The sequence below is a fragment of the Sphingobium sp. TCM1 genome, from assembly GCF_001650725.1.
Lineage (GTDB): Bacteria > Pseudomonadota > Alphaproteobacteria > Sphingomonadales > Sphingomonadaceae > Sphingobium.
On the sequence record NZ_LXVX01000011.1, the window covers coordinates 115,344 to 173,014 of the forward strand.

Annotated in this window: 46 protein-coding genes (2 of these 46 cut by a window edge); 26 read left to right on the forward strand and 20 right to left on the reverse strand. The window is 64.4% G+C overall.

Annotated features, from left to right (window positions below; genetic code table 11):
• The 8 genes from A7Q26_RS08155 to A7Q26_RS08185 all read right to left on the reverse strand — a co-directional run.
• Positions 1-1,383, reverse strand: the 5' portion of a protein-coding gene (locus A7Q26_RS08155) for an MFS transporter (protein WP_066858888.1). It extends 21 nt beyond the left edge of the window; the window shows 1,383 of its 1,404 coding nt (coding positions 1-1,383); its start codon is at positions 1,381-1,383; its stop codon lies off the left edge, out of view.
• 23 nt (positions 1,384-1,406) lie between these two features.
• The gene (locus A7Q26_RS08160) at positions 1,407-3,821 is read right to left on the reverse strand and encodes a TonB-dependent receptor (RefSeq protein ID WP_066858889.1); all 2,415 of its coding nucleotides are present in this window, start codon (positions 3,819-3,821) and stop codon (positions 1,407-1,409) included.
• Entirely contained in the window at positions 3,821-3,985 is a 165-nt protein-coding gene (locus A7Q26_RS25125) for a hypothetical protein (protein ID WP_198162878.1), read from the reverse strand. The genes A7Q26_RS08160 and A7Q26_RS25125 overlap by 1 nt, the downstream gene beginning before the upstream one ends.
• 515 nt (positions 3,986-4,500) lie before the next feature.
• Complete coding sequence (locus A7Q26_RS08165; RefSeq protein WP_066858890.1) at positions 4,501-5,760, reverse strand: MFS transporter; 1,260 nt, start codon at positions 5,758-5,760, stop codon at positions 4,501-4,503.
• A 25-nt stretch (positions 5,761-5,785) separates the two neighbouring features.
• Entirely contained in the window at positions 5,786-7,426 is a 1,641-nt protein-coding gene (locus tag A7Q26_RS08170; protein ID WP_066858891.1) for a sulfatase family protein, read from the reverse strand.
• A gap of 38 nt (positions 7,427-7,464) precedes the next feature.
• Complete coding sequence (locus tag A7Q26_RS08175) at positions 7,465-9,396, reverse strand: glycoside hydrolase family 3 protein (RefSeq protein WP_232313727.1); 1,932 nt, start codon at positions 9,394-9,396, stop codon at positions 7,465-7,467.
• Positions 9,390-11,027, reverse strand: a complete 1,638-nt coding sequence (locus A7Q26_RS08180) for a glycoside hydrolase family 3 protein (protein WP_232313728.1) — start codon at positions 11,025-11,027, stop codon at positions 9,390-9,392. The genes A7Q26_RS08175 and A7Q26_RS08180 overlap by 7 nt, the downstream gene beginning before the upstream one ends.
• A 136-nt stretch (positions 11,028-11,163) precedes the next feature.
• Positions 11,164-13,539, reverse strand: coding sequence for a TonB-dependent receptor (locus tag A7Q26_RS08185; RefSeq protein WP_066858892.1), 2,376 nt, complete (start codon positions 13,537-13,539; stop codon positions 11,164-11,166).
• A 309-nt stretch (positions 13,540-13,848) separates the two neighbouring features.
• Here A7Q26_RS08185 and A7Q26_RS08190 point away from each other — a divergent pair, with 309 nt between their 5' ends.
• The 5 genes from A7Q26_RS08190 to A7Q26_RS08210 all read left to right on the forward strand — a co-directional run bounded on the left by A7Q26_RS08190 (position 13,849) and on the right by A7Q26_RS08210 (position 19,775).
• Complete coding sequence (locus tag A7Q26_RS08190; RefSeq protein WP_066859046.1) at positions 13,849-14,901, forward strand: LacI family DNA-binding transcriptional regulator; 1,053 nt, start codon at positions 13,849-13,851, stop codon at positions 14,899-14,901.
• A gap of 458 nt (positions 14,902-15,359) precedes the next feature.
• The gene (locus tag A7Q26_RS08195; protein WP_066859047.1) at positions 15,360-16,640 is read left to right on the forward strand and encodes a CmpA/NrtA family ABC transporter substrate-binding protein; all 1,281 of its coding nucleotides are present in this window, start codon (positions 15,360-15,362) and stop codon (positions 16,638-16,640) included.
• Between the two features lie 17 nt (positions 16,641-16,657).
• Positions 16,658-17,608: a nitrate ABC transporter permease gene (ntrB, locus tag A7Q26_RS08200; protein ID WP_066858893.1), complete on the forward strand. Its 951-nt coding sequence runs from the start codon at positions 16,658-16,660 to the stop codon at positions 17,606-17,608.
• 17 nt (positions 17,609-17,625) lie between these two features.
• Positions 17,626-18,429, forward strand: coding sequence for an ABC transporter ATP-binding protein (locus A7Q26_RS08205; RefSeq protein ID WP_066858894.1), 804 nt, complete (start codon positions 17,626-17,628; stop codon positions 18,427-18,429).
• Positions 18,430-18,497: 68 nt separating this feature from the next.
• The gene (locus A7Q26_RS08210; RefSeq protein WP_066858895.1) at positions 18,498-19,775 is read left to right on the forward strand and encodes an alginate export family protein; all 1,278 of its coding nucleotides are present in this window, start codon (positions 18,498-18,500) and stop codon (positions 19,773-19,775) included.
• 69 nt (positions 19,776-19,844) lie between these two features.
• On the opposite strand, the gene A7Q26_RS08215 is transcribed toward A7Q26_RS08210, so the two are convergent.
• The 3 genes from A7Q26_RS08215 to A7Q26_RS08225 form a co-directional block, all read right to left on the reverse strand.
• Positions 19,845-20,945, reverse strand: coding sequence for a PepSY-associated TM helix domain-containing protein (locus tag A7Q26_RS08215; RefSeq protein WP_066858896.1), 1,101 nt, complete (start codon positions 20,943-20,945; stop codon positions 19,845-19,847).
• Complete coding sequence (locus A7Q26_RS08220) at positions 20,945-23,113, reverse strand: TonB-dependent receptor (protein ID WP_066858897.1); 2,169 nt, start codon at positions 23,111-23,113, stop codon at positions 20,945-20,947. The genes A7Q26_RS08215 and A7Q26_RS08220 overlap by 1 nt, the downstream gene beginning before the upstream one ends.
• A gap of 97 nt (positions 23,114-23,210) precedes the next feature.
• Positions 23,211-23,864: a YjbE family putative metal transport protein gene (locus A7Q26_RS08225; protein WP_066858898.1), complete on the reverse strand. Its 654-nt coding sequence runs from the start codon at positions 23,862-23,864 to the stop codon at positions 23,211-23,213.
• Positions 23,865-24,146: 282 nt separating this feature from the next.
• Here A7Q26_RS08225 and A7Q26_RS08230 point away from each other — a divergent pair, with 282 nt between their 5' ends.
• From A7Q26_RS08230 to ligD, 20 genes are all read left to right on the forward strand, one after another.
• Positions 24,147-24,806 (forward strand): hydrolase, encoded by a 660-nt coding sequence (locus A7Q26_RS08230; RefSeq protein ID WP_066858899.1) that lies wholly within the window; start codon positions 24,147-24,149, stop codon positions 24,804-24,806.
• 43 nt (positions 24,807-24,849) lie between these two features.
• Positions 24,850-25,689 carry an alpha/beta fold hydrolase gene (locus A7Q26_RS08235; RefSeq protein ID WP_066858900.1) on the forward strand — a complete coding sequence of 280 codons (840 nt, stop codon included), beginning with the start codon at positions 24,850-24,852 and terminating at the stop codon, positions 25,687-25,689.
• A gap of 21 nt (positions 25,690-25,710) precedes the next feature.
• Entirely contained in the window at positions 25,711-25,908 is a 198-nt protein-coding gene (locus A7Q26_RS08240; protein ID WP_066858901.1) for a DUF1427 family protein, read from the forward strand.
• Positions 25,905-27,830, forward strand: a complete 1,926-nt coding sequence (locus A7Q26_RS08245) for an amidohydrolase (RefSeq protein ID WP_066858902.1) — start codon at positions 25,905-25,907, stop codon at positions 27,828-27,830. The genes A7Q26_RS08240 and A7Q26_RS08245 overlap by 4 nt, the downstream gene beginning before the upstream one ends.
• Positions 27,827-28,525, forward strand: coding sequence for a YoaK family protein (locus A7Q26_RS08250; protein WP_066859048.1), 699 nt, complete (start codon positions 27,827-27,829; stop codon positions 28,523-28,525). The genes A7Q26_RS08245 and A7Q26_RS08250 overlap by 4 nt, the downstream gene beginning before the upstream one ends.
• A 53-nt stretch (positions 28,526-28,578) precedes the next feature.
• Positions 28,579-29,475 (forward strand): LysR family transcriptional regulator, encoded by an 897-nt coding sequence (locus A7Q26_RS08255; RefSeq protein ID WP_066858903.1) that lies wholly within the window; start codon positions 28,579-28,581, stop codon positions 29,473-29,475.
• An 80-nt stretch (positions 29,476-29,555) separates the two neighbouring features.
• Complete coding sequence (locus tag A7Q26_RS08260; RefSeq protein WP_066858904.1) at positions 29,556-30,791, forward strand: amidohydrolase family protein; 1,236 nt, start codon at positions 29,556-29,558, stop codon at positions 30,789-30,791.
• 16 nt (positions 30,792-30,807) lie between these two features.
• Positions 30,808-32,307: a bifunctional 3-(3-hydroxy-phenyl)propionate/3-hydroxycinnamic acid hydroxylase gene (locus A7Q26_RS08265; RefSeq protein WP_066858905.1), complete on the forward strand. Its 1,500-nt coding sequence runs from the start codon at positions 30,808-30,810 to the stop codon at positions 32,305-32,307.
• Positions 32,304-32,735, forward strand: coding sequence for a GlcG/HbpS family heme-binding protein (locus tag A7Q26_RS08270; protein WP_066858906.1), 432 nt, complete (start codon positions 32,304-32,306; stop codon positions 32,733-32,735). Before A7Q26_RS08265 ends, A7Q26_RS08270 begins: the two co-directional genes overlap by 4 nt.
• Positions 32,732-33,622: a VOC family protein gene (locus tag A7Q26_RS08275; protein ID WP_066858907.1), complete on the forward strand. Its 891-nt coding sequence runs from the start codon at positions 32,732-32,734 to the stop codon at positions 33,620-33,622. Before A7Q26_RS08270 ends, A7Q26_RS08275 begins: the two co-directional genes overlap by 4 nt.
• 88 nt (positions 33,623-33,710) lie before the next feature.
• On the forward strand, positions 33,711-34,544 hold the full coding sequence (locus A7Q26_RS08280) for a fumarylacetoacetate hydrolase family protein (protein WP_066858908.1): 834 nt from the start codon (positions 33,711-33,713) through the stop codon (positions 34,542-34,544).
• Between the two features lie 38 nt (positions 34,545-34,582).
• Positions 34,583-36,796, forward strand: a complete 2,214-nt coding sequence (locus A7Q26_RS08285) for a TonB-dependent receptor (RefSeq protein ID WP_066858909.1) — start codon at positions 34,583-34,585, stop codon at positions 36,794-36,796.
• Positions 36,797-36,871: 75 nt separating this feature from the next.
• Positions 36,872-37,720: an alpha/beta hydrolase gene (locus tag A7Q26_RS08290; RefSeq protein WP_066858910.1), complete on the forward strand. Its 849-nt coding sequence runs from the start codon at positions 36,872-36,874 to the stop codon at positions 37,718-37,720.
• Between the two features lie 25 nt (positions 37,721-37,745).
• A complete protein-coding gene (locus A7Q26_RS08295) occupies positions 37,746-39,050 on the forward strand; it encodes a family 1 glycosylhydrolase (RefSeq protein ID WP_066858911.1) in 1,305 nt (434 codons plus the stop codon).
• Positions 39,051-39,062: 12 nt separating this feature from the next.
• Positions 39,063-39,992, forward strand: a complete 930-nt coding sequence (locus tag A7Q26_RS08300) for an alpha/beta hydrolase (RefSeq protein ID WP_066858912.1) — start codon at positions 39,063-39,065, stop codon at positions 39,990-39,992.
• The gene (locus A7Q26_RS08305; protein ID WP_066858913.1) at positions 39,989-40,429 is read left to right on the forward strand and encodes a hypothetical protein; all 441 of its coding nucleotides are present in this window, start codon (positions 39,989-39,991) and stop codon (positions 40,427-40,429) included. Before A7Q26_RS08300 ends, A7Q26_RS08305 begins: the two co-directional genes overlap by 4 nt.
• Before the next feature lie 19 nt (positions 40,430-40,448).
• Positions 40,449-43,787 (forward strand): glycosyl hydrolase, encoded by a 3,339-nt coding sequence (locus A7Q26_RS08310; RefSeq protein ID WP_066858914.1) that lies wholly within the window; start codon positions 40,449-40,451, stop codon positions 43,785-43,787.
• Positions 43,788-43,869: 82 nt separating this feature from the next.
• The gene (gene ku, locus A7Q26_RS08315) at positions 43,870-44,745 is read left to right on the forward strand and encodes a non-homologous end joining protein Ku (RefSeq protein WP_066858915.1); all 876 of its coding nucleotides are present in this window, start codon (positions 43,870-43,872) and stop codon (positions 44,743-44,745) included.
• Between the two features lie 3 nt (positions 44,746-44,748).
• Complete coding sequence (locus A7Q26_RS08320; RefSeq protein WP_066858916.1) at positions 44,749-45,225, forward strand: MgtC/SapB family protein; 477 nt, start codon at positions 44,749-44,751, stop codon at positions 45,223-45,225.
• The gene (gene ligD / locus A7Q26_RS08325) at positions 45,225-47,729 is read left to right on the forward strand and encodes a DNA ligase D (RefSeq protein ID WP_066858917.1); all 2,505 of its coding nucleotides are present in this window, start codon (positions 45,225-45,227) and stop codon (positions 47,727-47,729) included. The genes A7Q26_RS08320 and ligD overlap by 1 nt, the downstream gene beginning before the upstream one ends.
• Before the next feature lie 3 nt (positions 47,730-47,732).
• On the opposite strand, the gene A7Q26_RS08330 is transcribed toward ligD, so the two are convergent.
• From A7Q26_RS08330 to A7Q26_RS08340, 3 genes are read right to left on the reverse strand one after another with little or no spacing between them, the layout of a single operon-like run.
• Entirely contained in the window at positions 47,733-48,131 is a 399-nt protein-coding gene (locus tag A7Q26_RS08330; RefSeq protein ID WP_066858918.1) for a ketosteroid isomerase-related protein, read from the reverse strand.
• A gap of 36 nt (positions 48,132-48,167) precedes the next feature.
• Positions 48,168-49,004, reverse strand: coding sequence for an S-formylglutathione hydrolase (fghA, locus tag A7Q26_RS08335; RefSeq protein WP_066858919.1), 837 nt, complete (start codon positions 49,002-49,004; stop codon positions 48,168-48,170).
• Entirely contained in the window at positions 49,004-50,116 is a 1,113-nt protein-coding gene (locus A7Q26_RS08340) for an S-(hydroxymethyl)glutathione dehydrogenase/class III alcohol dehydrogenase (RefSeq protein ID WP_066858920.1), read from the reverse strand. Before A7Q26_RS08340 ends, fghA begins: the two co-directional genes overlap by 1 nt.
• A 98-nt stretch (positions 50,117-50,214) precedes the next feature.
• Between A7Q26_RS08340 and A7Q26_RS08345 the strand changes: the two genes are divergently transcribed.
• Positions 50,215-51,099 (forward strand): LysR family transcriptional regulator, encoded by an 885-nt coding sequence (locus A7Q26_RS08345; RefSeq protein WP_066859049.1) that lies wholly within the window; start codon positions 50,215-50,217, stop codon positions 51,097-51,099.
• Here A7Q26_RS08345 and A7Q26_RS08350 read toward each other — a convergent pair.
• From A7Q26_RS08350 to A7Q26_RS08375, 6 genes are all read right to left on the reverse strand, one after another.
• Positions 51,096-52,385 carry a DUF3422 domain-containing protein gene (locus A7Q26_RS08350; protein WP_066858921.1) on the reverse strand — a complete coding sequence of 430 codons (1,290 nt, stop codon included), beginning with the start codon at positions 52,383-52,385 and terminating at the stop codon, positions 51,096-51,098. The genes A7Q26_RS08345 and A7Q26_RS08350 overlap by 4 nt on opposite strands.
• 56 nt (positions 52,386-52,441) lie before the next feature.
• Positions 52,442-52,822 (reverse strand): SMU1112c/YaeR family gloxylase I-like metalloprotein, encoded by a 381-nt coding sequence (gene gloA2, locus A7Q26_RS08355; protein WP_157102507.1) that lies wholly within the window; start codon positions 52,820-52,822, stop codon positions 52,442-52,444.
• Between the two features lie 9 nt (positions 52,823-52,831).
• Positions 52,832-54,682 carry a dihydroxy-acid dehydratase gene (ilvD, locus tag A7Q26_RS08360; RefSeq protein WP_066858923.1) on the reverse strand — a complete coding sequence of 617 codons (1,851 nt, stop codon included), beginning with the start codon at positions 54,680-54,682 and terminating at the stop codon, positions 52,832-52,834.
• Positions 54,683-54,798: 116 nt separating this feature from the next.
• The gene (locus tag A7Q26_RS08365; RefSeq protein WP_066858924.1) at positions 54,799-55,251 is read right to left on the reverse strand and encodes a MaoC family dehydratase; all 453 of its coding nucleotides are present in this window, start codon (positions 55,249-55,251) and stop codon (positions 54,799-54,801) included.
• A gap of 29 nt (positions 55,252-55,280) precedes the next feature.
• A complete protein-coding gene (locus tag A7Q26_RS08370) occupies positions 55,281-57,152 on the reverse strand; it encodes an acetyl-CoA carboxylase biotin carboxylase subunit (RefSeq protein ID WP_066859050.1) in 1,872 nt (623 codons plus the stop codon).
• A gap of 5 nt (positions 57,153-57,157) precedes the next feature.
• Positions 57,158-57,671, reverse strand: the end of a protein-coding gene (locus A7Q26_RS08375) for a carboxyl transferase domain-containing protein (protein WP_066858925.1). 1,088 nt of this gene lie beyond the right edge of the window; 514 of the gene's 1,602 nt are visible here — the last part of the coding sequence; the start codon falls outside the window, past its right edge; the stop codon is at positions 57,158-57,160.

The window sequence follows — 57,671 nt, forward strand, 5'->3', positions numbered from 1 at the left end:
CCGGTCGAGGGCGCGGCGGATTTCGGCATGGGCGGCTTCGTCGAGGGGGAAGCGCCAGATGATGGCGGTGGCCAGGATGTGGGCCAGGGCGGGGCCGATCGCGAATAGATATTTGAGCGATTCCAGGGCTTCGGGGGCGTTGCCGGGACCAGCCCTGAAGCCTGCCCAGGCGATCAGCGGCAGGGCGACGCCGATGCCGATCGCCGGTCCCAGCTTGGCCGACAGCGCAAAGACCGAGAAGAAGAGGCCGGTGCGATCATGGCCGGTGCGCAGGCGGTGGGCGTCGGCGACGTCCGCCACCATGGCGCGCAGCATCAGGTTGCCCGATCCCTGGGTCAGCCCCTGGGCGATGGTGAGGGCGACAAGCAGCGGCAGGGCGCCGGGGACGACGAGGAGCAGCGCGAGGTTGATCGCCGCCTGCGCCAGTTCGCCGGCTATCGCGGCCTCGCGCTTGCCGATCCGGGTACCGATCCGTTGCCAGATCGGCGCGGCGGCGACGCCGAAGATGAATTGCAGCAGATAGAGGCCGCTCGCCCAGGCCGGCAGGCCCATATACCAGACCGCGAAGTAGACGATCAGCCCGGCGCGGATCGACTGGCCCGTCGTCACGACCGCGTCGGCCGCAAGCACGCGCAGCAACAGCTTGTCGGAAAAGATCACCCCGATGGCGCGGCCGAAACCCTGGCGAACCGGCGGCGCGGCTGGCACGGTTGGTTCCGGCACCGACAGCAGGCTCAGCAGCAGGGCCGGGACGAGCGTGACCAGGATGAAGCCGCCGACCAGCTTCAATTTGAGCAGGCCATTGGCCGGCTCGAACTGTTCGAGGATGGTCGGCAGCACCAGCACCGCCAGTAGCCCTATCGAACGCAGCAGCGCCTGGTAGCTCACGACCCGGGTGCGACCATGATAGCGGTGGGACAATTCCCCGGCCCATGCGGAAGAGGGGATCTCCAGCATCGACCAGCCCAGATAGAAAACGAACAGCACGGCGGCGAGATAGGCGGGCGTCACCAGCGCGGCCGGCGGGAAGAAGAGCAGCGCGGAGGACAGGCCGAACAGCAAGCCCCCTGCCGCGATCCAGGGACGGCGGCGGCCGAAGCGACTGCGGGTGCGGTCGCTCAGAACGCCGACGAGCGGGTCAGCGGCGACGTCCCAGAAACGGCCCAGGAAGAAGATGAGGCCGATGGTCGCCAGCGACAGACCGAATTCGGTCGCATAGAGTTGCGGCACGAACAGCGCGAGCGGAAGGCCCGCGCCTGCGATCGGTACCGCGATCGATGCGAAGCCGGCCAGACGTAGAGGCGTGAGGCGACGTGCCTCCGGATCGGGCGGGCTGGACAGGCGGCCGGGCGGATACAGGTCCGTGTAAGGGAGCGTGGCCATGATACGTCTCCTTTCGGCTGGGGCTAGAATCGGGTACGGAGCGTGGCGCCGACGGTGCGGGGGTCGCCGAGTGTGGCTGTCACGAGGCCGGTGTTGGCGACCGAGAGCGTGTCCACATAATTTTTGTCGAACAGGTTTTTGGCCCAGATCGACAGGTCCAGGGCGCCGTCCTCCAGCCGCACGCCGATGCGGGCGTTGGCGACGCCATAGCTGGGTACCAGCGAATAGCGGCTGTCCGATACGGCCGTGTAGTAGGAGGAGCGCCAGCTATAGTCCGCGCGGCCGTAGAGATCGGCGTCGCCCAGCACGGTCGTGCCCAGCGGCACCGAAAAATCGCCGCCTGCGCTCCACGACCAGCTCGGAACGCCGGAGAGCGGCCTTCCGCTCAGGTCCGTGATCGCCGAACCTCCGGTGGTCGGATTGAGCGATTCCACCGGCGTGGGGCCATTTTTGAACGACACATAATAGGCGTCGGTATAGGCGAGCGAGGCATTGAGGTTCAGACGCTTCGACAGCGCCAGCACGCTATCAAGTTCGAAGCCGCGCGCCCGCGCCTGGGGGATGTTGGTGATATAGTTGCGGGTGCTGTTGGTGCCGACGATCTGCTCGACGATCGCCGTCTGATAGTCGAAAATGTCCGTCCAGAAGGCCGCGGCATTGACGGTCAGTTTGCCGTCCCACCACTGGCTCTTTAGACCGGCTTCATAATTGTCGACCTTTTCCGGGCCGACATCTGCGCTGACGCCAGCCGGGATATTGGTCAGGTTGAGACCGCCGGATTTGTTGCCCCTGGCATAGGTCGCATAGACCAATATGTCCGGCGTAACCTTGTAGGACAGGGTGGCGAGGCCCGACAGGCTGTCGTCCGTGAAGCCGGTCGAGTAGCTGGCGACGGGGTTCAGGCTGTTACGCAGAGTGATGGCGGCAGCACGCTGCGCGGCGGTCAGCGCGGACAGATCATTCCCTTCCGCCCACCATTGGTCGAAGCTGCCCTGCTTCTTTTCGTGCGTGTACCGCAATCCCAGCGTCAGCGACAGGCTGTCAGGGATGAGGTCGTAGCTTGCCTGGCCGAACAGGGCGTAGCTTTTCGTTTCCGGGTCGGACGTGGATCGCGCGACAAAACCGTTGACCGCCGCCTGCCGCACTGTCGGGTCGGCGTTGGGGAAGAGCCAGAGCGGCGCGTCGACGCCATAGCCGGAGGCGCCCGATCCGTTGATGATCTGCCAGAAATAATAGGCGCCGACCATATAGCTCAGGCGGCCTTCACCATTGGAACCGAGGCGGAATTCCTGGCTGAACTGGCGCTGGCGATTTTCCTGATGGCTAAGCGTGTTGACCGAGAGCGAGGTAGAGTCGCCGTCGTTGCGCGGATACCAGTTCCACTTGCGATAGGCGGTGATGGAACTGAGCGTGACCGGCCCGAGATCCCAGTCGGCCTTCCCCGATACCCCCCATTGGTTCATGAATGCCTGGAACCGGGCGTCGACGTCGACCTTCCGCGCGAAGGGATCGACCGGCAGAGGCGTGTATCCCGCCCGGGCTGTGCGCTGGAGGAAATTGTTGGCGATGGCCGTGCCATCGTCATAGCTGGTGAAGACCGCGTAGGGTGATCGGGTGCAGCAGTTCAGTGTCTGCTTGCCATAATCGGCGATGAGGCGGAGAGAGAAGCTGTCCGATGGCTTCAGCAGCAACTGCCCGCGCGCCGTGAAATTGTCATAGTCATGGACTTTCCGGCCATCATGGACGTTACGGATGAAGCCGTCACGATGGGTGTCGGCCAGGCTGATGCGCAGCGCCGCCCAGTCGGTCAGCGGACCGGTCACGGAGCCGCGCACCTGGTGGAAGCCAAAATCGCCGAGTGTCGCTTCGGCCTGTCCGCCGAAGCTGAATTCCGGTTGTCGGGTGGTGATGTTGATCGCGCCTGCGGTCGTGTTCTTCCCGAACAAAGTGCCCTGCGGCCCGCGCAGCACTTCGATGCGGTCCAGATCGACCAGGTCGAACTGGCTGGCGCCGACGCGGCCATAGTAGACGTCGTCGATATAGACGCCGACCCCATTTTCCAGCCCGTCGTTGGTCAGCGCCACGTTCGAGCCGAGCCCGCGGATATTGATGTTGGTGTTGCGCGGATTGAAGCTGAAGAGCTGGAGGCTGGGCGCGACCTGTTGCACCGCCGACAAAGTATAGTCGCCGCGCTGTTCGAGCAGGGCGCCGCCGACCACGGCAAGCGCGACGGGGACATCCTGTGCATTTTCGGCACGACGGCGTGCGGTGACGACGATCGGACTGCCGGCATCGCCCTCGTCGAGGGCGGCTTCGACCGGTTGGGGAAGCGGCTGTTCCTGAGCCTGCGCCATGCAGGCGGCGCCGGAAACCCCGAGCAGGAGGAGGAAGCGCACAGAAAGTCGGGCGGTGCGACGCGGGGAAAGGCTGGACAACATTATGGAGTGGACTCCCTGGATTTTTTTATCTTGGTGGCGTCGGCGCCGCGCAGCAGAGCATCGCGCACGACGGCATCGCCGTAGAGCGCAGCGGCCGAGTGGAGGACGGACACCGAATAGGTGGAACGCCGCACATCTGGCGCGGCGGCATGTTTTTTAGGCATGGACATGCCTTTCCCGCACCGGCGGTGCGGTATGACAGGGCGGGATCGTTGACGGTCATGGCCTTGCCGCGCCCTGGAGACGCGGTCAGGCCACGCCGAGACGCGCGGCGGTTGGCCTTATACTGTCATTGAAAATTGGCGCATCGTTTCGCACTCCATGGGTTTGGAGGGAACACGATCCTGGCGTGGTCGCCCTGGCATCGCGCGCTTTAGCTGTTGGTGACGCGGAGCAAGCTGCTTCCCGATCAAAAGCCGCGGGCCATGCCGATGATGTCATCCGATACGTGGCCATTCGCATCGCTGGGGCTATGTCTACATATCAGATAGACTTTGCCGCGCAAGGCAAGTTTTGCTTTCGATCCCCATATCCGCGCTTGCACCGGACCGGTTCTGCGTGTCCGCTTCCATCAAGGCATGTCCCGTTGGATCATTGCGCGCGCGTTCGTTTTCGTCCGCTCCTGCCAAATGGGCCCTATCCCTGCCGAAGGCGACGGATGGCCTCTATTGGCCAAGGCTCATTTCGATCGGCGGACGGGGTTGATCGCGAACGCGCCCAGCAGGGCGAAAACCGCGCCTGTGAAATAGATGGCGGCATAATCCTTTCCGCCGGCGCTGCCGATCATCAGGATGACCGGCGCGATGGCCGGGGCGAGCGACTGGGGCAGGCTGTTGGCGATCTGGAAGACGCCCATATCCTTGGCCCGGTCCTGGTCGCTCGGCAGGATGGCGGCCAGCAGCGCCAGATCGACGGCGAAATACAGGCCCTTGCCGATCCCTGCCATCGCCACGCCGACCAGGAACTGGTCGACCGAGGGCGCGAGCGCGATTGTCAGGAATCCCGCGCCTTCCAGCACGGCCGCCAGGAATACCAGCGGCTTGCGGCGGCCGGTCCAGTCGGTAATGAAGCCACCGATCATCGATATGCCGATTGTGGCGGTCGCGATGATTCCCATCGATTTGACCATCACCTGCGTCGCATCCGATTTCGGCAGCGACAATTGGTCGGTCAGGAAGAAGAGCTGGTAGGTCAGCAGGAAGGACCAGGCCATCATGATGAGGAAGCGGCTGCCGAAGGCCCAGCTGAAATCCCAGTCGCGGAAAGGCGCTGCAATGTGCCGCAGCATGGCGCCGACGCCGACGGGCCGATCTTCATCGGGCGAGGCCGGGCGGTCGGGCAGGATCAGACACAGGGTGACGATGCCAACGACCGTGATGGCGAAGGGCGCCAGGAACATCAACAGGTCGGACGATTGCGTGAACTGCGTGATCCAGCTGCCAGCGAAGGTGCCGGCGGTTGATGTCATGCCCAGCATCCCGGCGACGCGCCCCTGCATCCGCACCGGAATGACATCGGGCAGGATCGGCAGGCAGGCGGCCTGCATCGCATTGAAACCGGCTTGGCAGACCACCCAGCCAAGGCCCAGCAGCAAAAGATTGGGCGCGGACCCCAGGACGACCAATCCGGCACCGCTGACCAGCAGCCCGCCCAGCAACCAGGGTCGCCGCCGCCCGAAACGGCTGCGCGTCCGATCCGACAACGCGCCGCAGATCGGCGTCACGACCAGCGCGACGAACCCGCCGATCGCTAGGATGATGCCCAGCCAGCGCCCTTTTTCCGCTTCGGTCGCGATCGCGCCGACGCGCAGCGCCATGGTAATCACCACCGGCGTCAGCAGCGCGACCCAGATGCCGAATTGCGCCAGCACATAGACGGCGATGAAGGCGAGCGAGACCGGCTTGCGGGTCGCCTCATCGGCGGGGGACCAGGCTTTCATGTCTTGGCGCTCTCCGGTCCGGGTATCAGGGGTGGTAGGACTTGCCGGCCGCGTCGGCCTTCGCCTTGGCGGGGCTGTCTGCGAAAAGATCATTCATCTTCGTCGGCAGGTTGGGCTCGACATACCATTGCGCCGGGAAGTCGGCGGCACGGGGACCCTTGATGCTGCGATGGACCAGGCCCGAACTGGTCTTGCGCGTATAGGGGACGACATGCTCGCCCTTGCTGTTGGCCATCTGGTCGAAAAGTGCCTTGCGGAGGGTGATCTTCGTGTCCAGCCATCTGGGATCGTCGATCAGATTGTGCATCTCGTCGGGATCGCTCTTGAGGTCGTACAGTTCCTCCAGATCCCAGACGCCATGATATTGGATATATTTCACCCGGTCGCGCTCGATCGCGAAGGTCGTCGGCGTTTGGGGGAAGCTCCATTCCCAATAATATTCGTAGACGAAATCGCCCGGGTTCCAGGTCTTTTCGTCCATCTTGCCCTGCGCGACGGGCAGGAAGCTCTTGCCCTCCATCCGGCCAGGTTCAGGGATATGGGCGACGTCGAGGAAGGTGGGCGCCAGATCCAGATTGCGCACGACCGCCGGATTGGTCACGCCTTTCGGCAGCATCCCCGGCGCCCACACGATCATCGGCACGCGGACCGAGGGTTCATAGGCGTTGCGCTTGTCGATCAGCCCATGGTCGCCGATCAGGAAGCCGTTGTCGGAATAGAAGACGACCATCGTATTCCTGTCGAGATGGTTCGCCTTCAGATACGCCATGATGCGACCCAGGCTCTCGTCGACGGGGGACAGGGTGCGATAATAATCGCGCACCTGCTCCTTCATCGGATTGTCGGTATGATAGGGGAAGTCGGCCCCGTGCCAGCTGTTGCGCTGGTTCTGCACCCAGAGCGGCTTGCCGGCGTTATTTTCCGGCGTGTTCGCCATGCTCGCCGGCAGCTTGATATCCAGATCGCGATATTGCTTCTTGTAGCGATCGGGCGGCAGCGGATCGCTATGGACCGCCTTGTGGCTCAGATAGAGGAAGAAGGGTTTGGACTTGTCGCGCCCCTTTTCCAGCCAGTTCATTGCATAGTCGGTAAGCTCGTCGGTGATGTAGGCGGTCCGTTTCACCTGCCGGCCATCGACATTCAGCATCTGCCGCTCGCCTGCCGCGATCTTTTCGGGCGACAACTGTTCGGTCGGGAAATAGGTGCCCTGGCCCTTGAAGCTCACCCATTTGTCGAAACCGGCGCGGGGGGCGTCGGTGTCGAAGCCCATGTGCCATTTGCCGAAGAAGCCGGTCTGATATCCCGCCTGCTGCAGGTAGGCGGGGAAGAAGACCAGCCCCTCTTCCGAGCTGTTGTTATTGTCGACCACGCCATGATTGCGCGTGCTCTGGCCGGTCAGGATGGTGGCGCGGCTGGGCGAGCAGAGCGAGGACGTGACCACCGCATTGGGGAAATAGACGCCATTCTTCGCCAGCGCATCGATATTGGGTGTCTTCAGCCCCTGCGTCAGGAACCCCATCGCGTCGTAACGCAGATCATCGACCAGCACGAAGATCATATTGGGGCGCTGCGGCTCGGCCGGCGCGGTGGGCCTCGCCAGCGCGGTCGTGCCGAACAGGGCGCAGACGGTCAGCGTGGCGCTTAGGATGCGGCGGGCATTCTTCATGGGCGGGATTCCTTTCCGTCTCGGGCCGAGGATGGCGCTCAATGGTGCGACCGGACAGGCAGCATGATGCCCACGCCGCGGGGATAGGCGGGATCGGGACCGTCATCGGGCAGGTCGGGACTCTGCCGTTCGACATCCGCCATGCTGCGGGGCAGGGCGAAGGGCAGGCGACCGCGGGCAACAGCCCGCCCCGATATAACATCCAGCACCGCCGCGTCGCTGGCGCCGAAAGTCACGAGCATCGCCTTGGTCATCGGTTCGATCGCGGTGAGGATCGCGGGGCGGTCCATTTCGACGGCGACGATCGTGGGGACATGGGCGGCGGCGCGGGCGATCGCCTTCACGTCTGCATCTTCGGGGCGGAAGTCCAGGCGGCCCTCATGCTGGCGCGATCCGAAGAAATGATGGGGATGCAGCGTTTCGAATGGTGTCGCGGTGCGAATGAGGGCGAACTCCGCTGCCGCAGGATCGTCGACCACGGTGAAACCTGCTGCCCGCGCCGCCGCCGCCGCCACGCCGTGCAGCCAGACGCGCTTGCCGGCCGCGACCGGCAGCAATGCGTTCTCATTGCGCAGCAGCACCTGGCTCGCGCGTTGCGCTGCGTCGGCTTCCGCCTGATGGACGGCATTGCCCACGATATTCGCGGCGGCATCGGCATCGACATAGGGGTTATCGAACAGCCCGAGCGCGAATTTGAGCCGCAGCACTTGCCGCACAGCCTCATCCAGGCGAACTGGTCTGATCCGGCCTGCGCGTGCTGCCGCCACCAGGGGCTCAGGATCATCGGCGCCGCCAAACTGGTCGATTCCCGCCTCAAGTCCCTTTACGAAGCGGGTGGTCACGTCTGCTTCTTCCATGCCCCATGGCATGCCGATGGAGGCTGGCGTCTGCGGATGGGCGGCATCGGGGGCCATGCAGGCCTGCGGACAGTCGCGGGTGATCGACCAGTCGGACAGGATCAGGCCACGATAGGCTTTTTCGCCACGCAACAGACCCGTCAGTATCTGCTTGTTGAAACCTGCGGCCACCGGCTCGATGGCCTTGCCGGCGATCGTCGGCCCCTGCACGATGACATATGTAGGCATCACCCCGGCGCTATGCGCGGCGAGGGCATCATCGAACGCGCGCACATGCTGGTCGAAGGCGGCCTGGGTCAGCGGTGCATGGCGGCCATAATGATTATGCCCGTCAAAGCCCTTCGGTTGCGCGCCATAGCCCACCCAATGCTTGACCACGGTGGCGACGCCGTCCTTCGTCACTCCGTGCCGACCCTGCTGGAATCCTTCGACATAGGCGCCTGCCAGCCGCGAGACGGTCGCCGGGTCGGATCCGAAGGTGGCGGCAAAGCGCGGCCACCGTGGTTCGGTAGCCAGGTCCGCCTGGGGCGAGAGCGCCATATGGATGCCGACGGCGCGATATTCGATCCGCGCAATATCGCCGAAACGCCTGACCGTTTCCGCGTCCCCCAGAGCGGCGAAGCCCAAAGTGTCGGGCCAGAGCGAAAAGCCGCCGCCAGTCGTGCTGGCGCCCAGGGTCGCCTGGAAATGATGGCGCGGGTCGGTGCTGATCGTGGCGGGTATGCCGAGGCGGCTGGCTTCGGCAAGCCGCTGGATGGCGTTGTTCTGCGTCGCGAGTTCGGCCGGCGACACGACGAGGCGTGTGATGAAGCTGCTGATGTGCCGTTGGTCGATCAAAGTCTTGGCAGCGACGGCATCATAGGTCCGGCCGGAAAAGCCGATGGTCGATCCCGGCGTGGGCAGGCTCGCGTGGAGCAGCATTCCTGCCTTTTCCTCCAGCGTCATCTGCGCCAGCAGATCCTCCACCCGCCTGTCGATCGGCGCGCGATAATCCTCGTAGACGTCACGCTTGCCATCATGGTTGAGGTCGCGCCATGGGTCGGTGGGTGCTCCCGCGCCGCCGAGTACAAGGGCAAAAAATGACGCAGCCGCGATCCTTCCGCGCATCACCATGTCAATTGCTCCTTCCCGCAAAAGGCATCGACCGGGCTGACGCCGGCAAATGGCGCATCGCCCAGCAACCGCTCGGCCAGCGCCGTCTGGACGTCGGGCAGCGAGGCATAGGCGTTGATATAGGTCGCGACGTGCGGGGCGTCATACAGATAATAGGGCTGGCCGAAAGACAGTAGCAGGGTCGGGATTTCGCGGTTGAACTGGATCATCGCGTTGCGGGGGCTGCCGTGCAGCTTGGCGAAGTCCAGGAAAATGTGCCCAAGGGCCGGGGTCGTTTCCTGTCCGATCAGATAGAGGACAAGGTCCGTATCATCCGGCGTCGGCATGGCCGCGGGGTCGAAGGCGCGCACGGCGAAACCGCGTGCTTCCAGTGCCCCGCGTAGCGGGTCGAAGCTGCGTTCGGGCGCGCCGGAAAAGAAGCTCGATCCTTCGTCGGCGATCACCGCGATACGCTTGTGCTTGGTTGGATCGAGGGGCAGCAATTGCTGCCTGTCCTTGACCAGCGTGATGCTGCGTCCCGCCGCATCGGCGGCGATCGCGAGATGATCGGGCCGGCGCAATATTTCGCGCACCCGTTCGACGGGGGCAAGTCGCTCGTCGTTCGTCATGCGGTGAAGGCCCAGTTTCGCCTTGAGCGTCAGGGTGCGGGTGACGGCTTCGTGCAGGCGCCGTTCGGACAGCCGGCCTTCGCGCAGCCCGCGCAGCATCAGCGCCATGTCCTCACCCGGATCGCGGCTGAACAGGAAGACGTCGCAACCATTCTCGATCACCGCAGGCACGGCTTCGGCCCTGTCCATCCAGCTGGTGAGGCCACCCATGACCGTGGCATCCGACACGATCAGGCCCTGAAACCCCAACTGCCCGCGCAACAATTCCTCGTTCAACAGGCGGGAGACCGATGCGGGCTGGAAGGCCGTGCGTCCCGCATCGGGCCAGCGTGACCGGACATAGGCGGGCAGGGCGATATGCGCCGACATCACGGTCATCACGCCATCGTCGATCAACGTGCCGAAGATGCGGCCGAAACTTTCCTCCCATTCCGCCATCGACAGGTCGTTGACGGTCGTGGTCATGTGCTGGTCGCGATCGTCGATGCCGTCGCCCGGCCAGTGCTTCGCGCAGGCGGCGATGCCGTCGGCCTGCAGCGCGTGAACATAGGCGCGGGCATGGTCGATGATGCGCTGAGGGTCCGATCCATAGGACCGCGTGCCCACGATCGCGCTGCGAAAGGCGTGGTTGATGTCCACAACCGGGGTGAAGGACCAGTTATAGCCCAACGCCCGGCTTTCGCGGGCGACGATGCGGGCAAGGTCGGCACTCAGCGCAAGGTCGTCGCAGGCCGCGATGCCCATCTGGTTGGGGATGGCCGTCGTGAAGGGAGAGCTGATCGTCCCGCCCTCGATATCGCCGGACAGGATCAGCGGCACGCCGGTTCCGTCCAGTGCCCGATCCAGCGCATGGCGGGTCGCCGCCCAGGCGGCGTCCAGATCATGGGCCGGGAAGCGATGGATGCCGCCAGGGGCATGGGTGGACAGATCGTCCACCTCTGCCAGCGTGTCATGGCGCGCGGACAGCACGAACAATTGCGCGATCTGTGCTTCGACCGAGAGGGCGTCACGGGTGTTTTCCACCCAGCGCTGATCCTCCGGGGAGAGGGCGAGAGGGCCAGCGCTGGGCGAACGGAGGGGAGACAGGTCGGGGATGGCGATACTCATCGGGCAGAGGCGAATGCGCGTGCGGCGGCCGCAACCGCTGCACGCTGTCCAATCAGAATTTCACGCCCAGGGTGGCGCCGAAATAACGATCCGCATCCTTGTTGAAGGTGCCGACCAGATCATAGTTGCCGCCCAGGAACGAGGTGTGGCCGATGCTGGTCAGGTAGTTTTCGTCGAACAGATTTTTGACGAACAGGGTCAGGCTGTAGCGGCCGTCAATCTGTTTCACGCCGATGCTGGCGTCCACCAGCGTATAGGCGGGCTGTTCCAGCAGCCTGTCCTGCTCGACCGAGAAGTTCATAGCGCTCTGGAAATTGACGCCCACCTGCGCGAAGCCGGCATAGTCGGTGCCTGGAATGTTCGCTTCGTAACGCGGCGCGATGCTGATGCGCCATTTCGGGCTGACGGGCAGGGTCGCGCCGCGCAGATTTTGCGTCGGGGTGACTCCGGCAGCGGCGCGGTAGCAGATGTTTGTCGGCGATCCGGACATGATCGGTGCGGTGGCCGCGATCTGCTGCGGGCAGTTCAGGCCATCGATGTCGATGCGCGCGTCCGAATAGGTCACGGCGCCGGTCAGGCTGAAATGATCGTCGGGACGCACCGTCGCCTCGACCTCGAACCCCTTGGTGCGAGACTTGCCGGCATTGGTGGATACAAACTGGACCACGCCCGATGCGATGTCGGACCGGTTCGCCTGGACCTGAAGATTGGTATAGTCCGCCAGGAACAGCGCGGTGCTGACGCTCAGTACGCCGTCGGCGGTACGGCCCTTGAAGCCCAATTCATATGCGTTGACATGTTCCGGTTCCAGCACGGTCTGGTTGGCCAGATTCGTGGAAATTTCCATGTCATAGCCCAGCCCCTTATAGCCGCGGGTATAGCTGCCATAGACCTGTGCATTGCGACTGAATTCATATTGCAGGCCTGCCTTGCCGGTGACGGCGGTGTCGTCGGCGGAGACCGAACCGCTGGTCGATGCGTTGCCAGGAAACACCACGTCGCCCGCAACGATCGGTGCTGTGCGGGTGCCGCTGTTGGTGCCTTTCTCATATTGCACGCGAAGGCCGCCGATCGCCTTGAGGCCGCCGATGATGCGATAGTCGAACTGGCCGAAGGCGGCGATGCTGTCCTGCTTCAGGCGAACATTGCTCGCGGCGGATTGCCAGACGATGTTGGCGGTGGCGCAGGGCTGGCCGAAGGTGCCGGCGGTGCAGCGGGCGCGGCGGCGATCGAAGGGACGCTCTATGTCCGAATGCATGTAGAAGACACCGGCGACATAGTTGAGGTCGCTGTTGCCGTTGTTGGCGATGCGCAGTTCCTGGCTGAAGGCGGACAGGTCCACGACACCATGGTTCTGGCTGAAATGGGAATAGGTCGCGCCGGCCCCGACGAACAGCGGCACGTTGCTGTTGATGCGTTCGATCGGCTGGTTCACGTCCAGATAATATTTCTGGTATGCGGTGATCGACGTGATGGTTGACTCGCCCAGATCCCAGTCGGCCTGGAGCGAATAGGTCTGCTGGTCGCTGTTGGAATAGGTGACGGTCTCGTCATTCAGCGTGCGGTTCTCGCGCGTTGCATTGATCGGGCCGACCAGAGATTGGAGATTGGGATTGGTGATCGCAATCCAGGTCGACGCGCAGCAGTCCGCTTCGGTCTTGCGATATTCGGCCGCGAACAACAGATTCAGGTTGTCGGTCGCGTCCCATTCCAGCTTGCCGCGCACGCCCCAGCTCTTCGAACCATTGTCCCAGCCGCCGGTGGCGATGTTGCGGGCGATGCCGCGCACGTCATTGTAGAAGCCGGTGACGCGAGCACGCATCGTGTCGCTGATCGGGCCCGACACGGTGCCGCGGACGCGATATTCACCATGTTCGGCGATGGTCGCTTCGGCGCGGCCTTCGAAATCGCGCGAGGGACGGGCGGTGGTGACGTTGACCACGCCGGCGGTCGCGTTCTTGCCGAACAACGTGCCCTGCGGGCCACGCAGCACTTCGACGCGCTCGATGTCGGCGAGGTCGGTGAAGCCCTGGGTCTGGCGCACGGCGACCACGCCGTCGACGACGGTCGAAACGGACGATTCGACGCCCTGGCCGAACAGGGCGGTGCCGATGCCGCGAATGCGGAAGCTGCTGTTGGTAGGCGTGGCGCCCTGTTGGAAGGTGAGCGACGGCACCGCCTGCACTAGGGAACTGCTGTCATTGATCTGGCGATTGGCCAGCGTATCGGCGCCTACGGCGGTGACGGCCAGCGGTACATCCTGGAGGCGCTCGGCGCGCTTTTGCGCGGTCACCACGATGTCGGTGCCGTCCAGCGCCGCGGTATCGGCGCCCTGGTCCTGCGCGAATACGGCCATGGGCGACATGACAGCGCCAAGCACGATCGCAGATGCGCTGGCATGGCTCAGGATATTTCTGGAAAAACGCATTTTTGCCTCCCCTATCTCGCCCGGACGATTGTGCACCGGCGCGCTGTTGTTCAAATCCCGGCGGCGACCGAAGCCGGCGACGCCCTCACGCTATTCGCTTGCGCAATTGTAGCGCTAAATGTTCGACGCATGAGTTGGAGTCAAGTCAGAATTTTAGCGCTATAACTGCAGGCGGCAAGTTGGATGAAACGACGGCTCTGGCGGCATTTGCCATTGCGCATATTTTAGCGATAAATGACAGGTGCGGGCGCGGGGGCGTTCACCGAGCAGGCCGACATCGGTCGCCCAACGGAAAACAGGGAGTTCACCATGGCCCGTCCGGGTCGCCGTTCCAGCCAGGCCGTCACGATCCAGACCGTTGCCGATCGCGCCGGCGTTTCGACCATGACCGTGTCCAATGTCCTCAACAACAGCCACAAGGTGCGGGAAAAGACGCGTGAACTGGTGATGGCTGCCGTGCGCGAACTGAACTACATACCCAATCTGGCAGCCCGTTCGCTGGCCAGCGCGGCGACGATCCGGATCGGCCTGTTGCACCGCAATATCGAGAATGCCTTTCTCAGTTCCATTCTGGTTGGTGCGCTTGACGCTACCAGCCAGTTGGGCGCGCAATTGCTGCTGCGGCGGCTCGACAGCGCGGCGCCGGTCGAGATTGCGCGACAGATGAAAGCCCTGGTGGACAGTGGCGCCAATGCCATCCTGATCGTGCCGCCCTATTGCGAAGTGGCCAGCATGTTCGGGCTGACGCGCGATGTTCCGGTGCCCGTCATCGCCATGTCGCCGGGCGACGAATTGCCGGGCGAATATTGCGTCCGGATCGACGATCGTGAAGCGGCGCGCGAAATGACCGCCTATCTGATCGGCCTGGGCCATCGCGACATCGGCTTTATTCGCGGTGGTCCGGGGCATCTGATCCATCGCACCCGATGCGACGGCTATATGGCGGCGCTGAGGGATGCCGGCCTTGATGTTCGTCCGGACCTGATCGTCGAAGGCGACATGAGTTTCGAATCCGGTCTGGCCGCGGGCGAGCAATTGTTGAACCTCGCGCATCGTCCCACCGCGATTTTCGCCAGCAATGATGACATGGCTGCGGCGATCGTGTCGCTGGCGCACCGACGGGGTCTGGACGTGCCGCGCGACATTTCTGTGGTTGGCTTCGATGATACTCCCATAGCAGTCAAGATCTGGCCGCCTTTGACCAGTGTGCGGCATCCCGGCGCGCGGATTTCGGCGGAAGCGGCGACGCAGGCGGTGGCGCTGGCGAGGAGTGCGGAAACGCTCCCTGCGCCCTCGACAACATATCTGCGCCATGAACTGGTGATCAGGGAATCCACGGCATCACCTTCGCTGGATGGTTAGCCCCGGACCAGTTGCATATACATCCTGATCCGATCCGACGATCGTGGTTCGTCTCGAACATTGATCGGTTGCGAACGGTATGGAGGCGGAGCACGGCCGCCTGTCGTCAATCGCGAACCGAATGCAATTTGTGCAACGCAAAAATTTCGCTTGCGACTCGAATGAAAGGGTGACAGCTTGCATGTCATCGAAGCAGGGGCGCTTCGATCTATAGACTGATGCTCGCCGATGACGGCAGGCTCAGTTCCGTTCCTTCACAGGATCGATCAGGCAATGATGCCGCCCGGACAGGTCTTGCGACCTTGGTCCTGGCGGCTTTTTTATTTGGTTTTCCGCCAGCGGCCTGCGGCTGCCGGGCGGCTCTCAAGAACATCTTTCGCGCGCCGGATCGGTTTCCGGCGACGGACGGCCGCGCCCGTGCGCGGCTGATGACGAGCAACAGGGAAGGACATTGGGGAATGGCAGAGGGGGACAATCGGGATAGCGTCAGCCGGCGCGGTCTGCTCAAGACCAGCGGCACGGCGGCGATATTCGCTGCGGTGCAGCAGGCATTTCCATCCGGCGTGTTTGCGGCGGGGTCGGGTCCGGAAGTATCGGGCGCCAAGCTCGGTTTCATCGCGCTCACGGATGCGGCGCCGCTGATCATCGCCAAGGAACTGGGCCTCTTCGCCAAATATGGGATGCCCGACGTGCAGGTGATGAAGCAGGCCAGCTGGGGGGCGACCCGCGACAATCTGGTCCTGGGCAGCGGCGGCGGTGGCATCGATGGCGCGCATATTCTGACGCCGATGCCCTATCTGCTGACGCTGGGCGCGATCGGCAAGGCGACGCCGATGAGCATCCTCGCCCGCCTCAACGTCAACGGTCAGGCCATTTCCGTTTCCAAGGAATATCTCGGGGCGAAGGCCGACCTCAACGCGGCTAAGATGAAAGGAGTTATCGCCCAGCGCAAAGGCGCGGGCAAGAAGATCAGCATGGCCATGACCTTCCCCGGCGGCACGCATGACCTGTGGCTACGCTACTGGCTGGCCGCTGGCGGCATCGACCCGGACAAGGATGTGGAGCTGATCACGGTTCCGCCGCCACAGATGGTTGCGAACATGAAGGCCGACACGATGGACGCCTTCTGCGTGGGTGAGCCGTGGAACGATCAGCTTGTTGCGCAGCAACTGGGCTACACCGCCGTATCGACCGGCCAGATGTGGATGAACCATCCCGAAAAAAGCTTCGCCATGCGTTCCGACTGGGTCGCGAAGCATCCACGGGCGGCGCAGGCGATCACGGCCGCCATCATCGAGGCGCAACGCTGGGCCGACAGTCCGGCCAACACCAGCCAGCTCGCCAGCACGATCGCCGGTCGCGATTATCTCAAATGTCCGGTCACCGACATCGCCGATCGTCTTCAGGGCAATTTTACCATGGGCGACGGGCGCAAATTCCCGAACGCGGCCTTCAAGATGAAGTTCTTCGCCGGCTACGCCTCCTTCCCCTACAAGAGCCATGACCTCTGGTTCCTCACCGAGAACCAGCGCTGGGGCAAGCTGCCCATGTCGCTCGACACCAAGGGCACCATCGCCAAGGTCAACCGCTCCGACATCTGGCGGAAGGCCGCGGCGATGCTGGGGGGCAAGGGGCCGGCCAGCGACAGCCGGGGCGTCGAGAAATTCTTTGACGGCAAGAGCTTCGATCCCGCCAACCCCAAGGCTTACCTCGCCAGCCTGGCGATCAAGCGCGTCTGACAGGGAAGGAAAAGAGCATGGCCTTGCCATCGCCCAACAGCAAGAATGGACCGTCGGTTTCGGCCGGCGCTCCCGCCACCGAACTGGGGGTCATCCTGCCCTATCCCGAAGAGGCGATCGCCCGCCGGAGTTTCGAGCCGGTCGCGGCGCCGGTTCACCCGCTGGTCCGGACCGCCCGGTCCATGGTGGCCAATACGCTGCCGACATTGGTGATGGTCGTGGGGCTGCTGCTGGTCTGGCAGCTGCTCTGCGGCTCGCCGGACGCGACCTTCCCCAGCCCCTACAAGGTCTGGCAGGAAAGCCATGAGGTGATCGTCAATCCCTTCAAGGGGGTCGATTTCGTCGCGATGAGCATCCAGGACGGCGGCGACGTCGGCATTGCCGGCCATGTGCTGACCAGCCTCAGCCGCGTGCTGATCGGCTACAGCATTGCCGCGGTGATCGGCGTGGCGCTTGGCATATTGATCGGGCAAAGCGTTTTCGCCTTCCGGGCGCTCGATCCGTTGTTCCAGGTATTGCGCACCGTGCCGCCGCTGGCCTGGTTGCCGATCAGCCTGGCGATTTTCCAGCAGGCCCAGCCCTCGGCGATCTTCCTGATCTTCATCACCGCGATCTGGCCGGTCATCCTCAACACCGCCGCCGGCGTCCAGACGATCCCGGCCGCCTATCGCAACGTGGCCAAGGTGCTGGCGCTCAATCCGGTCGAATATTTCGTCCGCATCATGCTGCCCGCCACCGTCCCGCACATGTTCACCGGCCTGCGCATCGGCGTCGGCATGAGCTGGCTCGCGATCGTCGCCGCCGAAATGGTGCAGGGAGGCACCGGCGTCGGCTTCTTCATCTGGGACAGCTACAACAGCTCGCTGCTGACCGACACCATCGTCGCGCTGGTCTGGATCGGCATGGTGGGCTTCGCACTGGACCGCATCGTCGCTTTCGCGGGCCGCATCATCGGCCGCGCCGGTTAAAGGGAAAGGACAGGCTCATGAAACAGCGCAGCTATCTCGCGCTTGAGGGCATCACCGTCGAATTTCCGACCAAGGCCGGGCGCTTTTGCGCGCTCGACGGGATCGATCTGGAAGTCGATAAGGGGCAGTTCGTGGCGCTGATCGGCCATTCGGGCTGCGGCAAGTCGACGCTGCTCAATGCCGTCGCCGGGCTGGTCAAGCCGACCAGGGGCGTGATCTTCCTCGACGGTCAGGTGGTGGACGCGCCGGGGCCGGACCGGGCGGTGGTCTTTCAGGACCATTCGCTGCTGCCCTGGCTGACGGTGGAGGAAAATGTCCGTCTCGCCGTCGACAAGACGGCGGACGGCAAGGGCAAGGCCGAGCGCAGGGACTGGGTCATGCATAATCTGGAGCTGGTCCAGATGGCCCATGCCGCCGCCAAGCGCCCAGGTGAATTGTCGGGCGGCATGAAGCAGCGCGTGGGCATCGCCCGCGCCATCGCGATGAACCCGCGCGTATTGCTGATGGACGAACCGTTCGGCGCGCTGGATGCGCTCACCCGGGCGGCGCTGCAGGATGTCGTCATGGATTTGCAGGCCCGGCTCAACAATACCGTGCTGATGATCACGCACGACGTGGATGAAGCGGTGTTGCTGGCCGACCGCGTGGTGATGATGACCAACGGCCCGGCGGCACGGATCGGCGAGGATCGGGCCGTTTCGCTGCCCCGGCCGCGCAACCGGCTCGAAGCGATCGATACGGCCGAATATGCCGAGGCGCGATCGGCCGTCATCCACTTCCTGCACGAGCGCTACCGCAACCCGGCGACACTCGCCGCCTGACATCAAGACCTATGGGGGGATGCCTGGAAGGCCCAGAAAGGGCCATCAGGAGCCAAGAAGGGGGATTTATGCGTAAGGTTTGTTTCTTGTTGTCGGCGTCGATATCCGCCTTGACCGCAGTCGCGACGCCAGCCCTGGCCGACGACATCGTGTTCAAGCCTATTGTCGAGGCGCGTTTGCGCTATGAGGGCGTCGATCAGGCCGGTCCGGCGCCGCTGACCAGCAGCCGCGATGCCCATGCTGTAACGATGCGGGTGCGTGCAGGCGGAGAGATTTCCAAAGGCCCGTTCGCCTTTCTGGCCGAGGCCGAAGGGACGCTGGCCATCGATGAGACTTATAATAGCGGCGTCAACGGCAAGACGCTCTATCCAATCGTACCGGATCCCGAGACTGTCGAGGTGAACCGGGTGCAACTCCAGTACCGCACCAAGCCGCTGGTGGTGACCCTCGGGCGCCAGCGGATCAACCTGGATGACCAGCGCTTCGTCGGCTCGGTCGCCTGGCGCCAGAATGAGCAGACCTTCGATGCCCTGCGCGTCGAATATATGGGCGTGAGGAATCTCAAGGTCGACGTCACCTATGCGATTTCGGCTCGAACCATCTGGGGTATCGACGGCGGCAAGTTCGGCGCAACCCACCGGCCGACGCATATCGACGGCGACAATCTCTTCGCCAATATTTCCTACAAGATGAAGCTGGGAACGCTGACCGGCTTTGCCTATTTGGTCGACCAGGATGAAGCCGTGCTGCCGCTCCGGCGGAATAGCAGCCAGACCTATGGCGTGCGTTTCATGGGCGCGCAGCCCCTCTCGAAGACAGTGAAGCTCAGCTATCTCGCCAGCTATGCGCGCCAGAGCGACCATGCCGCCAACCCCGTCGATTATTCGGCCGACTTCGCGACGGCGGAACTGGCGCTGGATGTCGCCGCGTTCAAGTTGACGGCGGGCTATGAACTGCTGGGGTCGGATTCTGGCGCGACCGGCGTCGCCGGCGGCTTTGCCTTCCAGACACCTTTTGCCACGCTGCACAAGTTCAACGGCTGGGCGGACAAGTTTCTGACCACGCCCGGCACGGGCATTCAGGATTATTATGCGGGCGCTGCGTATACAGTGCCGAAGCTCGGGAAGGCGGGCCCGTTGGTGGCATCCTTCATCTTCCACCGCTTCAGCAGCGACCGGCTGTCGATCCATTATGGTGATGAATATAATGCGCAGGTGACGATGAAGCTGAACAAGCGTCTGAGCGCGCTTGTCAAATATGCCGATTATCAGCGTAAGGGCATCGCCAGCTTCACCGGCGATGCCGACACGAAGAAATTCTGGGCACAGATCGACTACGCTTTTTGAACATCGCGCTCGATGCAGATGCGCGGGATCGGGAAGACCAGTTCCGCGCATCGCTGTCGGACATGCCGGTCAGGAGCTTTGCCGATAGCGGGGGACGGCCGGTCGTCGGGCTGAAGTCCGGACGGCTTTTGGTTTGCGGAACCAGAATGTCCAGACCGCCAGAGACCCCAGGAGCGTCAGGGCAAGGCCGGACAGGGTCATGACGATCCTGAAGGGCAGGCCGCCGACCTTGGCCGCGTGCAGGGGGTAAAGCAGGTTATAGCCGCGCACGGTCATGGGCAGGTCCGCAGCATCGCGACTGGCGACGAGCGCGCCATTGTCCGCCGCGAACCAAAGCGTCGTCCGCCCGTTGGGAAGCCACTCCTCGGGCGATCGCATCCGCAGGGTTATCAGGCCATTATCCTTGCGCGGCAGGCTGATGCTGCGAACCTCCGCATCGGGAAAGCGCGCTCGGGCGGTGCGGATCATCTGCGCCCAGTCGAGCCGATCGTTCAGCTTGGCGGGGCGGGGCGGCGGCCCCTGGAGCGCCTTGTCGATCAGTGCCGGAGCGCCCGGCCCGAACATCAGCGCGGCCAGCGGCCGGAACACCAATATGGCGCCCGTCAGAAGCGAAAGCAGCAGCAAAGGTGCGATGACGACGCCCAGATCGCGGTGATGGCGCACGATCGCCGGCCGGCTCATCCGGGCGGGCCACAGGCGGAATGCGAACGTCTTGCGTGTTTTCCACCAGAGCAGGATTCCGGTCACGACGAAGAACAGGCCGCACACCGCCGCGATCCCGATGACCGTCTCGCCGCTATCACCCGAAAAGAGGTGATGATGCAGGTCGAACATCCAGATTTCGGGGCGTTCCCATTGGCTCTGCCATCGGGTCACGATGGTTCCATCCTGATCGGCATAGGCGCCCGCGCCTTCCTTGAAGGTCAGGCGCAGAAGACCGAAATTCTGCGAAGCGAAAGTCAGCGATTGCGGCTGCGCCACAGGATCGCCCATGACCTGCTGTGTTACCGCCGCCAGATGCGCGGTCTCCTGGACCTGCGCGTCGCCGGCATGGGGCAGCAGCACCCAGCTATCCTTGTGGACAAGCAGCGCGCCGGTAAGGCCGAGGATCGCCAGCACCAGGCCGATGATCCCCCCCGTCCAGCGATGCAGCGTGTCGATCAGCTTCATCAGAACCGATAGTCCCAGGACAAAGTGAAATTGCGCCCGCGACCGGCGAAATAATGGGCATTGTCGGTCGGCCGGACGGTCTGCGTGTAATAGTCGATGTAGAATTTGTCGAAGATGTTCTGGGCCGCCAGAGTGACCGCACCGAAGCTGGTCTGATAGCGCAGGCTGAGGTCGGTGACGTTATAGCCGCCGAAACTGAAGCCCCGATTATAGGCGGCGTTGGCCGGGCTAGTCCAAGGTCGGACCTCAAACTGGCGTGACAGGAAGAATTGCGTCTGGATGCGCGCCGACAACGGCCCGCGCACATAGCTGGCCGCGACATTCAGGCGGTCGGGCGAGATGTTCGCACCGTCGAGGTCGCGGTCCACCTTGTCGATGCCATCCGTGCTGTTGCCATCGGTGCGGCCGATCAGATGGGCATAGCCGGTCGACAGGGTCAGGCCGGGAAGCGGCATCCGGGCCGACAGGTTCACTTCAAGCCCCTGGATCTCGACCCGCTGCCGCTGGATTTCGAAAGGCGCGCCGATGGCGGTCTGCACCAGCAGTGATCCATTCTTGCTCGTCGACCAGAAATAGGCCGCACTCGCATCCAGCGGTCCACGCTTCAGCTCGAATCCGATCTCGCGATTGTTGGAGACGATGGGACTGATGTTCATATAGCTATCGATATCGACGCCCGCCCGGTTTACCGCCCGCGCGATCCGGCCCACATCGGGCACGGTATAGCCTTCGGCATAGCTGGCATAGGCACGGATTCCGGCCCACGGCTCCAATATGACGCCGCCGTTGAACAATGTGTCGTTGAAGGTCGGCGTCCCGCCGGACACCGCAAAGCCTCCATTGTAGCTCGCCAGCGTCCGATAATCGTCGATGGAGACGCGCACATCCTCATGGCGGACACCGCCGGCCAGGCGCAGTTTCTTGTCGAGCAGGGCCAGGTTCAGCTGGGCGAAGGGCGCCAGGCTGCGATAGTCCGTCGGCGGCACCCAAGTGCGGCCGGTGGCGATCAGCCGCTGCTCGGTCAGGTCATAGAGGGCGTCGAAGCCGAGCGTTGCCGTCAGCGCCTCAAAGCCGGGAACAGCGCGTTCATAGCTGATCTTGCCGCCATATTTGCGGCTGCGATTCTGCGACTGGTCGAACAGCGTGCCGATCGGCGCGAGGCTCGCGTCCTGGAAGGTCGCGATCGGCGCGATTTCGCCGCCATAGGTGTCGCGCGAGCGGTTGAAGAAGATCTGCGCGATGAAATTGCCGCCCCACAAATTGGTGTCGGTCAGCGTCAGCGCCGCGCTCTCGGTGCGGTTCTTCGCCGGATCGCCGGGCGGAGTGCCCCGCACCGACGTGGTCGGGCGATCCACGCGGTAATCACCGTCCAGCGCCACATAGTCGCCGTCGCCCTTCAACTCGAAACGGCTCATGGTGAGGTCGAGGCGGGCGCTGTCGCTCAGGGCATAACCGAAACGTCCGAAAAGGGACCAGCTGCGGCTGTCCTGCGTTTCCCCTTGCGTCAGGTCGGTGCCGACACGATCCCCATGGCCATCGTAGAAAGCGCCGCGCTTTTCATAGGCGGCGCCCACGGTCGCGTCCCAGCGACCCGCGCGCCAGCCGATGAGGCCCGCGACCTTGCCGCCGACGCCGTCGCCATGAAAGCCGGTATCGGCATTGCCCTGCACCAGGATCCGGCCCGTGATGCCATCGGTGGTCGGTGGAGCGACGGTCACCTGATTGACGATGCCGCCCGTGCCGCCAATGCCCTGTAGCGCGTTGGAGCCGTAGATCAGCTCGACGCGGTCGATGAAGAAGGGATCGATCGTGAAACCGTCCCGCGCGCCGTCGCGCAGAGGCGCGGTCTGCGGAATCCCGTTGATCGCGTAGAGCGGGGATCGGCCGCGCAGCGTTTCGCCCGCGCCCGACAGCTTCTGGCGTGTCGGCGAGAAGGATGGCGTCAGCGTCGAAACGGCATCGACGATGGAGCCACTGATCGCGACCTGCTGGTTCAACCTTTCCTGGTCGATGACATCGATCGTCAGGGGGAGCGCATTGGCGGGCAGGATAGTGCGGGCCGCCGTGACGATGAGGGCGTCATCCCCATCGCCTGCGGCGGGCGCTTGGGCGAGCGCCGGAGAGCAGGGCGCGGTTGCGCACAGGAGCGGGACGATGAAATGACGCATGAGGACCCCCTGAAAGACGGCGCCATCTACTCAATCCAAGATGATCCTGCAAGTCATTCGCATTCCGGGATGTGCCTTCGACCCGATGACATTCTGGTCATAGCAGCGCCAACAGACCCGTTTCCGGGTCGGTTGCGCCCTCCAGGATCATCTTGCCAGCGACATAGAGGATCACCAGCAGGCCGAAATAGGCGATGGCGCGGTAGCGTTCGATGACGCGCGCCAGCAGGTTCGCCGCCACGCCCATCAGCGCGACAGACAGGACCAGGCCGATGACCAGGATGCCGGGATGCGCGCGCGCCGCGCCGGCGACCGCCAGCACATTGTCCAGGCTCATGGAAACGTCCGCGATGGCCACGGCCCAGGCCGCCTGGGCAAAACCCTTGGGCGCGGCCTTGCCGGCAATATCCTCGCCATACTCCGATGCGCCGCCCGAGCGAAGCTCGCGCCACATTTTCCAGGCGACCCAGACCAGCAACAGCCCGCCGGCGAACACCAGGCCGACCAGCTGCATCAGCTGAGTGACGAGCAGGGCAAAGGCGACGCGCAGGACCAGCGCCGCGACCACGCCGATCGCGATCACCTTGCGACGTGACGCGGGCGGCAGCCCGGCCGCCAGCGCGCCGACGACGATCGCATTGTCTGCGGCCAGCATGATGTCGATCAGCACGACCTGACCGAAAGCTGCCAGTGCAGACGGGGAACCGAGATTGGTGAAGTCGGCGACGATATGCTGCCAGATGTCGTTCATAAAACCCCTCGCCACCGGTCGGGCAGGAGACGCCCGCACCTGAACCAATGGCCGTTGCGTTGCGGGCGGTCCTCATGGCCCCGCCACGGGACGACCGCCGCATAGGCGGCGAAGCTGTCATCAACCTTTCAGATCGGTGGAGCAGCCTGTCCCGATAGGCACCGCCCATCATTTCGACTTTTTTGAAAAGTCCGGACGATTTTATCCGGATTACTGAAGGGATAGTATCCGGCTATCTCTGATGTCACCACTTCGCCACCGCCCATATCGAGGGAGACAGACATGACCATCACCGCCACCCCGACCCCCGCCAAGGCTCTGCTTTCGCCCGATAACCATGCGCTGGTCCTGATTGACTTCCAGTCGCAGATGGCCTTCGCCACCAAGTCGATCGCGCCCGAACTGCTGCGTAACAATGCCGCGCTCGTCGCCAACGCCGCTGCCGGCTTCAATGTCCCTACAATTCTGACGACCGTCGCCGAAAAGAGCTTTTCCGGCCCCATGTTCGATGAAATCACCGACGCCTTCCCAGGTCAGCCCCTGCTGGATCGCACCAGCATGAATACATGGGAAGATGCTGCGGTGATCGAGGAAGTGAACCGCTTGGCCAAGGATCGCCTGGTCTTTGCCGGCCTGTGGACCAGCGTCTGCATCGTCGGACCCGTACTTTCGGCCCTGGAGCAGGGCTTTGAAGTCTATGTCATCACCGACGCCAGCGGCGACATCAGCGAGGAAGCGCATGAACGCGCCGTCGAACGCATGATCCAGGCAGGCGCCCGCCCGATCACCGCGCTCCAATATCTGCTCGAACTGCAACGCGACTGGGCGCGCGCCGAAACCTATGACCTCACCACCGGCATCGCCCGCAAATGGGGCGGCGCCTATGGCCTGGGCATCACCTATGCCAAGACGATGTTCGGCGCCTCCGAGGGTGGTCACTGACCACAAGACCCGGTTTTCAATTTTTCTCTGAAAGGATTGTCCCATGAGCAATTTCATTACCACCAGCGACGGCGTCGACATCTTCTATAAGGACTGGGGCGCGAAGGATGCCCAGCCGATCATGTTCCACCATGGCTGGCCGCTTTCGTCGGATGACTGGGACGCGCAGATGCTGTTCTTCCTGTCGAAGGGCTATCGCGTCGTCGCCCATGACCGTCGCGGCCACGGCCGCTCGCAACAGGTCGATGTCGGCCACGACATGGCCCATTATGCCGCCGACGCAGCCGCGGTCGCCGAGCAACTGGACCTCCGCAACGCGATCCATATCGGCCACTCGACCGGCGGTGGTGAAGTCGCGGCCTATGTCGCCCGCCATGGCCAGCCGCAGGGCCGCGTTGCAAAGGCGGTTCTGGTCAGCGCCGTTCCGCCGATCATGCTGAAGACCGATCGCTATCCCGACGGCCTCCCGATCGAGGTTTTCGACGGCCTTCGCGCCGGTCTCGCCGCCAACCGCGCGCAATTCTTCCGCGATGTCGCCGCCGGTCCCTTCTACGGCTTCAACCGCGAGGGTGCGGACGTGAAGCCTGCGGTCATCGACAATTGGTGGCGCCAGGGCATGATGGGCAGTGCACTTGCCCATTATGAGGGGATCAAGGCCTTCTCCGAAACCGACCAGACGGACGATCTGAAGGCGATCACCGTGCCCACGCTGGTGCTGCATGGTGACGACGATCAGGTCGTTCCCTACCGGAATGCCGGCGTGCTCCAGGCCGAGATCCTGCCGAACGCCACGCTCAAAATCTATGCAGGCTATTCGCACGGAATGCTGACGGTGAATGCCGATGTGCTGAACGCCGACATGCTCGCCTTCATCCAGGCCTGATCGCGAAAGGGGAATGGACGCATGAAGCCCTATCTTCTCTCGCTGGGGGCCGGGCTGCTGGTCGGTCTCGTCTACGGCTTGCTCGGCGTCCGTTCCCCCGCCCCGCCGGTCATCGCCCTTGTCGGGCTGGCGGGGATATTGCTGGGCGAGCAGATGCTGCCTTTCGCCAGTCGCCTTCTGTATTCGTCCCCTGTCGTTCATGTGGAGAATGACGCATGATCACGCGCCGCCAGGCGTTCACCGGCGCCGCCACGACCGCCCTTGTCACCGCCACCGAAAGCCTTGCCATGACCGGAAAAGACCTCCTCATCACCAATGCCAGGGTCACGACGCTGGACCGGGAGAATCCGGTGGCGCAGGCGGTCGCGATCCGCGATGGCAGGTTCCTGGCGGTCGGTGGCGAGCAGGAGGTGCGCGCCGTCGCCGCGCCCGATGCGCAACTGATCGACGCGAAGGGCCGCCGCCTGATCCCCGGACTGATCGACAGCCACATCCATGTCATCCGGGGCGGCCTCAACTATAATATGGAACTGCGCTGGGAAGGCGTGCCGACCCTGGCCGATGCCATGGCGATGCTCAAGCGCCAGGCCGAAAACACCCCGCCGCCCCAGTGGGTGCGCGTGGTCGGTGGCTTTACCGAACATCAGTTCGTCGAAAAGCGCCTCCCCACCATCGAGGAGATCAACGCCGCCGCGCCCGATACGCCCGTCTTCATCCTCCACCTCTATGATCGCGCGCTGCTGAACGCCGCCGCGCTCCGGGCGGTGGGCTATGACCGGAATACGCCGAACCCGCCGGGCGGCGAGATCGTCCGTGATGCGCAGGGCAACCCGACCGGGCTGCTGCTGGCCCAGCCCAATGCGACGATCCTTTACGCGACCCTGGCCAAGGGGCCGAAGCTGCCGCCCGAATATCAGCTCAACTCCACCCGCCATTTCATGCGCGAGTTGAACGCGCTCGGCGTCACCAGCGTCATCGATGCGGGTGGCGGCTCGCAAAATTATCCTGACGACTATGAGATTATCGAAAAGCTGCACAAGGATGGCGATCTCACCCTGCGCATCGCCTATAATCTCTTCACCCAGAAGCCGAAAGAAGAACTCAGGGACTTCGCTACCTGGTCGACCCAGATCAAGCCGGGCGACGGCGACGATAGCTACCGACACAATGGTGCGGGCGAAATGCTGGTGTATTCGGCCGCCGACTTCGAGGATTTTCGCGTCGCCCGCCCCGACATGCCGCCGGAAATGGAAGGCGATCTGGAACCCGTCATTCGCCTCCTCGCCGAAAGGCGCTGGCCCTGGCGGATGCACGCCACCTATGACCAGACGATCGGCCGCGCATTGGATGTGTTCGAGAAGGTCAATCGCGACATTCCCCTGGCAGGCCTGAACTGGTTTTTCGATCACGCCGAAACGATCAGCGATCGCAATATCGATCGGATCGCCGCGCTGGGCGGTGGCATCGCAGTCCAGCATCGCATGGCCTTCCAGGGCGAATATTTTGTCGAACGCTATGGCGCCAGGGCGGCCGAGGCGACCCCGCCGATCAAGCGGATGATGGCGGCCGGCGTGCCCGTGGGCGCCGGCACCGACGCCACTCGCGTCGCCAGCTACAATCCCTGGGTGTCGCTGTCCTGGCTGGTCACGTCGAAGACGGTCGGCGGTCTCGCCCTCTATCCGGTGCGCAATCGCCTCGACCGCGAAACCGCGCTGCGCCTCTGGACCGAGAAGAACACATGGTTCTCCAACGAGCCGGGCAAGAAGGGGCAGATCAAGAAGGGGCAACTTGCCGACCTGGCGCTTCTCTCGGATGATTATTTTGCCGTGCCAGAGGATGAGATCGCCCATCTCCGCTCCGTGCTGACCCTGCTGGGGGGCAGGATCGTCCATGGCGAGGGCGATTATGGCCCGCTGGCACCGGTTATGCCCAAGGCGATGCCGGACTGGTCGCCTGTTGCGACCTTCGGCGGCTATCATCGCAAGGATGAAACGGCGAAGAAGTTGGCTTCGGCCTGCGGCTGCGCCTCTTCCTGCGGCGTCCATGGTCATGATCATGCCGCTGCGCTGGGCGCGAACGTTCCCGCGGCCGATGTCCAGAGCTTCTGGGGGGCGCTGGGCTGCGGTTGCTGGGCGGTATGACCATGGATCGCGCGCCTTCGCCCTTGCCCTGGCTCCTGCTTCTGCTCTCGGTCACGACCGGACTGGTCGATGCGATCAGCGTGTTGGGCCTTGGCAAGGTGTTCACCGCGAACATGACCGGCAATATCGTCTTCCTGGGTTTTGCGGCTGTCGGTACGCCTGGCTTCCATGCGCCGTCCTACCTCGTCGCCATCCTCGCCTTCCTGATCGGCGCGCTGGTGGCGGGGCGGGTGGGGCGGGGCCATGCCGGCCTGCCGTTGCGACGCTGGCTGCTGGTCGCTGCACTGGTCGAGGCATCGCTGCTCTGGATCGCCGCAGGCGTCGCCACCGGCTTCGACATGGTCCGCCAGTCCCCGGATGGGCATCTCTATGCCATTATCGCGCTGACCGGCATAGCCATGGGTTTCCGCAACGCCACCATCCGCTCGCTCAAGGTGCCCGATCTCACGACCACCGTCCTTACGCTCACTCTCGCCGGCCTGGCGGCCGATTCGGCGATGGCGGGCGGCGGCAACCCCAACATGGCGCGCCGCATCGGCAGCGTCGTCGCCATCCTGCTTGGCGCTGCGCTCGGCGCCTGGCTGGTCATGGGGCACGGCCTGGTTTTGCCGCTGATCCTCGCGGGAGCGCTCGTGCTGATCGGGACGATCGCCTGCATGATACATCCGGAAGCGGCGCGCCCGGCCGTCTCCTGATCGCAGCGGCGGCGGCCATTGTCTATCGCCCGCCCCTCTGCGATGGAGAGCGTATGATTGATCCTCGCGCCCTGCGGATGTTCCTGGCCGTGTGCCGCGCCAACTCCATCAGCGGCGGCGCGCGGCTGCTCAATATCTCGCAACCCTCCGTCTCCAACGCGATCGCCCAACTGGAGCAATCGGTCGGCGCGACCCTGTTCGAACGGTCCCGCACCGGGATCAGCCTGACCGCCGAGGGCGAAATCCTCCTCCGCCGCGCCGAGACGATCGATTCCGTCCTGCGGGAGGCGGAGGAGGAAATGCAACTCGCGCGCAAGGGCGTGACCGGCCCGCTTCGCGTGGGCGGTACGCCCGGTGCTCTGGTCAGCCTGTTGCCCGAAGCGGTGCGGCGGCTGGAGGACCGGATGGGTCGCTTCACGCTTCATGCCGTCGAGCGGCCCGATCATGACCTTGCCGCGATGTTGCGCGCGGGCGAGATCGAACTTGCCTTCGTCACCACCGGGATCGAGGCACCGCCCGACGATCTGGAGGAAATGACCTTCTCGCGCGATCCTTTCGCGCTGATCGTCGGTCGCCGCAACGATCATCTACCGGCGGAGCTGTCGCTGCGCGACATGGGCGCGATGCGCTGGGTGCTGCCCGAAGCACGCGGCGCCTTCCGCCGCCAGATCGACGCCCTGTTCATGGCTGCCGACGTGCCCGTGCCGCAGGATGCGATACGCTGCGACTCCCTGCTCACGACCAAGGCGATCGTGCGGGGCAGCAACAGGGTGACGATCCTGCCGATGCAGGTCGCTGCGGCCGAACTGTCGATCGGCGTGCTGCGAGCCATCAGCATCCGGGAGTCCGCTTTCCCCCGCAGCGTCGGCATCCGGCGCATGGCGGGCGGGCGGCTCTCACGCCTGGGCGAAGCGCTGCTGGACGCTCTAATCCATAGTTCCAAACTATGATGTTCCTAAAAATCATTATTTTTCTTTGCATGAAAATCGGCGCATAAGCTGCTCGACAAGAGTTTTCGGGAGAGCACGCCGTGCGGCAACTGATCCGCAACATCGCCATCTTCGACGGAACGGGCGCTGCGCCGTTTCCTGGTGCGGTCATTGTAGAGGGCGATCGAATCGCCGCTGTCCTGCACGACGAAGCCGCCATTGCGGCGGTCGAAGCGGACAGCGTGATCGATGGCCTGGGCGCCACGCTGATGCCGGGCATGGTCGATTCCCACACCCATCTGACCTGGGGCAGCTCGGTCGAGAAAATCTATCACCAGTTCATCCTGCCGCCCGAGGAGCTGAAGGTCGCCGCGTGGCGCAATGCTCGTGTGCTGCTCGACCATGGCTTCACCAGCCTCTATTCGGCTGGGGCGCTCGGCGACCAGATTGAACCCGAACTGGCCCGCGCGATCGAAGCCGGCCAGACCCCTGGCCCGCGCCTCGTCCCCTCGACCCTCGAGCGCAGCCCTGAAGGCGAAGAGGGTGTCGAAACCGGTGACGTGTTCAACGGTCGTGGCCCCGAAGCCATGCGCGCCTTCGTCGCCTACTGCGCGGCGGAGGGGGTGCAGTCCCTGAAGCTCGTCATTTCGGGCGAGGATGCGCTGAAGCCCGGATCGTCGGGTGACATCCTCTACACGGACGAGGAAATGCAGGCGGCGGGCGAGGCGGCGAAGGAAGCCGGCCTGTGGATCGCCACCCATGCCTATTCGCCGCGCGCGATCAATCTGGCGCTCGAGGCCGGCGCCCGCATCCTCTATCATTGCTCCTTCGCCGACGATGCCGCGATCGACGCGATGGTCGCGAAGAAGGACGAGATTTTCTACGCGCCCGGTCCCGGCGTCTCGGTCGCCGCGCTGGAGGCATCGCCCCCGCCGCATATCGACATGTCCTCGATGAAGGCGAGCGCGGCCGAGCGGCTGGAGCTGGAGAAGGTGCTGGTGCCCAAGCTCAAGGCGCGGGGCGTGCGGGTGCTGCCGGGCGGGGATTACGGTTTCCCCTTCAACCCCAATGGCCGCAACGCCCGCGACCTGGAGCATTTCGTCAACCTTTACGGCTTCACTCCGGCCGAGGCGCTCAGCGCCGCGACCATGCTGGGCGGCCAGTTGATGGGGCTGGAAGTCGGGCAGGTGAAGCCGGGCTATCTCGCCGACCTGCTGCTGGTCGAGGGCGATCCGACACAGGACGTTCGCATCCTTCAGGATGCCAGCAATATCAAGATGATTATGTTGGGTGGGAAGATGCACAAATCCCCCGCGCAGCAGCCCGTGACCGCCTGACCGGAAAGACGCTTTCATGTTCGACGTTGCGATCATCGGCTGCGGGCCGGTGGGTGCCTTTGCGGCCAATCTCCTTGGGAAATCCGGTGTCTCGGTCCTGGTGATCGAGCAGGAAGCACGCCCCTACCCGCTGCCCCGCGCGGTGCATCTCGACCATGAGATGATGCGTCTGTTTCAGTCCGCGGGGGTGATCGACCGGGTCGCTCCCGACATGCGCGACACCGAAGGCCATCTCCATGTCGGCGCCGACCATGGCGCCATCCGCTACATGGGCACGGTCGGCCGGCCGCGTCCGTTCAGCTGGTCCAACGACTATTTCTTCTACCAGCCCGAACTGGAGGATCATCTCCGCGACGCGCTCGCCGACCATCCCAATGTAACTGTCCAGTTCGGTGTCGCTTTCGAAACGCTGGAGCAAGACGGGGATGGCGTAACGCTGCGCCTGTCGGGCGGTCGCACCGAACAGGCCCGCTATGTCATCGCCTGCGACGGATCGCGCAGCGCGGTGCGCAAGGCGCTGGGCATCAGGCTCGACGATCTGGATTTCGAGGAGCCCTGGCTGGTGGTGGATGCCGAAGTCGACGGTCCTGTCCGCTTCCCCGACCTCTGGGGCGTGCCGCAGGATGCGGATCTTCAGAAACTGTCGGTGATGATGTGCGATCCCAAGCGCCCGGCCACCGTCGTACCGGGCCGCGGCAATCACCGTCGTTGGGAATTCATGCTCCTGCCTGGCGAAGACGACCAGGCGATGATGGCGCCGCAAGCAGTCGCAGCTCTTGTCGAACCCTACCTCTCCGGGGTTCCGCACAAGGTGGTGCGCGCGGCGACCTATCGCTTCCATGGTCTGATCGCCGAGCGGTGGCGGCAGGGCGGCGTCTTCCTGGCCGGCGATGCCGCGCACCAGACGCCGCCCTTTTTCGGACAGGGCATGTGCCATGGCTTGCGCGATGTCGCCAACCTTGCCTGGAAACTGGAACTGGTATTGAAGGGTCGCGCTCCCGACGCGTTGCTCGACACCTATCAGCCCGAACGCGATCCCCACGTCCGCGCGGTCATTTCCGCCGCCGTGGGCGCGGGGCGTTATATCTGCATGTTGGACCCCGAAGCGGCGGCCGAGCGTGACGCCCAGATGCGCGAAGCCGCCAAGGGTGCGCAGCATGGCACCGCCGCCGACCTCATCCCCGCCATCGCCACCGGCATCGTTGCTGCCGGCACGCCGGGCGCGGGCGAGCGCTTCATCCAGCCGCGCGTCGGCGATCGGCTGCTGGACGATGTGACCGGCGCCGGCTGGCGTCTCTTCGCCCGGACTGCGGTCAAGGGCGGGGACGTGACCGTCATCGACATCGCAGGATTGGACGACCAGGGCGCGATCGCCGCCTGGCTGGCCGATCGCGGCGCGGAGGCCGTGCTGGTTCGCCCGGACCATTATGTCTTTGGCACCGGCAAGCCTGCCGACCTCATCACGCGCCGCGACGCCCTGATCGCTGGCGCCGCGCATCAGGAGATTGCCGCATGAGCCTCACCCTCGCCCAGGCGCGGATCATCATCGACACGGCGCTGGAAAAGGCGCGCGCCGATGGCGCGCAGCCGCTCGCCGTGGTCGTGCTGGACGCGGGCGCGCACCCCGTCGCTTGTGTGCGCGAGGACGGCGCCAGCCTGTTCCGTTTCGACATCGCTAAGGCCAAAGCCTCGGGTGCGCTGGGGATGGGGGCGGACACGCGGGTCATTGCCGCGCGCGCCGCCTCCAATCCTGCCTTCTTCCAGAGCGTGGTGGCCGTCACCGGCGGCCAGCTCGCTCTGTCGCCCGGCGGCGTCCTGATCCGTGAGATGGAAGGCGCGGTGATCGGCGCCGTCGGGATCAGCGGCGATACGGGCGATTGCGACGAGGCTTGCGCCATTGCGGGCATATTGGCCGCCGGCCTTGCCCATGGAGATGTGAAATGAAGTTGCGCAGCATCGAACTGGCGCTGCCGGGCGCGGAGCAGGCCGCTGCCTTCCTGACCGAGATCTGGGGCATGGCCCCGGCCGATGTGGTGGGCAATATCCATTATCTGCGCGGATCGGGCAGCTATCCCTATCTGGTGGCGCTGGAAGAGTCAGCGGATTGCTATGTCCGCTCCACCACCTTCGTCTGCACCGCCGAACGGCTGGCGCAGTTGAAGCAGAGCGTCGCCGCCGCCGGCCTGACCGCCGCGCCGGTGACGTCCAACGATCTGGGCGGCGGCCATGGCATCATCGTCGAGCTGGCGGAGGGCGAATTGCTGCGCTTCCTGGTCGATGCCACGGAAGTCGCGCCGATCGAGGGCGCCGATCTGCCGGTCAAGCTGACCCATGTGGTGTTCAACAGCGCCGACGCCGAAGCGACCGGCCATCTGGTCGAGGACGCGCTCGGCTTTCGCGTGTCGGACCGGACCAAGGGCATGGTATTCGTGCGATGCAACGATTCCCACCACAGCACCGCCTTCGCCCGCGCGGGCTTCGCGTCGCTGAACCATATTGCCTTCGAGATGGAGGATCTGGACGCGGTGATGCGCGGTATTGGCCGGTTGCGCGATCAGGACATGGCGCCGGCCTGGGGGCCGGGCCGCCATGGTCCGGGTGCCAACGTCTTCGCCTATTTCATCGCTCCCTTCGGCCCGGTGATCGAATTTTCGACCGCCGTGAACAAGGTGCCCGACGATTATCAGCCCGGCGCGCCGGAGGACTGGACCTGGCCGGCCAAGCGGATCGACCAGTGGGGCATGTCCGACAAGGATTTTGACGGTCTGCGCGCCGCCGAGGAGAAATTCCGCCATCGCCGCGATTGGGAGGCCGCCCCGCTTGACGCTTGACCGCCGGGCCGCGCTCGCCGCGCTTGGCGGCGCGCTGCTCGGAACAACCGGAATAAAGGCCGCCCCGCGCGGCAGAGGAGACAGAGACGTGACCCGATTTGTAAGCTTCCGCCGCCCCGACGGCACCCCGAGCTTCGGCCGCCAGAATGGCGAGACGATCGTGGAACTGGCAACCGACGCGACGCCCAGCCTGAAGGCGGCGCTGACCGACGGCAGCCTTGCCGGCCTGACTGACGGTGCGTCCTTCGCCGCCGCCGATGTCGTGCTGCTGCCGGTCATTCCCGATCCCGCCAAGATCCTGTGCGTGGGCCTCAACTATGCCGAGCATGTCAAGGAAACCGGCCGCGAGCAGAAGGCGCATCCGGCGATCTTCGTGCGCTATGCCGACAGCCTGATCGCGGATGGCCAGCCCATGGTGAAGCCCGCCGTCACCACCCGCTTCGACTATGAGGGCGAACTGGCGGTCATCATCGGCAAGCCTTGTCACAAGGTCGCAGCCGCTGACGCCATGGCCTATGTCGCCGGTTATGCCTGCTTTAACGACGGGTCGGCGCGCGATTGGCAGCGCCACAATATCCAGTTCACGCCGGGCAAGACCTTCCCTGGCACCGGCGGCTTCGGCCCCGCGCTGGTGACGCCCGACGCGATCGAGGATTTGGGCGCGCTGCGCGTCCAGACCCGCCTCAATGGCGAACTGGTGCAGGACCAGCCGGTCAGCGACATGATCTGGGACATTCCCACGGTCATCGAATATATCAGCGCCTTCACGCCGCTCGCCCCTGGTGATGTCATCGCCACGGGCACCCCTGGCGGCGTCGGCGACAAGCGTACCCCGCCGCTCTACATGAACGCGGGCGACAAGGTCGAAGTCACCATCGGCACCATCGGCACGCTGACCAACCGCATCATCGACGAACAGTAAGTCCAAGCGACCCAATCATAAGAAGGGGAGGAGTAACCATGCGTAAGTTCCACAAGTCCATCCTGGCCATGGCGGGCGTCAGCACGCTCGCCATCACCGCGCCCGCCTTCGCGCAGGACGCCGCCGCGCCGCAGGAAGCGGCCGAGGAAGCATCGTCGGACATAATCGTGACCGCTCAACGGCGTCAGGAAAAGGTGACGGAGGTTCCCATCTCCATCACGGTCGCCAGCCAGAAGCAGTTGGAGCGTCAGCAGGTCAACAATCTGAACGACCTGAACCGGGTCGCCCCGGCGCTCGAAATCCAGTCGGCTCCGGCCCAGAACACGGGCGGCGGCGGCTCGATCCGCGGCATCGGCACGCAGAGCTTCTCGCCCGGCGCTGTCGCTTCAGTCGGCGTCGTCGTCGATCAGGTCAGCCAGGGCAATGCCAATATCTCTGACCTGTTCGACGTGTCGCGGATCGAAGTGCTGAAGGGGCCGCAAGGAACGCTGTTCGGCCTCACCACGTCGGCCGGCGTGATCAACATCACCACCAATGCCCCTGATCCGACCCAGTTCAGCGGTCGCGTCCGTACCGAATTGTCGGATGCAGGGACGGCCGGCTCCCAATATGGCCAGCAGGTTGTCCAGGGCGTTATCAACGTGCCGATCAGCGCGACCAGCGCGTTGCGCGTCTCGGGCATGAGCAACACCCGTCAGGGTGTCAATCGCAACGCGGTCACTGGCGACTGGAACGACGTCAATCGCTATGCGCTGCGCGGCCGCTTCCTCTGGAACGCGACCGAAGACCTGACCGTCAACCTGATCGGCGACTGGTCGAAGAGCACGACTGAAAATAGCGGCGATTTCTTCACCTTCATCTCCAACACGGCGGCAAACACCGCCTTGCTCAACAGCTGCGGCATCACGCCCGGTGAAGGGAACCAGACCTATTGCCTCGCCAACGGCTATCGTGGCAGCACCAAAGCCTGGGGCGGGTCGGCCCAGGTCGATTATGATGCGGGTCCGCTCACCCTCACATCCATCACCGCCTACCGCAAGACGGATGTGAATTCGGGCGGCGGCAACATCTATCGCGCCGACGCTCTTGCCTCCCGTTTGACGAGCGGGCCGACCGGCACCGACCTGCGCCTGTTCACCCAGGAATTCCGGGCGTCGTCTAACAATAACGACCTGCTCGAATACACCATCGGCGCTTTCTATTCCAATCAGAAGACGGTGCAGCAGCCCGAGCGCTTCACCATTCGCGTGACGCTGCCCAACGGTGTCACCATCACCCCGGTCAACACGCCGGGCGCACTGAACGAGATCAAGGACGAGTCCTTGTCGGTCTTTGGCCAGGGCACGCTGCACGCCAGCGACAGCCTGCGGTTGATCCTGGGCGCGCGCTACACCGGCGGCCGCCTCTCGCTCGACCGGACCGATGCGGGCACGGGTGCGACCAGCTTTGAAGTGTTGAATGTCGACAAGGTTTCCTGGAAGACCGGCGTGCAATATGACATCGCTCGCGACATCATGGCCTATGCCACTGCCGCGCGCGGCTTCAAGGGCGGGCAGATCGCGGTACCGACTGCGCCATTGCTGCCCTATGTCGTGCAGCCGGAAATTCCGATGTCCTATGAAGCCGGCCTCAAGGCTACGCTGTTCGGCGGCGCGGTGCTGGATGTCAGCCTGTTCTATAGCAAGATCAAGAACTTCCAGGCTCAGGAATGTAACGTTAACCCGACGACGGCTCAGCTTGTCTGCGCCCAGACCAACATCGACGGGGTCAAGACGCGCGGTGCGGAAGTCAATCTGTTTGGCCAGATTTCCGACCGGCTGTCGATGAACACTGGTTTCATCTACACCAAGGCGACCTATCCGGGTGGCTTTATCGGCAATGACGGCACCGACATCGGCGGCAGCCAGCTGGCTTATTCGCCGCGCTACAAATTCACCCTGTCGGGCGAATATGAGCAGCCGCTGACCGGCGCCATCAATGGCTTCCTTGCGGTCGACACCATCTGGAAATCGCGGATCCGCTATCAGAACACGTCGCGTAGCGAGGAAACCTTCCGTCCGCACTGGACGGTGGGTGGCCGCTTGGGCGTCCGCAGCGAGGATGAACGCTATTCGGCGGGCCTGTTCGTGCGCAACCTGTTCAATGTCCATGAACCGTCGATTTTGCAGAGCAATTTCGGATCGGGTGTCGGCGCCATTTATGGCCCGCAGTCCTTCCGCCAGGTCGGCCTGCAACTCGACGCGAAATTCTGATCGCAATGCGGGCAGCATGACGGCCGGCCGTCATGCTGCCCTTTCGCTGTCGACCTAGGCGATTAGGATGCGGATATGAATCCAGTCAGACAAGCCATCGCCGCGATGGGCACCGACCTTGGCCCGGACGTCCTGGCGCAATGTCGGGCGCTGTTCGATGCCGAGCAATCCGCGCTGGTCGAACAGATGCCGGCATCGGTCGCCGACATCGCATACGGGCCGCATGAGCGCCATCGGCTCGACCTCTACCGGCCGCAGGGCGATGGACACGCGCCCATCCTCGTCTTCGTTCATGGCGGGGGGTTCCTGAAGGGCGACAAGGGCGGCGGCGACGCGTGGCCCAACGCCAATGTCGGCCGCATGGCGGCGCAGGCCGGATTTCTGGGCGTCGTCATCAATTACCGGCTGGCGCCGGATCATGTCTGGCCCGCCGGTGCCGAGGATGTCGCGGCCGTGGTCGCCTGGCTCAAGGGCCGGGCCGCGCAGCATGGCGGCGACGCTGATCGGATCGTGCTGATGGGCACGTCGGCGGGCGCGGTGCATGTCGCGGGCTATCTCAAGCTGGCCGGGGCGGACGATATTCGCGCCGCGATCCTGCTGTCCGGCCTCTATGGCTATACCCCGCTCGATCAGCGCGACACGCTCTATTATGGCGAAGCGGCGCTCTATCCCGACCGGATGCCGCTGGAGGCGGTCGCGGCCACCACGCTGCCGCTGTTCCTCGCCTGCGCCGAGTTCGACCCGCCGCGTTTCCAGGCCGAGTTCCTGGGTCTGATGCAGGACCGGCTTGCCCGTCACGGCGCGATGCCGCGGGCGCTGATCCTCAGCGGCCATAATCACTACACTATGCCCATGCACCTTGGCACGGCCGACCGGCGGCTCGCCGACGAAATCTGTGCCTTCGTGCGCGACATCACCGCCTGACAATCATAATTGGAGAAACGAAACCATGCTGGACCGCAGAACCCTTCTGGCCACCGGCGCCGCGTTGATGGCCGCCCCGGCGTTCGCCGCGCGAAAGGCTGCCGATCCTGCCTTTCCCAAGGGCTTCTTCTGGGGAACGGCAACCGCGCCGCACCAGATCGAGGGCAATAATATCGCCAGCGACCTGTGGTTCCTGGAAAATCAGCAACCCACCGTCTTCGCCCAGCCATCGGGCGATGCCTGCAACAGTTTCCTGATGTGGGAAACCGACCTCGACCTCGCCAAAAATATGGGCCTCAACTGCTATCGCTTCGGCATCGAATGGGCGCGGATCGAACCGGAGAAGGGCCTGTTCAGCGAGGCGATGCTCGACCATTACAAGGCGATCGTCGACGGGTGCCGCGCACGCGGCCTGACGCCGATCGTCACCTACAGCCATTTCACCGCGCCGCGCTGGTTCAGCGCGCAGGGGGGCTGGACCAACCCGGAAAGCGAACAGCTTTTCGCGCGTTATTGCGACAAGGCGACCCGCGCGCTGGGGCAGGGGGTCGACCGGGTCATCACTTTCAACGAACCCAATATCCTGCTGTTGCTGAAGTCGATGCTGCCGCGACAGGTGTGGGACATTCAGAAGCTGACGCTCGACACCGCGGCCAAGCGCCTTGGCGTCGCCAAGTTCGTCTGCGCCAATGTCGCGGCTTTTGACGATCTGCCCGCGCTGCAAAAGGGGCTGCTGGCTGCTCACAAGGCGGGTAAGGCCGCGATCAAGGCGGTGCGGCCCGACCTGCCGGTCGGCCTTTCGCTCGCCATGATGGACGACCAGGCCGTGGGCAAGGCGTCGATCCGCGACCGGATGCGCGGCGAACTATACGGCGAATGGTTGACCGCCGCGAAAGGGGACGATTTCATCGGCGTCCAGAATTACGAACGTGCGCTCTGGGACGATAAAGGCCGTTTGCCTACGCCGGCCGGATCGACCGTCAACTGGTCGGGCACCGAAGTCTGGGCGGGTTCGCTGGCCGGATCGGTGCGCTATGCCCATGAAATCACCGGCGTCCCGATCCTGGTGTCGGAACATGGCGTGGGCAGCGATGACGATGCGATCAGAGCGAAATTCATCCCTGAATCCCTGGCCGGACTGAAGGCAGCCATGGACGACGGCGTTCCGGTGATCGGCTATTGTCACTGGTCGCTGCTTGACAATTTCGAATGGATTTTCGGCTACAAGCCAAAATTCGGCCTCCATAGCGTCGATCCCGTCACCTTCGCTCGCACGCCCAAACCGAGCGCCGCCGTCTATGGCGCGATCGCCCGCCGCAACGCGCTGTAAGGAGAGAAGGCCATGAAGCGCTTGCTGGCCGTCATCGCCTTGGCTGCGGCCGGGCCCGCCATCGCGCAGGACGTACGCATGGAGTCGATTGCTGCGCCCGATCACAAGGACGCGATCGACCTTTATCCCGGGACACCGGCTCCGGCCGGTGCAGGCGAGCAATGGTCGCGTATGCAGGTGACGCTGGGCAGCAACCGGATCGACAATATCATGGTCCGCAACGTCATCCGCCCCACCATCACGCCATATCTGCCCGCACCGGGCAAGGCGACCGGGGCGGCGGTGATCGTCGCGCCGGGCGGGGCGTTCCTGTCGCTGTCGATGACGGGCGAGGGCAGCGACGTCGCGCGCTGGCTGGCGGATCATGGGGTTGCCGCCTTCGTACTGAAATATCGGCTGAATGAAACGCCACGCGATGACCGCGCTTTTCTGGGCGTGATGGGCGCGCGGTTCGGCGCGGCGGCCAAGGGCGACGTGGTCGAGGAGATCAGGGAACCACGCGCCACGCAGGACGCACTGGCGGCGCTGGCCCTGGTGCGGGCGCGTTCCGCCGCGTTTCAGGTCGATCCTGCCAGGGTCGGAATGATCGGCTTTTCAGCCGGCGCGATGGCGACGCTGCGGGCTGTCCTGGACGGGCGGGGCGCGGCGCGGCCGGCCTTCATGGGCTATATTTACGGGCCGATGGCGCCTTTGTCGGTGCCCGCCGACGCGCCGCCTATGTTCGCGGCTATCGCGATGGACGACGGCCTATTCGCGCGACAGAATTTCGGCCTGGTCGAAGCCTGGCGGCAGGCGAAGCGGCCGGTCGAACTGCACGCCTATGAACGCGGCGACCATGGCTTTGGCGCGGGGAAGCCCGGCACCACGACCATGGGCCTGTTGCCGCAATTCCTGTCGTGGATGAACATGCGTGGCCTGCTGGGCGCAAAGGCGGCTCAATGACGCAAGGCATCTCGATCGGGCGGGAAGCGGCGATCAGCGTCGTCATCAATGGCGTGCTGAGCCTTGCCTTCTTCCTTGGTGTTTTCGGTTTCGATCCGCGCCCGCTCGGCTGGGATACGCCGGATAATCTGGCGCTCGACTTCGTGCCGCAGAGCATCGCCGTTGCTCTGATGAGCGCGTTGGTCCCTTCACTGATCGCGCGGCGCAAGCTGGCCAGCGCGCCGGCCCTGCGCGGCGTCCTGCTGCGGGCGGCGCTGTTCGCGCTGGCCGGTGGCGCGCTCGGCGCGTTGCTGGCCGTTTCGATCGGCGGCCTGGGCTTTGCGCCCATTGCCTGGGGCGCTGCCCTGATTATCAAGATTGCCTATGGCGGCGGGCTCGGCGCATTGGTCGCCAGCCTGGCGCTGCGGCGGCTGTTGGCGTCCGCGCGCCCCGTTTGAACAAGAGGATCGTTCGTCGATGAAAGCCCGCACCCTTCGTTTCGCCGCCCTGCTGGCCTGCACCGCGATCGGCGCGCCGGCGCTGGCGGATGAACTGGCCGATGGCTTTCGCAATCCGCCCCAGTCGGCGCGCCCGCGCGTCTGGTGGCACTGGATGAACGGCAATGTGACCAAGGAGGGGATCGACAAGGATCTCGACTGGATGGCGCGGATGGGGATCGGCGGGGTCCAGAATTTCGACGCCAATCTGATGACGCCGCAGATCGTGCTGCAGCGGCTGACCTATATGACCGACGGCTGGAAGGACGCCTTCCGCCATGCGGTGCAGACCGCCGATGCCAAGGGGCTGGAATTCGCCATCGCCGCCTCGCCCGGCTGGAGCGAGACGGGAGGTCCCTGGGTCAAGCCACAGGACGCGATGAAGAAGCTGGTCTGGAGCGAGACGGACCTGCGCGGCGGCCAGCGGCTGAAGGGCGCGCTGCCCTCCCCGCCGTCGATCACCGGCGCGTTCCAGAGCGCGAAGTTCAGCGACCCGCTGGCGGGAGGTGAGGGCGCAGCCGCACTTCCCACTTCCTATGGCGACGCTCGCGTGCTTGCCTATCCGGTCAAGGCAACTGCCTTGCCTGCGCCCCGCGTCACGCAGGGGAATGGCAGCGCTGTCGCCGCGGCGCCGCTGCTCGACAACGATCTTGAAACCGTGGTGCAGGTCGCGAAAGGCGACGCCGCAAATCCGGGCGCGCTCATCCTGGACTATGGTAAGCCCGTTACCATCCGGTCGGCCAGCCTGTTCGTGCCCCATGCGCGGCCGCCCTTCGGCGATCCGGCATACCGCCCGACGCTGGAGGCGGAGACCGCGCAGGGCTGGCAGCCGATCGGCCGCTTTTCGCTCACCGAAGTGTCAGCAACGGTCGGCTTCGCGCCTATAACCGCTCAGCGTTTTCGCCTGTTGCTCTCGCCCAATGACGCGCTCAAGTCGCCGGGTCTGGGCGACGGCGCGCCCGGCGCGATCATGATCGACGTGTTCGGCCGCGCCGACAGCCCCACGCTTGGCATCGGCGATCTGCGCCTGTCGGCAGAGGCGAAGGTGGATCAATATGAAGCCAAGGCCGGCTACGCCATCGTCGCCGATTATAACAGCCTGAGCGACGCACCCGCGACCGACGCACCGGCCATCGATCCGGCGAAGGTGATCGACCTGACCGACAAGCTGCGTGCCGATGGCACGCTCGACTGGACTGCGCCCAAGGGCAGCGACTGGCGGATCGTCCGCATGGGATGGTCGCTGACCGGCAAGATGAACCACCCCGCCACGCCCGAAGCGACGGGGCTGGAGGTCGACAAATATGACGCCGGCGCCGTGCGCCGTTATCTGGAAACCTATATCGGCATGTATCGCGACACGGTGGGCGCGGACTGGATCGGCCGGAAGGGCATCCGCGCGCTGCTGACCGACAGTATCGAGGTCGGCGCGTCCAACTGGACCCCTCGCATCGTGGATGAGTTCAAGGCCCGGCGCGGCTATGACCCGGTGCCTTTCCTACCGACCTTGACCGGCGCGGTCGTGGGGTCGGCCGCGCGCAGCGACGCCTTCCTGCATGATTATCGCCAGACGTTGGCTGACCTGATGGCCGACGCCCATTATGGCACAGTCGCTAAGGTCGCGCATGAGCATGGCTTGACCGTCTATGGCGAAGCGCTGGAAAATGGGCGCCCGGTGCTGGGCGATGACCTTGCGATGCGGTCTCATGCCGATGTGCCCATGGCGGCGCTCTGGACCTTCAACCGGGGTGGCAAGCCGCGCCCGACTCTGATCGGTGACATGAAGGGCGCGGCCTCGGTCGCCCATATCTATGGCCAGAATATCGTCTCGGCCGAATCCATGACATCGGCCTTTGCGCCCTGGGCGTTCGCGCCGTCGGACCTGAAGCGCGTCATCGACCTGGAATTCGCATCGGGTGTCAACCGGCCGATTGTCCACACCTCGGTCCATCAGCCGGTAGACGACAAGGTTCCGGGTCTCAGCCTCATGATCTTCGGCCAATATTTCAACCGGCATGAAAGCTGGGCGGAGATGGCCAAGCCCTGGGTCGATTATATGGCCCGCACCGGCTATCTGCTTCAGCAGGGCCGGGACCAGGCCGACCTCGCCTATTTCTATGGCGAAGATACGCCGATCACATCCTTGTTCGAACATGGCGTGCCTGCCGACCTGCCGACCCGATACGCCTATGACTTCGTAAATGCCGATATCCTCGCCAAGCGCATGACCATCGATAATGGGGAACTGGCGGCAGGCAGCGCCCGTTACCGCGCATTGTATTTGGGTGGCACCAGCCGGGTAATGACCCTGACGACCCTGCAGCGCATCGCGACGCTGGTGGAGGACGGGGCGACAGTCATCGGCCTGGCCCCCGAACGGGCGCCCGGCCTTAAGGACGACGCGGCCACGTTCAAGGCGCTCGTCACCCGCCTGTGGAGCGGTGCGCCGGTCGGTAAGGGCCGGGTGATCGCCAGCCGCGACGCTGAAGCAGCGTTGGCCAGCATCGGCATCGGACCGGATTTCCGGATCATGGAAGGCGCGGTCGACGCCGACTATCGCTTCGTCCATCGCAAGCTGGCAGACGGCGACCTCTATTTCGTCAACAACCGCACCGACAAGGCTGGCCGGATCGAAGCGCGCTTCCGCGTGACGGGCAAGCAGCCTGAACTGTGGCACGCTATCGACGGCACGGCAGCGCCCATCTCCTACCGCATCGAGGGCGGCGAGACGGTGATCCCGCTCGATGTCGGGGCCGAAGACGCTTTCTTCATCCTGTTCCGCAAGCCTGCCATCGAGCCTGCCGTGGCCGTGTCGGCCAAGACGACCTATCCGGTCATGAGCCTGAGCAACCCCTGGTCGGTCAGCTTCCAGCCCGGTCGCGGTGCTCCGGCGAAGATCGAGATGCCCAAGCTCACGCCGCTGGAAAGCAATGCGGACAAGGGTGTCCGCTATTTCTCCGGGGTTGCGACCTACAGCACGCGCTTCGCCCTGCCCAAGGGCGTGAAGGCTGGCGCGCCGCTCTGGATTGATCTCGGCCGGATCGGCGATGTTGCGGAGGTGCGCGTCAACGGGCAACTGGCCGGAACCAGCTGGTTCGCGCCCTATCGGATCGACATCGGCAAGCTCGTGAAGGCGGGCACCAATCAGCTCGAGGTCAAGGTCGCGAACCTGTGGGTCAACCGCCTGATCGGCGACCAACAGCCCGGCGCGCCGAAAGTCACCTTCACCGCCGCCCCGACCTACCGGCCCGATGCGCCGCTGCGGCCCGCCGGCCTGATCGGTCCCGTCACCTTGCAGGCGGAGGGTGACCGCCAGTGATCGCGGGCCAGCCGGGGAAGACATAGGCTCCATCGGGGAACTTCCGGCCCGCCGGCGCGCTGGTGCGGCTGGAGGTTCGTCCATGGCTGCGCGCGCTTATTGGCAGGGTCAGATCCGTCTGGCGCTGGTGTCCATCCCGGTGGAAATCTATCCTGCCACCAAATCGGGGGCGGCCGTTTCCTTCCGCCAGATCCATGAACCCAGCGGCAAGCCCATCAAATATGAGAAGGTCGTTTCCGGCGTCGGCCCCGTCGATCCCGACGAAATCCTCAAGGGCTATGAAGTTTCCAAAGGCAATTATGTGCTGCTGGAGCAGGAGGAAATAGAGGCGGTCAAGATCGAGAGCCGCAAGACGCTGGAACTTGTCCAGTTTGTCGAGGCGGACGCCATCGACGTCCTTTATTATGAAAAGCCCTATTTCGTCCTCCCCGCCGACGACCTGGCGGAGGAAGCCTATGCCGTACTCCGCGACGCCCTGCGCCAGACGCGCAAGGTCGGCCTCGGCCAGCTGTCGGTGCGCGGGCGCGAACAACTTGTCTCCCTGAAACCCTGCGGTCGCGGCCTTGTGCTTGAGGTGCTGCGCTACGCCGATGAGGTGACGAAGGCGCAGACCTATTTTCGCGGCCTGCCGGACACAGAAGCCGATGCAGACCTGCTCGACCTTGCCACAACCATCATCGAAAAGAAGACCGGCCCCTTCAAGCCGGAGGAATTCCACGACCGCTATGTCGATGCGCTTCACCGGCTGATCGACAAGAAGAAAAAGGCGAAGGGCAGGCGCGTGCTGGAGGACGTCGAGGAGTCGGCCCCATCCCGCGGCGGGAACGTCATCGACCTGATGGCGGCGCTCAAGAAGTCGGTCGGGGAAGGCAGTCGCGCGGCGCCCGCGAAGAAGGCCGCCGCAGGCAAGAAGGCGCCGGCCAGGCGCCCCGCTGCCGCACGCAAGAAGACCGCCTGACCAATGGAACTGAACCCGGCGATTCCGCTGCATTTTATCGACGGCCCGATATTGCTGCGGCTGGGGGCGGCGGCGTTACTGGGCCTGCTGCTCGGCCTCGACCGTGAATTGCGGGGGCATCCGGCTGGCTTGCGGACACACGGCATCCTCTGCTTCACCTGTGCGCTCATGACGATCAGCGCCATCGCTCTGCACAAGCAGTTCATGGATGAAGGCAATATCGACCCGCTTCGCGTGTTCGAGGCTTCCGCCGCCTTCACCGGCATCATCGCCGCCGGCCTCATCGTCTTCAACAAGGGGGAGGTGAAGAATATCACGACCGCCGCCCATATCTGGCTGACCGGCATGACCGGCATCGCCTGCGGCGCGGGACAATGGCCGCTCGTCGTCAGCGCGGCGATCGTGGCCGTCGTCATGCTGACCCTGCTCGGCTTCGTCGAGCATCGCTGGCTCAAGACCAAGGATGAGGAAGCGGATTGATGGCCGCCGGAAGCCCGCTCGCCCCCTATAATGCCAAGCGCGACTTCTCCCGCACCCGGGAGCCCAAGGGCGTGGTGGCAAAGTCGCGAGGCAACAGTTTCGTCGTTCAGAAACATGCTGCCACCCGGCTCCATTGGGATTTTCGGCTGGAAGTGGATGGCGTGCTTAAAAGCTGGGCCGTTACTAAGGGGCCGAGCCTCGATCCGGCCGACAAGCGGTTGGCGGTCCGCACCGAGGATCATCCCCTCGACTATGGCGATTTCGAAGGCGTGATCCCCAAGGGCGAATATGGCGGCGGCACGGTGATGCTGTGGGATCGGGGTACATGGGAACCGATCAAGGGGAAAAGCGCCAGGGACCTTGAGGAGGGGCATCTCCACTTCATCCTCCACGGCGAACGGATGAAGGGCGCATGGCTGCTCGTCCGGATGAAGGGGCGACCGGGCGAGAAGCGCGAAAACTGGCTGCTGCGCAAAGTCGAGGACGAGGACGCCGATCCGGATGGCGCTCTGGTCGACAGGGCGCTCAGCAGTATCCTGACCGGCCGTTCCATGGGGGAGATCGCCGCCGACAAGGATGCCGCCCAGTCCCTCGCCGGTGCCAGCGGAAAGCAGTTCGCGCGGAAGATGCAGGCGGCCCGCGCGCATAACAAGACGGTCGGCCGGAAGGCGCCCAGGCCGGCGGGACGTGCCCCGGCTTTTGTGAAACCGCAGCTCGCGACGCTGGTGGACGCGGTGCCGACCGGCAATGACTGGCTGCACGAAATCAAGTTCGACGGCTATCGCGCCATGGTCTCGGCGGCGGGAGGCAAGGTCCGCATCTTCACCCGCAACGGCCTCGATTGGACCGACAAATTCCCCGCCCTCGTCCGCAGCCTGGTCGCGCTCGACCTGCCGCCCGCGCTGATCGACGGCGAGATCGTCGCTCTCGATGCGCAGGGTAATCCCAGCTTCTCCGCGCTCCAGGCGATGCTGAAACGGGGGCATGGCGCGGAGAGCCAGGACGCCCCGCTCAGTTTCTTCGCCTTCGACCTGCTCTCGCTTGATGGCATGGACCTCAAATCCCTGACGACCATCGAACGCAAGGAAAGGCTGGAGGCGCTCCTCCATGACGCCCAGTCGCCGCTTCACGTCGCCGACCATGTCCTCGGCGCGGGCGAGCAGCTCTATCGCTCCATGTGCGAAGCAGGGCAGGAAGGCATTATTTCCAAGCGCGCCGACGCGCCCTACCGATCGGCCCGCACCCGAAACTGGGTGAAGGTGAAATGCACGCGGCGCCAGGAATTCATCCTTGTCGGCTGGGTTGAAAGCAGCACCCGCGGCCGACCCTTCCGCTCGCTGCTGCTGGCGCAGAAGGAGGACAGGGCGCTCGTCTACAAGGGCAAGGTCGGCACGGGCTTCAACAGCGACAGCATGGGCGCACTGGCCGAGGCGATGACCGGTATTTCAACCGACAAGGCGCCGGTCGATGTCCCTGCCGCCGACGCGCGCGGTGTGCGCTGGATCAAGCCGCAACTGGTGGCCGAAATCGCCTTCGCGGAATTCACGGCCGAAGGCCGCGTCCGCCACGGCAGTTTCCTCGGCCTGCGCACCGACAAGAAGGCCAGGGACGTGACACCAGAAAAGCCCGCTCGTGCGCCCGTCCCAAAAAGTGCGATCAGGATCAGCAATCGCGATCGCGTCATCTTTCCCGACAGCGGCCAGACCAAGGGGCAGCTCGCCGACTATTATGTCCGCATCGCGCCGCTCATGCTTCCCTTCGCCGCTAACCGTCCGATCAGCCTGGTCCGCTGCCCGCAGGGCAGGGCGAAGAAATGCTTTTTCCAAAAGCATGACAGCGGGGCTTTCGGTAAGGCGGTGCATCAGGTGTCGATCCGCGAGAAGAGTGGTGGCGCGGAAGACTATCTTTATGTCGAGAATGCCGATGGTCTGCTCGCCTGCGTCCAGATGGGGACGATCGAATTCCATGGCTGGGCCAGCCGCGCCGATGCTGTGGAGCGGCCCGATCGGCTGATCTTCGACCTCGATCCCGACGAGGGCATGGATTTCGACCGGGTAAAGCGCGCCGCGATCGACATACGCGACGCCTTGAGCGATCTCGGCCTCGTTTCCTTCGCGATGCTCTCCGGCGGGAAGGGTATCCATGTGGTGGTGCCGCTGACCCCCGGTCATGACTGGGCCGCGCACAAGGATTTCGCCTCGCGCTTTGCCCAAGCGTTGAGTGCTGCAGAACCCGATCGCTTCGTTGCGACCATGAGCAAGGCCAAGCGCAAGGACCGTATCTTCATCGACTGGCTGCGCAACCAGCGCGGCAGCACTGCCATCCTGCCCTATTCGGTGCGCGCCCGACCCGACGCCCCGGTCGCGGTGCCGATCGAATGGGACGAAATGGACAGCATCAAGGACGCCCATCCCTATGGAATCGACGATGTCGAAACCCTGTTCGACCGGGCGAGCGCACTCAAGGGCTGGGGCTTCGCCGCCCAGCGCCTCCCCGACATTTGAAATTCAGCCGCCGATCTGCGCCAGCCAGTCGTTCAGATTGTAATGATTGCTCACACGCGCGATCCTGCCGTCGCGAAAGGCGAAGAAGGTGCCGACCCGCAGGCAATAGCCTTGTCCCGAAGCTGGCGGCAGATCGCCGTCGGTCGACAGATAGGTTCCGCTGAGATCGAATTCCGCCGCGCCGCGCGATCCGTCCCCGCTTGCCATGAACACCGGATCATGCACCGTTTCGCGATAGCAGCGGTTCATATGGTCCAGAAAGGCGCGGAACTGCTCCCGGCCCTGGCGCGGTGCGCCCTGGCTTGGTTCGTGCAACACATCGTCGGTCAGCAGGGCAGCCATGCCGTCCCAGTCGCCCGCGTTGAACATCTCGTAATAGCTTGCCAGCAGGGCCAGGCTCATGGCTCGCTCCGATCGAGAGAAGGGGAAGGGGAAGGGTCAGAGTCGCGCCGCGTGCCAGCGCAGATGATCCTCCATGAAGGTCGAGATGAAATAATAGCTATGGTCGTAGCCGGGCCGGAGACGAAGGCTGAGGTCGATGCCCGCCTTGGCGCAGGCTGCTTCTAGCAGCTCGGGCTTCAGCTGCTCGGTCAGGAACGCGTCCGCTTCGCCCTGATCGACGAGCAAGCCGGGCACGCGGGCGCCGTCCTCGATCAATGCCACTGCATCATGCCTGCGCCAGGCCGCCGCATCGTCGCCCAGATAGCCGCCCAGCGCCTTTCTTCCCCAGGGCACCTGGCCGGGCGCGACGATCGGGGCGAAGGCGGACACCGCCTTGAAGCGGCCGGGGAAATTGAGGCCGATGGTCAGCGCGCCATGGCCGCCCATGGAGTGGCCCATGATCGATTGGCGATCCATGTCGGCCATCGGAAACTCCGCCGCGATCAGCGCGGGCAGTTCCTCCGTCACATAGGACCACATGCGATAATGGGTCGCGAAGGGTGCTTGCGTCGCGTCGACATAGAATCCCGCGCCCAGGCCGAAATCATAGGCGCCCGCCGGGTCGTCCGCCACGCCTTCTCCGCGAGGGGACGTGTCGGGCGCGACGAAGATCAGGCCGAGTTCCGCACAGGCCCGGCGAAACTCGCCCTTTTCGGTCACATTGGCGTGGGTGCAGGTGAGGCCGGACAGATACCAGACGACCGGCAGCCTGGCGCCCGCTTCATGCGGCGGGACATAGACCGAGAAGGTCATGTCCGTGCCGGTGGCCGCGGAGGCATGGCGATAGACGCCCTGCTCGCCGCCGAACGCGCGGTTGGCGGAGATCGTCTCCATCAGAAGACGACGACCGAACGGATGCTCTCGCCGGCGTGCATCAGGTCGAAGCCCTTGTTGATCTCCTCCAGCGTCAGAACGTGGGTAATCATCGGGTCGATCTCGATCTTGCCGTTCATGTACCAGTCGACGATCTTGGGCACGTCGGTCCGGCCCTTTGCGCCGCCAAAGGCCGTCCCCTTCCACACCCGGCCGGTGACGAGCTGGAACGGACGGGTGCTGATTTCCTTGCCCGCCTCCGCGACGCCGATGATGATGCTCTCGCCCCAGCCGCGATGGCAGCATTCGAGGGCGGTGCGCATCACTTCGGTATTGCCGGTCGCGTCGAAGCTGTAATCGGCGCCGCCATCGGTTACTTCCAGGATCTTCGCGATGGTCTCCTCGCGCGACAGGCCCTTGGTGTTGATGAAATGGGTCATGCCGAACTTGCGGCCCCATGCCTCGCGGTCGGCGTTGATATCGATGCCGATGATCTTGTCTGCCCCGACCATCTTGGCGCCCTGGATGACGTTGAGGCCGATGCCGCCAAGGCCGAACACGACGACATTCTCGCCCGCCTGCACCTTCGCGGTGTTGACGACAGCGCCCACGCCCGTGGTCACGCCGCAGCCGATATAGCAACTCGACTGGAAGGGCGCGTCCTCGCGGATCTTTGCCACCGCGATCTCCGGCAATACGGTGAAATTGGAGAAGGTCGAGCAGCCCATATAATGAAAGATGGGTTGGCCCTTGTAGCTGAAGCGCGTCGTGCCGTCCGGCATCAGCCCCTTGCCCTGCGTTGCGCGGATCGCTGTGCAGAGGTTGGTCTTGCCCGACAGGCAGCTTTTGCACTGGCGGCATTCGGGGGTGTAGAGCGGGATGACATGATCGCCCGGCTTCACGCTGGTGACGCCCGCGCCGACTTCGCGCACGATGCCCGCGCCTTCATGGCCCAGCACTGAGGGGAAGATGCCCTCGCTGTCGAACCCGTCCAGCGTGTAGGCGTCGGTATGGCAGATACCCGTCGCCATGATCTCGACCAGAACCTCGCCCGCCTTGGGGCCTTCCAGGTCCAGTTCCACGATCTCCAGCGGCTTCTTGGCTTGGAACGCGACGGCGGCGCGGGTCTTCATGCTCTGTCTCCTGATGGCGTGGGGAGGATCTAGCGTTTCTGCTGTTCGGTGATAAAGGGTGCGTTCGGGCAAAACTTTATAACCATGCAGTGATAATGATGGATGGCTGGGCAGGAATCGATGAATTTGTCGCCGCTGCGCTGGCAGGCTCCTTTTCGGCGGCCGCGATCAAGCGCGGATGTTCCGTCACCCATATCAGCCGGTCCATCGCGCGGCTGGAAAAGCGGCTCGACGCGCAGCTGTTCCACCGGACGACGCGGCGGGTGACACTGACCGACACGGGCCGGACCTTCCTGCGTCACTGCGAAAGGCTGGTGGCGGAGCGGGAGGAGGCGATCGCCTCCGTCACCGCGACGGGGGAGCCGCAAGGGGCGCTGCGCATCACCTGCTCGACCGCGATGGGGGAATTGTTCGTGGCGCCGATCGTCAATCGCTATGTGGCGGCCCATCCGCGCCTCAGCGTCACGATGGAACTGACCAACCGGCTGGTCGATCTTGTGGGAGACGGGTTCGATCTCGCGATCCGAACCGGGGAAATGGCCGATTCGCAGCTGATCCGTACCCGTATCGCCTCGAGGTCGCTCTATAGTTGCGCCTCGCCGACCTATCTCGACCGGCGTGGCCGGCCGCGGACGCCGCAGGAACTGGCGGGACATGACTGCCTGCTGGGATCGGCCTCGACCTGGCATTTCTCCGTCGAGGGTCGCGACGTCATCCATAGGCCGCAGGGTCGGCTGCGCGTCAACAGCGGCCGCGCCGTGCTGGACGCGGCGGTGGAGGGCATGGGCATCTGCCAGCTCCCGGAATTCTATGTCCTGCCCCATTTGCGGACCGGCGCGCTGGAACTGGTGCTGGCTGATGTCCGGCCGCAGGATGAACCGATCTGGGCGGTCTATCCGCAGCGGCGGCACCTCTCGCCCAAGGTCACGGCGCTGGTCGCGCTGCTGCGCCGCGAATTGCCGCTGGCGCTTAGCGCGGGCTAGTGCGCCGGCGGACCGGGCCGCTTCACCTTCTTGAGCTGCCGGATGCCCATCCACACGGCCAGCACGATAGCCGGGATCAACGCGACGTCGATCCATCCGGGCAGATGCGCGCCCTCATGCTCCAGCGCCTCCTTCAGGTGATGCCACAACCCTAGCGCATAGTAGCTGACCGCCACCACCGACAGCCCCTCGACCGTATGCTGCAACCGCAGTTGCAGTCCGGTACGCCGATCCATCGACGCGAGCAGGTCGCGGTTGCGGCGGGCCAGCGCCGTGTCGACGCGGGTGCGCAGCATCGCGCTGGTCCAGGCGGCGCGCTGCGACAGATCCTCCAGCCGGCGCGAAAATGCGTCGCAGGTCCGCATCGCGGGCAGCAGTCGCCGCTCGGTGAAATCGTCCAGCGACCCATAGCCGCGCACCGGCGCCACCTTCAGGCTGTGGATGCGATCAAGGCAGATTTGTGCATAGGCGCTCGTCGCGCTCATCCGGTAGCGGGTGCTGGCCAGCGTCTGAGCCAACTGGGCGCTCAGCGCCGACAGCGCCTCCAAAACCGTATCGGCATCGGCGTCCGGCTGTGCGACCCGTGCGGTGATGTCGGTCAGCTGTTGCTCCAGCGCCGTCAGCAGCGGCGTGGCCGCCTGCGCCTCTGGCAGGCCAAGCAGCGCCATTTTGCGATAATTACCCAATTCCTGGAGGCGCTGGACCAGTTGCGCCATTTCGATGCCTTCCAGCCCCTTGTCCTGGATCAGCAACCGGCCGAACCCGTCTTCATGCAGGCGGAAATCGCTCCAGATGCGCGCACGCCCTTCGGCCACGTCGGATATGACCAAGTCGTCGGCGGCGAAATGGGCAGCGATAGTCGCCGGATCGGGCGTGCTGGCGACCAGCGCGATCTGGGTCGACCGGATGACCTGACCGGGCAATTGCGCGATCCATTCGGCCCCCCTCGCAAAGGATGCCAGGTCGAACAACTTGCCCTCGCCGGGGGCGAGGAAGCTGTAGGTCATGAACTCGCTGTGCCGTTCCCACGTGAAGATGAGGTCGCCCAGCGCGCAGGTGAGAAAGCGGTCGCTTGGCGCGATCGACGCTCCGTAAGGAGCGAGCAGGATGGCCAACTTCGTCAGGACATCTGCCGCTTCTGGCGGATCGACCAGAAGCACAAGCTGGATCGCGCGGGCCGGAGCGGCGAGCCGCGGCGTCTTGCGCACATGCATTTCGCGAGAGAGCGAGGCGCGATGCCGATGGCTTCGCTCGATCAATCCCTTAAAGCCCGCTGTCTCAGCCATCCCGTACCCCCTTCGGCCTCCTTTATTTACTCCGACAATTGCTGCGGGGCAATGACTCAGGCGTCTTCGTAGAGTTCGAGCGGCAGGCCATCGGGATCGGCGAAGAACGTGAAGCGCTGGCCGGTATATTCATCGACGCGGATGGGTTCGCATTCGATGCCATGGTCGGCGAGTCGGGCGACTTCCACGTCGATATCGGCGACCATGAAGGATAGGTGGCGCAGTCCGCAGGCTTCCGGGCGCGACGGGCGGGCCGGCGGCGAGGGAAACGAAAAAAGCTCGATTTGCGCGTTCCCGGCGTCGATATCGCATTTCCAGCTGTCCCGGGCCTCCCGATATACTTCGCGGATGATCGGAAAGCCCAGGATCTGGGTGTAGAAATGGCGCGATCGTGGATAGTCCGAGCCGATGATGGCGATATGGTGGACGCCGCGCAGCCCCATTGATTAACGCTCGATCTGGCTGACGTCGCGCACTGCGCCCTTGGCGGCGTTGGTGGTCATTGCGGCATAGGCGCGCAGGGCAGGCGAGACTTCGCGCTTGCGGCCCAGCGGTTTCCACGCCCTGGCGCCGCGCGCCTCCATCTCGGCGCGGCGGGCGTCCAATATGCTGTCGTCCAGATCGACCCTGATGACGCGGGCGGGGATGTCGATGACGATCGGGTCGCCGGTCTGTACCAGCGCGATCAGGCCGCCTTCCGCCGCCTCGGGCGACACATGGCCGATCGACAGGCCCGACGTCCCGCCGGAAAATCGCCCATCGGTGATGAGCGCGCAGGCCTTGCCCAGTCCCTTCGACTTGAGATAGCTGGTCGGATAGAGCATTTCCTGCATCCCCGGACCGCCCTTCGGCCCTTCATAGCGGATGACGACGACGTCGTTCGCCTTGACTTCGTTGCCCAAAATGCCCGCGACGGCGGCGTCCTGGCTTTCATAGACGCGCGCGGTACCATGGAAGACGAGGATGCTCTCGTCCACGCCCGCGGTCTTCACGATACAGCCTTCGGGCGCGAGATTGCCGGACAGGACGGCGAGGCCCCCATCCTTGGAAAAGGCGTGCTCAGCCGATCGGATCACGCCCTTCTCCCGGTCTGTGTCGAGATCCTCCCACCGTTCCGACTGGCTGAACGCGGTCTGGGTCGGCACGCCGCCCGGCGCGGCGCGGTAGAAGTTGCGGACCTCTTCGCTGTTGGTGCGGCCAATGTCCCAGCGGGCCAGTGCATCAGCCATGGTGCGGCTGTGAACAGTCGGCAGGCTCGCGTCGATCAGGCCGGCGCGCTCCAGTTCGCCCAGGATCGCCATGATGCCGCCGGCGCGGTGGACATCCTCCATATGGACGTCATTCTTGGCCGGCGCGACCTTGCAAAGGCACGGCACGCGGCGCGACAGCCGGTCGATGTCGGCCATTGTAAAGTCGATCCCGCCTTCATAAGCGGCGGCGAGCAGGTGCAGCACCGTATTGGAGGATCCGCCCATGGCGATGTCCAGGCTCATCGCATTTTCGAACGCGGCGAAATTGGCGATGCTGCGCGGCAGGACGCTCTCGTCGTCCTGCTCATAATAGCGCTTGGTGATGTCGACGATGACATGGCCGGCTTCGCGGAACAGACGCTCGCGGTCCGAGTGGGTCGCCAGCGTCGAACCATTGCCCGGCAGCGACAGGCCCAGCGCTTCGGTCAGGCAGTTCATCGAATTGGCGGTGAACATGCCCGAACAACTGCCGCAGGTCGGGCAGGCGGAGCGCTCGATCGTCTGCACTTCCTCGTCGGTATAGCTCTCGTCGGCGGCGACCACCATCGCATCGACCAGGTCGAGCGCGACCTTCTTGCCGCGCACGACCGTCTTGCCCGCTTCCATCGGCCCGCCCGACACGAAGACAACGGGGATGTTGAGGCGCATCGCGGCCATCAACATGCCGGGCGTGATCTTGTCGCAGTTGGAGATGCAGACGATCGCATCCGCGCAATGGGCGTTGACCATATATTCGACGCTGTCGGCGATCAGGTCGCGGCTGGGCAGCGAATAGAGCATCCCGCCATGGCCCATAGCGATGCCGTCATCGACCGCGATGGTGTTGAATTCCTTGGCGACGCCGCCCGCCGCTTCGATCTCGCGCGCCACGAGCTGGCCCAGATCCTTGAGGTGGACATGGCCCGGCACGAACTGGGTGAATGAATTGGCAATCGCGATGATCGGCTTGCCGAAATCCTCGTCCTTCATCCCCGTCGCGCGCCACAGGCCGCGCGCGCCCGCCATGTTGCGGCCATGGGTGGTGGTACGGGAACGATAGGCAGGCATGACTCGGGTCCTTCAGGCAAAACTCGCGGCCCCTCTACAGGCTGGGGCCGGCCTGTGGAACATATTATTCCTTTTATGGAGTCATTGCGCCATTTTCTTGCGCCATCCTCTTGGGTTCAGGCGCCGCTGCCCTGGAGCAGCGCCATGCGCAGGCATTGGCACACAACCTCGTCGCGCTGGTTGAGCAGGCGATGGGTGAAGGTGACGATGCCCGCGCCGGGGCGCGACTTGCTGGGCTTAAGGTCGGTGACCTCGGTTTCGCAGCGCAGCGTGTCGCCGATGAAGACCGGCTTGGGCATGACGAGCTTGTCATAACCCAGATTGGCCACCAGCGTGCCTAGCGTCGTATCGCCGACCGACAGGCCGATCATCAGCGCGAAAGTGAAGGTGCCGTTGACGAGGATCTGGCCGAACTCGCTGGCCTTTGCGAACTCGGCGTCGAGATGCAGCGGCTGGGGATTGTGGGTCATCGTCGTGAAGAGGAGATTGTCCGTCTCCGTCACGGTGCGGCGTATGTCATGGGCGACGGTGTCGCCTATCATCCATTGATCGAAATGTCGTCCGGCCATAGCTGTTACTCTGGAATTGAAATGAAATTTCAGTCGTGATCGTCAACCTTCACGATCTTCGCCAGCAGCACGCCTTCGCTGACTTGCCCGCCTTCTTCGGCGTCGAGTTCCGCAACGATGCCGTCGAACGGCGCGATCAGACTATGCTCCATTTTCATGGCTTCGAGCGTCAACAACTTATGCCCCTTGGCGACCTTGTCCCCGGCCGCCACCATGACGGCGATGATGCGGCCGGGCATGGGTGAGAGGATCGCCCCGTCCGATGCGGCTCCCGATGCCGCGCCCGACACCCTGATCGGTTCTACACGCCATGTCTGCCCCTCCTCGCTCAGCCAGGAAGCGCACGGTGGTTCCACAGGACCGGCAAGCGGCGTCTGCTCCACATGGTCGAAGATCGGCATGTGGACGGGCATGGTCTGCCCATTGACGGCAATTATGATGCGCTGCTGCGTGGGCGCATTCAGGCGGAACCCTGCCAGCGCCTGCCGACCATATTGCTGTGCGGCGTCCGACAGGGCTTCGTCGGAAGGCATGGACGGCGGCATCAAGGAATCGCCTGCCCGCTCGATCAGGCCCGTGTCGACCGACCCTGAAACAAAATCCGGATGATCCAGCAGCTTCATGAGGAACGCGCTGTTGGTTCGCACCGGCCAGATACTACTGTCGTTCAGCGCGCGGATCAGATCCTCTCTCGCGCCTTCGCGGTGGCTTCCATGGGCGATCATCTTGGCGATCATCGGATCGTAGAAGGGTGAAATGGTCGCGCCCTGATATACGCCCGTGTCGATGCGGACGCTGCCGTCGAGTTCGAACTGCTCCAGCCGGCCGGTCGAAGGCAGGAATCCCTTGGCGGGATCTTCCGCATAGAGGCGCGCCTCGATCGCATGGCCGTTGATGGACAGTTCCTGCTGCTTCTTCGGCAGGGGTTCGCCCGCAGCGACGCGGAGCTGCCATTCGACCAGATCCTGCCCCGTAATTTCCTCCGTCACGGGATGTTCGACCTGAAGCCTTGTGTTCATTTCCATGAACCACACACGATCGGCCTTGAGATATCCGGCCGACCCGTCGGCGATGAACTCGATCGTCCCCGCGCCCACATAGTTGACTGCTCTAGCCGCGCGCACGGCCGCATCGCAGATCGCGGCGCGGGTAAATTCGGTCATGCCCGGCGCGGGGGCTTCCTCGATCACCTTCTGATGGCGGCGCTGGAGCGAACAGTCGCGTTCGAACAGATGGACGATGTTGCGATGACGGTCACCGAACACCTGCACCTCGATATGGCGCGGGTTGGTGATCCATTTTTCCAGCAGGACCGCATCATTGCCGAAGCTGGAGGCCGCCTCGCGCCGGCAGGATGCGAGTGCGTCGGCAAAGTCGCCGGCGTTGTCCACCTTGCGCATCCCCTTGCCGCCGCCACCGGCCACCGCCTTTATGAGGACGGGATAGCCGATCGCTTCGGCTTCCGCCGCGAGCCGTTCGGGCGACTGGTCCTCGCCCAGATAGCCCGGCGTGGTCGGAACGCCCGCGTCCTGCATCAGCTTCTTGGCTGCATCCTTGAGGCCCATGGCGGTGATGCTCGACGGGTCGGGTCCGACCCAGATGAGACCGGCGTCGATGACTGCCTGGGCGAACTCGGCATTTTCGCTGAGGAAGCCATAGCCGGGATGGATCGCCCGGGCCCCAGTGGCCCTGGCGGCGGCGATGATCTTCTCGCCGACCAGATAGGATTCGCGCGCAGGAGAGGGGCCGATATGTACGGCGTCGTCAGCGAAACGGACATGCAGGGCATTGGCGTCGGCATCCGAATAGACGGCAATGGTGCGAATGCCCATGCGGCGCGCCGTGCGGATGATCCGGCAGGCGATCTCGCCACGATTGGCGATGAGAAGGGAAGAGATCATCCGCATTACATCCTGAAAATGCCGAATTGCGCCCGTTCTTCCACCGGCGCGTTCAGCGCGGCGGCGAAGGCGAGGCCGAGGACGTCGCGCGTCTGAACCGGGTCGATGACGCCGTCGTCCCACAGCCGCGCGGTGGCGTAATAGGGATTGCCTTCATGCTCATATTTCTGGCGGATCGGCGCCTTGAAGGCTTCGGCCTCGTCCGGCGTCCATTTGGCCGCATCGCGGTGAACGGTTGCCAGCACGCTTGCTGCCTGCTCTCCGCCCATCACGCTGATCCGGGCGTTGGGCCAGGTGAAGAGGAAGCGCGGCTGATAGGCCCTACCGCACATGCCGTAATTGCCCGCGCCGAAGCTGCCGCCGATCAGCACGGTGACCTTGGGTACCTGCGCCGTAGCGACGGCGGTGACGAGCTTGGCGCCATTCTTGGCGATGCCCTCCGCCTCATATTTGCCGCCGACCATGAAGCCTGAGATATTCTGGAGGAAGAGAAGGGGAATGCGGCGCTGGCAGGCCAGT

Bases quoted from the DNA above. Each gene is read 5' to 3' on its own strand.
- A7Q26_RS08160 (WP_066858889.1), bottom strand. From the start codon at position 3,821: ATGTTGTCCAGCCTTTCCCCGCGTCGCACCGCCCGACTTTCTGTGCGC.
- A7Q26_RS25125 (WP_198162878.1), bottom strand. From the start codon at position 3,985: ATGCCTAAAAAACATGCCGCCGCGCCAGATGTGCGGCGTTCCACCTAT.
- A7Q26_RS08165 (WP_066858890.1), bottom strand. From the start codon at position 5,760: ATGAAAGCCTGGTCCCCCGCCGATGAGGCGACCCGCAAGCCGGTCTCG.
- A7Q26_RS08170 (WP_066858891.1), bottom strand. From the start codon at position 7,426: ATGAAGAATGCCCGCCGCATCCTAAGCGCCACGCTGACCGTCTGCGCC.
- A7Q26_RS08175 (WP_232313727.1), bottom strand. From the start codon at position 9,396: ATGGTGATGCGCGGAAGGATCGCGGCTGCGTCATTTTTTGCCCTTGTA.
- A7Q26_RS08185 (WP_066858892.1), bottom strand. From the start codon at position 13,539: ATGCGTTTTTCCAGAAATATCCTGAGCCATGCCAGCGCATCTGCGATC.
- A7Q26_RS08190 (WP_066859046.1), top strand. From the start codon at position 13,849: ATGGCCCGTCCGGGTCGCCGTTCCAGCCAGGCCGTCACGATCCAGACC.
- A7Q26_RS08195 (WP_066859047.1), top strand. From the start codon at position 15,360: ATGGCAGAGGGGGACAATCGGGATAGCGTCAGCCGGCGCGGTCTGCTC.
- ntrB (WP_066858893.1), top strand. From the start codon at position 16,658: ATGGCCTTGCCATCGCCCAACAGCAAGAATGGACCGTCGGTTTCGGCC.
- A7Q26_RS08205 (WP_066858894.1), top strand. From the start codon at position 17,626: ATGAAACAGCGCAGCTATCTCGCGCTTGAGGGCATCACCGTCGAATTT.
- A7Q26_RS08210 (WP_066858895.1), top strand. From the start codon at position 18,498: ATGCGTAAGGTTTGTTTCTTGTTGTCGGCGTCGATATCCGCCTTGACC.
- A7Q26_RS08215 (WP_066858896.1), bottom strand. From the start codon at position 20,945: ATGAAGCTGATCGACACGCTGCATCGCTGGACGGGGGGGATCATCGGC.
- A7Q26_RS08220 (WP_066858897.1), bottom strand. From the start codon at position 23,113: ATGCGTCATTTCATCGTCCCGCTCCTGTGCGCAACCGCGCCCTGCTCT.
- A7Q26_RS08225 (WP_066858898.1), bottom strand. From the start codon at position 23,864: ATGAACGACATCTGGCAGCATATCGTCGCCGACTTCACCAATCTCGGT.
- A7Q26_RS08230 (WP_066858899.1), top strand. From the start codon at position 24,147: ATGACCATCACCGCCACCCCGACCCCCGCCAAGGCTCTGCTTTCGCCC.
- A7Q26_RS08235 (WP_066858900.1), top strand. From the start codon at position 24,850: ATGAGCAATTTCATTACCACCAGCGACGGCGTCGACATCTTCTATAAG.
- A7Q26_RS08240 (WP_066858901.1), top strand. From the start codon at position 25,711: ATGAAGCCCTATCTTCTCTCGCTGGGGGCCGGGCTGCTGGTCGGTCTC.
- A7Q26_RS08245 (WP_066858902.1), top strand. From the start codon at position 25,905: ATGATCACGCGCCGCCAGGCGTTCACCGGCGCCGCCACGACCGCCCTT.
- A7Q26_RS08250 (WP_066859048.1), top strand. From the start codon at position 27,827: ATGACCATGGATCGCGCGCCTTCGCCCTTGCCCTGGCTCCTGCTTCTG.
- A7Q26_RS08255 (WP_066858903.1), top strand. From the start codon at position 28,579: ATGATTGATCCTCGCGCCCTGCGGATGTTCCTGGCCGTGTGCCGCGCC.
- A7Q26_RS08265 (WP_066858905.1), top strand. From the start codon at position 30,808: ATGTTCGACGTTGCGATCATCGGCTGCGGGCCGGTGGGTGCCTTTGCG.
- A7Q26_RS08270 (WP_066858906.1), top strand. From the start codon at position 32,304: ATGAGCCTCACCCTCGCCCAGGCGCGGATCATCATCGACACGGCGCTG.
- A7Q26_RS08275 (WP_066858907.1), top strand. From the start codon at position 32,732: ATGAAGTTGCGCAGCATCGAACTGGCGCTGCCGGGCGCGGAGCAGGCC.
- A7Q26_RS08285 (WP_066858909.1), top strand. From the start codon at position 34,583: ATGCGTAAGTTCCACAAGTCCATCCTGGCCATGGCGGGCGTCAGCACG.
- A7Q26_RS08290 (WP_066858910.1), top strand. From the start codon at position 36,872: ATGAATCCAGTCAGACAAGCCATCGCCGCGATGGGCACCGACCTTGGC.
- A7Q26_RS08295 (WP_066858911.1), top strand. From the start codon at position 37,746: ATGCTGGACCGCAGAACCCTTCTGGCCACCGGCGCCGCGTTGATGGCC.
- A7Q26_RS08300 (WP_066858912.1), top strand. From the start codon at position 39,063: ATGAAGCGCTTGCTGGCCGTCATCGCCTTGGCTGCGGCCGGGCCCGCC.
- A7Q26_RS08305 (WP_066858913.1), top strand. From the start codon at position 39,989: ATGACGCAAGGCATCTCGATCGGGCGGGAAGCGGCGATCAGCGTCGTC.
- A7Q26_RS08310 (WP_066858914.1), top strand. From the start codon at position 40,449: ATGAAAGCCCGCACCCTTCGTTTCGCCGCCCTGCTGGCCTGCACCGCG.
- ku (WP_066858915.1), top strand. From the start codon at position 43,870: ATGGCTGCGCGCGCTTATTGGCAGGGTCAGATCCGTCTGGCGCTGGTG.
- A7Q26_RS08320 (WP_066858916.1), top strand. From the start codon at position 44,749: ATGGAACTGAACCCGGCGATTCCGCTGCATTTTATCGACGGCCCGATA.
- ligD (WP_066858917.1), top strand. From the start codon at position 45,225: ATGGCCGCCGGAAGCCCGCTCGCCCCCTATAATGCCAAGCGCGACTTC.
- A7Q26_RS08330 (WP_066858918.1), bottom strand. From the start codon at position 48,131: ATGAGCCTGGCCCTGCTGGCAAGCTATTACGAGATGTTCAACGCGGGC.
- fghA (WP_066858919.1), bottom strand. From the start codon at position 49,004: ATGGAGACGATCTCCGCCAACCGCGCGTTCGGCGGCGAGCAGGGCGTC.
- A7Q26_RS08340 (WP_066858920.1), bottom strand. From the start codon at position 50,116: ATGAAGACCCGCGCCGCCGTCGCGTTCCAAGCCAAGAAGCCGCTGGAG.
- A7Q26_RS08345 (WP_066859049.1), top strand. From the start codon at position 50,215: ATGGATGGCTGGGCAGGAATCGATGAATTTGTCGCCGCTGCGCTGGCA.
- A7Q26_RS08350 (WP_066858921.1), bottom strand. From the start codon at position 52,385: ATGGCTGAGACAGCGGGCTTTAAGGGATTGATCGAGCGAAGCCATCGG.
- ilvD (WP_066858923.1), bottom strand. From the start codon at position 54,682: ATGCCTGCCTATCGTTCCCGTACCACCACCCATGGCCGCAACATGGCG.
- A7Q26_RS08365 (WP_066858924.1), bottom strand. From the start codon at position 55,251: ATGGCCGGACGACATTTCGATCAATGGATGATAGGCGACACCGTCGCC.
- A7Q26_RS08370 (WP_066859050.1), bottom strand. From the start codon at position 57,152: ATGATCTCTTCCCTTCTCATCGCCAATCGTGGCGAGATCGCCTGCCGG.